Origin of the sequence: Rothia sp. HMSC036D11, from assembly GCF_001814205.1 — a bacterium.
Taxonomy (GTDB): Bacteria; Actinomycetota; Actinomycetes; order Actinomycetales; family Micrococcaceae; genus Rothia; species Rothia dentocariosa.
The window spans coordinates 80,189-137,859 of sequence record NZ_KV815315.1; the positions used below are offsets into that span (position 1 = coordinate 80,189).

Annotated in this window: 46 protein-coding genes (1 of these 46 cut by a window edge); 42 read left to right on the top strand and 4 right to left on the bottom strand. The window is 52.8% G+C overall.

Annotated features, from left to right (window positions below; translation table 11 throughout):
• Both HMPREF2958_RS08560 and HMPREF2958_RS08565 read left to right on the top strand, forming a co-directional pair.
• Positions 1–778: DUF6318 family protein (locus HMPREF2958_RS08560; RefSeq protein WP_246828096.1), on the top strand; the 778-nt coding region annotated here is incomplete at its 5' end.
• A gap of 225 nt (positions 779–1,003) precedes the next feature.
• Positions 1,004–1,945, top strand: a complete 942-nt coding sequence (locus HMPREF2958_RS08565) for a hypothetical protein (protein ID WP_246828097.1) — start codon at positions 1,004–1,006, stop codon at positions 1,943–1,945.
• A 491-nt stretch (positions 1,946–2,436) separates the two neighbouring features.
• Here HMPREF2958_RS08565 and HMPREF2958_RS08570 read toward each other — a convergent pair whose 3' ends face one another.
• Positions 2,437–5,340 (bottom strand): FAD-binding and (Fe-S)-binding domain-containing protein, encoded by a 2,904-nt coding sequence (locus HMPREF2958_RS08570; RefSeq protein ID WP_070697666.1) that lies wholly within the window; start codon positions 5,338–5,340, stop codon positions 2,437–2,439.
• A gap of 310 nt (positions 5,341–5,650) precedes the next feature.
• On the opposite strand from HMPREF2958_RS08570, the gene thrS reads away from it, so the two are divergent.
• The 3 genes from thrS to HMPREF2958_RS08585 all read left to right on the top strand — a co-directional run bounded on the left by thrS (position 5,651) and on the right by HMPREF2958_RS08585 (position 10,863).
• Complete coding sequence (gene thrS, locus HMPREF2958_RS08575) at positions 5,651–7,687, top strand: threonine--tRNA ligase (RefSeq protein ID WP_070697667.1); 2,037 nt, start codon at positions 5,651–5,653, stop codon at positions 7,685–7,687.
• A gap of 394 nt (positions 7,688–8,081) precedes the next feature.
• A complete protein-coding gene (locus tag HMPREF2958_RS08580; protein WP_070697668.1) occupies positions 8,082–9,488 on the top strand; it encodes a hypothetical protein in 1,407 nt (468 codons plus the stop codon).
• Between the two features lie 136 nt (positions 9,489–9,624).
• Positions 9,625–10,863, top strand: a complete 1,239-nt coding sequence (locus tag HMPREF2958_RS08585) for a hypothetical protein (protein WP_070697669.1) — start codon at positions 9,625–9,627, stop codon at positions 10,861–10,863.
• Positions 10,864–10,966: 103 nt separating this feature from the next.
• On the opposite strand, the gene HMPREF2958_RS08590 is transcribed toward HMPREF2958_RS08585, so the two are convergent.
• Positions 10,967–12,562 carry a DNA alkylation repair protein gene (locus HMPREF2958_RS08590; protein WP_083313732.1) on the bottom strand — a complete coding sequence of 532 codons (1,596 nt, stop codon included), beginning with the start codon at positions 12,560–12,562 and terminating at the stop codon, positions 10,967–10,969.
• 222 nt (positions 12,563–12,784) lie between these two features.
• Between HMPREF2958_RS08590 and HMPREF2958_RS08595 the strand changes: the two genes are divergently transcribed.
• The 14 genes from HMPREF2958_RS08595 to HMPREF2958_RS08660 all read left to right on the top strand — a co-directional run bounded on the left by HMPREF2958_RS08595 (position 12,785) and on the right by HMPREF2958_RS08660 (position 28,678).
• On the top strand, positions 12,785–13,804 hold the full coding sequence (locus HMPREF2958_RS08595; protein WP_070697670.1) for a potassium channel family protein: 1,020 nt from the start codon (positions 12,785–12,787) through the stop codon (positions 13,802–13,804).
• Between the two features lie 48 nt (positions 13,805–13,852).
• Positions 13,853–14,422, top strand: a complete 570-nt coding sequence (locus HMPREF2958_RS08600) for an HIT family protein (RefSeq protein WP_070554424.1) — start codon at positions 13,853–13,855, stop codon at positions 14,420–14,422.
• A gap of 305 nt (positions 14,423–14,727) precedes the next feature.
• Entirely contained in the window at positions 14,728–15,606 is an 879-nt protein-coding gene (locus HMPREF2958_RS08605; RefSeq protein ID WP_004004768.1) for a DUF6318 family protein, read from the top strand.
• Between the two features lie 57 nt (positions 15,607–15,663).
• Positions 15,664–16,704 carry a DUF2797 domain-containing protein gene (locus HMPREF2958_RS08610; protein ID WP_070697671.1) on the top strand — a complete coding sequence of 347 codons (1,041 nt, stop codon included), beginning with the start codon at positions 15,664–15,666 and terminating at the stop codon, positions 16,702–16,704.
• Between the two features lie 154 nt (positions 16,705–16,858).
• Positions 16,859–18,145: a Mur ligase family protein gene (locus HMPREF2958_RS08615; RefSeq protein WP_070697672.1), complete on the top strand. Its 1,287-nt coding sequence runs from the start codon at positions 16,859–16,861 to the stop codon at positions 18,143–18,145.
• A complete protein-coding gene (locus HMPREF2958_RS08620; RefSeq protein WP_070697673.1) occupies positions 18,145–18,906 on the top strand; it encodes a type 1 glutamine amidotransferase in 762 nt (253 codons plus the stop codon). Before HMPREF2958_RS08615 ends, HMPREF2958_RS08620 begins: the two co-directional genes overlap by 1 nt.
• Positions 18,907–19,096: 190 nt before the next feature.
• Entirely contained in the window at positions 19,097–19,855 is a 759-nt protein-coding gene (locus HMPREF2958_RS08625; protein ID WP_041321796.1) for a YebC/PmpR family DNA-binding transcriptional regulator, read from the top strand.
• A 115-nt stretch (positions 19,856–19,970) separates the two neighbouring features.
• Entirely contained in the window at positions 19,971–20,636 is a 666-nt protein-coding gene (gene ruvC, locus HMPREF2958_RS08630) for a crossover junction endodeoxyribonuclease RuvC (RefSeq protein WP_013399139.1), read from the top strand.
• Positions 20,637–20,756: 120 nt separating this feature from the next.
• A complete protein-coding gene (gene ruvA / locus HMPREF2958_RS08635) occupies positions 20,757–21,377 on the top strand; it encodes a Holliday junction branch migration protein RuvA (RefSeq protein WP_070697674.1) in 621 nt (206 codons plus the stop codon).
• 137 nt (positions 21,378–21,514) lie between these two features.
• Positions 21,515–22,501 carry a Holliday junction branch migration DNA helicase RuvB gene (ruvB, locus tag HMPREF2958_RS08640; protein WP_179958751.1) on the top strand — a complete coding sequence of 329 codons (987 nt, stop codon included), beginning with the start codon at positions 21,515–21,517 and terminating at the stop codon, positions 22,499–22,501.
• A 296-nt stretch (positions 22,502–22,797) separates the two neighbouring features.
• Positions 22,798–23,136, top strand: coding sequence for a preprotein translocase subunit YajC (gene yajC / locus HMPREF2958_RS08645; RefSeq protein WP_048752078.1), 339 nt, complete (start codon positions 22,798–22,800; stop codon positions 23,134–23,136).
• Positions 23,137–23,225: 89 nt separating this feature from the next.
• Positions 23,226–24,920, top strand: coding sequence for a protein translocase subunit SecD (gene secD / locus HMPREF2958_RS08650; RefSeq protein ID WP_013399136.1), 1,695 nt, complete (start codon positions 23,226–23,228; stop codon positions 24,918–24,920).
• Between the two features lie 2 nt (positions 24,921–24,922).
• On the top strand, positions 24,923–26,020 hold the full coding sequence (secF, locus tag HMPREF2958_RS08655) for a protein translocase subunit SecF (RefSeq protein WP_004004751.1): 1,098 nt from the start codon (positions 24,923–24,925) through the stop codon (positions 26,018–26,020).
• A gap of 252 nt (positions 26,021–26,272) precedes the next feature.
• Positions 26,273–28,678 carry a RelA/SpoT family protein gene (locus tag HMPREF2958_RS08660; protein WP_013399135.1) on the top strand — a complete coding sequence of 802 codons (2,406 nt, stop codon included), beginning with the start codon at positions 26,273–26,275 and terminating at the stop codon, positions 28,676–28,678.
• A 149-nt stretch (positions 28,679–28,827) separates the two neighbouring features.
• On the opposite strand, the gene HMPREF2958_RS08665 is transcribed toward HMPREF2958_RS08660, so the two are convergent.
• Positions 28,828–30,099 carry a DUF349 domain-containing protein gene (locus HMPREF2958_RS08665; RefSeq protein WP_238382381.1) on the bottom strand — a complete coding sequence of 424 codons (1,272 nt, stop codon included), beginning with the start codon at positions 30,097–30,099 and terminating at the stop codon, positions 28,828–28,830.
• 282 nt (positions 30,100–30,381) lie between these two features.
• Between HMPREF2958_RS08665 and hisS the strand changes: the two genes are divergently transcribed.
• The 17 genes from hisS (at position 30,382) to nusB (ending at position 49,254) form a co-directional block, all read left to right on the top strand.
• The gene (hisS, locus tag HMPREF2958_RS08670) at positions 30,382–31,749 is read left to right on the top strand and encodes a histidine--tRNA ligase (RefSeq protein ID WP_070697676.1); all 1,368 of its coding nucleotides are present in this window, start codon (positions 30,382–30,384) and stop codon (positions 31,747–31,749) included.
• A 142-nt stretch (positions 31,750–31,891) separates the two neighbouring features.
• Entirely contained in the window at positions 31,892–33,670 is a 1,779-nt protein-coding gene (gene aspS / locus HMPREF2958_RS08675; RefSeq protein WP_070697677.1) for an aspartate--tRNA ligase, read from the top strand.
• A gap of 154 nt (positions 33,671–33,824) precedes the next feature.
• Entirely contained in the window at positions 33,825–34,352 is a 528-nt protein-coding gene (locus tag HMPREF2958_RS08680) for a P-loop NTPase family protein (protein WP_070697678.1), read from the top strand.
• A 36-nt stretch (positions 34,353–34,388) separates the two neighbouring features.
• A complete protein-coding gene (gene dtd, locus HMPREF2958_RS08685) occupies positions 34,389–34,823 on the top strand; it encodes a D-aminoacyl-tRNA deacylase (protein WP_070697679.1) in 435 nt (144 codons plus the stop codon).
• A 31-nt stretch (positions 34,824–34,854) separates the two neighbouring features.
• Positions 34,855–36,300 (top strand): replication-associated recombination protein A, encoded by a 1,446-nt coding sequence (locus HMPREF2958_RS08690; RefSeq protein WP_070697680.1) that lies wholly within the window; start codon positions 34,855–34,857, stop codon positions 36,298–36,300.
• Positions 36,301–36,783: 483 nt separating this feature from the next.
• Entirely contained in the window at positions 36,784–37,416 is a 633-nt protein-coding gene (gene rpsD / locus HMPREF2958_RS08695; RefSeq protein WP_004004741.1) for a 30S ribosomal protein S4, read from the top strand.
• Positions 37,417–37,880: 464 nt separating this feature from the next.
• Positions 37,881–38,276: a DUF948 domain-containing protein gene (locus HMPREF2958_RS08700; RefSeq protein ID WP_004004740.1), complete on the top strand. Its 396-nt coding sequence runs from the start codon at positions 37,881–37,883 to the stop codon at positions 38,274–38,276.
• Positions 38,277–38,756: a hypothetical protein gene (locus HMPREF2958_RS08705; RefSeq protein WP_004004738.1), complete on the top strand. Its 480-nt coding sequence runs from the start codon at positions 38,277–38,279 to the stop codon at positions 38,754–38,756. It begins immediately after the preceding gene.
• Between the two features lie 85 nt (positions 38,757–38,841).
• Positions 38,842–41,523, top strand: a complete 2,682-nt coding sequence (gene alaS / locus HMPREF2958_RS08710) for an alanine--tRNA ligase (protein WP_070697682.1) — start codon at positions 38,842–38,844, stop codon at positions 41,521–41,523.
• A 28-nt stretch (positions 41,524–41,551) separates the two neighbouring features.
• Entirely contained in the window at positions 41,552–42,079 is a 528-nt protein-coding gene (gene ruvX / locus HMPREF2958_RS08715) for a Holliday junction resolvase RuvX (RefSeq protein WP_013399125.1), read from the top strand.
• Positions 42,076–43,287: an endolytic transglycosylase MltG gene (gene mltG / locus HMPREF2958_RS08720; protein WP_004004734.1), complete on the top strand. Its 1,212-nt coding sequence runs from the start codon at positions 42,076–42,078 to the stop codon at positions 43,285–43,287. Before ruvX ends, mltG begins: the two co-directional genes overlap by 4 nt.
• Before the next feature lie 162 nt (positions 43,288–43,449).
• A complete protein-coding gene (locus tag HMPREF2958_RS08725; protein WP_041321794.1) occupies positions 43,450–44,364 on the top strand; it encodes a shikimate dehydrogenase family protein in 915 nt (304 codons plus the stop codon).
• 83 nt (positions 44,365–44,447) lie between these two features.
• On the top strand, positions 44,448–45,665 hold the full coding sequence (aroC, locus tag HMPREF2958_RS08730; protein WP_070697684.1) for a chorismate synthase: 1,218 nt from the start codon (positions 44,448–44,450) through the stop codon (positions 45,663–45,665).
• Positions 45,666–45,668: 3 nt separating this feature from the next.
• A complete protein-coding gene (locus tag HMPREF2958_RS08735) occupies positions 45,669–46,928 on the top strand; it encodes a shikimate kinase (RefSeq protein WP_246828098.1) in 1,260 nt (419 codons plus the stop codon).
• Positions 46,921–48,078, top strand: coding sequence for a 3-dehydroquinate synthase (aroB, locus tag HMPREF2958_RS08740; protein WP_070697686.1), 1,158 nt, complete (start codon positions 46,921–46,923; stop codon positions 48,076–48,078). Before HMPREF2958_RS08735 ends, aroB begins: the two co-directional genes overlap by 8 nt.
• Before the next feature lie 202 nt (positions 48,079–48,280).
• Positions 48,281–48,844 (top strand): elongation factor P, encoded by a 564-nt coding sequence (efp, locus tag HMPREF2958_RS08745; RefSeq protein ID WP_004004729.1) that lies wholly within the window; start codon positions 48,281–48,283, stop codon positions 48,842–48,844.
• Entirely contained in the window at positions 48,844–49,254 is a 411-nt protein-coding gene (gene nusB, locus HMPREF2958_RS08750; RefSeq protein WP_070620445.1) for a transcription antitermination factor NusB, read from the top strand. The genes efp and nusB overlap by 1 nt, the downstream gene beginning before the upstream one ends.
• An 80-nt stretch (positions 49,255–49,334) precedes the next feature.
• Here nusB and HMPREF2958_RS08755 read toward each other — a convergent pair whose 3' ends face one another.
• Positions 49,335–50,105, bottom strand: coding sequence for a hypothetical protein (locus HMPREF2958_RS08755; RefSeq protein ID WP_070697688.1), 771 nt, complete (start codon positions 50,103–50,105; stop codon positions 49,335–49,337).
• Positions 50,106–50,350: 245 nt separating this feature from the next.
• Here HMPREF2958_RS08755 and pyrR point away from each other — a divergent pair, with 245 nt between their 5' ends.
• The 6 genes from pyrR to carB form a co-directional block, all read left to right on the top strand.
• Positions 50,351–50,983: a bifunctional pyr operon transcriptional regulator/uracil phosphoribosyltransferase PyrR gene (gene pyrR, locus HMPREF2958_RS08760; RefSeq protein WP_004004726.1), complete on the top strand. Its 633-nt coding sequence runs from the start codon at positions 50,351–50,353 to the stop codon at positions 50,981–50,983.
• On the top strand, positions 50,980–51,981 hold the full coding sequence (locus HMPREF2958_RS08765; protein ID WP_070697690.1) for an aspartate carbamoyltransferase catalytic subunit: 1,002 nt from the start codon (positions 50,980–50,982) through the stop codon (positions 51,979–51,981). The genes pyrR and HMPREF2958_RS08765 overlap by 4 nt, the downstream gene beginning before the upstream one ends.
• 24 nt (positions 51,982–52,005) lie before the next feature.
• A complete protein-coding gene (locus tag HMPREF2958_RS08770; protein WP_070697697.1) occupies positions 52,006–53,313 on the top strand; it encodes a dihydroorotase in 1,308 nt (435 codons plus the stop codon).
• A 56-nt stretch (positions 53,314–53,369) separates the two neighbouring features.
• Positions 53,370–53,915: a PH-like domain-containing protein gene (locus HMPREF2958_RS08775; protein WP_070697699.1), complete on the top strand. Its 546-nt coding sequence runs from the start codon at positions 53,370–53,372 to the stop codon at positions 53,913–53,915.
• Positions 53,916–54,045: 130 nt separating this feature from the next.
• Positions 54,046–55,236 carry a glutamine-hydrolyzing carbamoyl-phosphate synthase small subunit gene (carA, locus tag HMPREF2958_RS08780; protein WP_070523968.1) on the top strand — a complete coding sequence of 397 codons (1,191 nt, stop codon included), beginning with the start codon at positions 54,046–54,048 and terminating at the stop codon, positions 55,234–55,236.
• Positions 55,237–57,671, top strand: partial view of a carbamoyl-phosphate synthase large subunit gene (gene carB / locus HMPREF2958_RS08785; RefSeq protein ID WP_070697701.1) — the 5' portion only. It continues 889 nt past the right edge of the window; the window shows 2,435 of its 3,324 coding nt (coding positions 1–2,435); the start codon lies at positions 55,237–55,239; the stop codon falls past the right edge of the window.

A 57,671-nucleotide genomic window follows, 5' to 3' on the forward strand; every position in this document is an offset into this window, starting at 1 on the left:
TCACCCAGCCACAATTTTTTTGAGGATGTGTTCATCGATGAATACTCGTATCCCTGGTTTGTCTCGTCGTGCCCTTATGAGCGTTTTGGGCGTTTCTGGGTTTGCTGTGTTGCTATCTGCCTGTGGGGAGGACTCGAAGCCTGCTGGAGCGACTACTGAGAGTTCGAGTTCTTCTAGTGCGGAAGGTGCTGGTGCTTCCAGTTCTGCGTCTGTTTCTTCAAGCGAGAGCCCTTCGCCGTCGTCGAGTGTGCCGCCGCATTATTCCGGGAAATCAAAAGCTCCGGAGGGGGAGTATCGTCCTGCGGATTTTTATGGTCCTGCGCAGAATGTTCCGAAGCCAAAGGCGGAGGAGGGGTATACGAATGCTTCCTTGGAGGGGATGCGTAAGACGGTGCAGGCGTGGACGGAATGGCGTAACTATGGCATGCAAACTGGAGATTATAGCGAGGCGAAAAAACTCATTAGTAAAGACTTTACCAATGAGAAAAAATCCTATGATTTCGACTCTGGCCTTTATAAGAAAGGGGGATGGATCATGGGTGGAGACAGTCACAAGTATGAATTCCACGGCGAACCTATCAACCAGGGCAACGGCAAATACGAGTGGAAATTCTTTCTAGTATGGTCTCATGTTATATACGTTGAAGCGAACGGGAAAGATTACCGGGAAGTATCAAATAAAGACTATGAAGATAATTGGTACACTCTCTCGCTTCATCATGATGGTAATCGTTGGCTTATTGATAACGTATTCCCTATCGAGTTGGATAAGAAGTAGGTTCAAGAAATCATGAGAACTAGAGCTTTTCCGCTCCTAACAGCCTTCATCCTGCTCTGTGCACCTTTGGATTTCTACACATTAGCTGTAGCTGATGTTGTGTGTGGTAATTCAAATACATACTGGTGTTCTGAACAAGAGGAGACTTACACGTATCGGTGGAATAAACAGGGGCAGAATGCTCATCCTGTTGATAATTCCCATCAAGGTGACGAGAGTATACAGATGGACCAAGGAGAACTGGCCAGGCGAGAAGAAGAACATCAGCGGTGGTATCGGGAGCATCATCATGGTGAGTTTGGGTTTGCGCAAGGTAAGAACGGTGACCAGCGGTCGTTCGGGTTTGATGTCGCTAATGACGGCTCGTACTGCCTCAGTCGTGATGGTCAGGCTGGCACGTTTGAAAAAGCCCCAAAGACCGGGCGTGCTATCCCGGATATGATCAATGAGCTCTATGGAAACAAATGCACCCTCAACGATCCGGAAGCAGCACAGCAAGCCCAAAGCGAGTACGAACGGATCATCACCGAGATGCACACCCATTTGCTGGAGTTGATCCCGGCGCATCCGCACCTGATCTTGGATAGTGCACATCCACCACATACCACTAAGGGTGAGGAAACGAATTTCTACACCACCCTAGAAGGCAGCAGTAATATTTTTGAAGGAGACCTACCTATCGGGCATACCAGGATTCGGGCGGTACCGGTGGCGTATCGGTATGAGTATGGAGACGGGCACGATCTAAAAACACATAGTGCTGGTAGCTCGGTGTCTTCACAGTATTCTGGTCAATCCTTGCATGAGACGTCGACGAGTTATGCGTATCCGATGGTGGGGAATTTTCATGCCTATGTCACGGTGACGTATGCGGGTCAGTACAGTATTGATGGTGGGCCGTGGCAGTTTTTCGGAACCGAGATCACCCGTATTAGCGAGCCGGTGCTGGTGCGGGTGTGGGAGTCTGAGGTGCATTCGGTGGGCACGACTTGTACTGAGGACCCGGGAGCGAAAGGGTGTCCAGGGCATGCTGAGGAGCCTGATGTGGGGAATCCGAATCCGCAGTTGCGTAAGGTGGATGTGTATACGGGTCAGCGGTGGCATTTGGATGATGTGGGGGTGGGGGATAGTGAGGGTCGGTTGCACCCGACCTGGCCCAACATGTAAACAGATTGTCAGTATATAAAGAGTAATACCTCACATATAAAAACTGTTTTATTGTACAGGAGAAAGTCTCGTATACTCCCTGTCGTGAAAATTGGTATTACACTATCAAAATGTTGATAAAAGGTTGAACTTTTCGCTAAACATAAAGATTTGGTTACAATTTCTGAATATCTTTGAAGTTCGCTTACAGATAAGGCTAATGTTAGAAGTGAGGTAGTTCTGAAGGGTTACCTTGGGCAACAAAACTTCCGGGTTGCTCTTATATCGCACCGCACAACACGATTATTAGCGATTTCGCTAAAAACGCTATGTCCTGAAGATTTAGCTCTGACGCTAGGAACAGGACATAGCGTTTTTGTATATCCGGGGGAAGCAGAATATAAACTGGCCTCCTGAGCTGTTGAAATAAGAAGTATTATAAACGTAGGGCTGTGGGCAACAGCATCCTACGATGCCGCCCCACAGCCCTACGGTTCTAACGGAGCAAAGCTTTACCGAGTGGCCCGCTCTAGAAGCTGCAACACGTTCTGGAAGGTATGTCCGGTTGCTTCGGTCATACCCTGCTCACAGGTTCGGTTTGAGGAAGCATATGCGGCGAACTCGTGCTCGTTTAGCTCAGCGGTCTCGGCACGGGTAGCGCTCTGCGTGAGCTCAGGGTGCAGCATACCGCGGTCACCAGCGTAACCGCAGCATCCCCAGTTCTTGGGAACGTATACCTGCTCGCTCATGGCGTTTGCGATCTTCTCGAATGCTGGCTGCACACCCAGATGAGTCATTGAGCAGGTAGGGTGCAGCGCCAGCGACGGCAGGGGAGCTGACACCGTGAGTTTCGGCAGCAGCGTATCGGCGGCGAACTGCACCGAGTCAATAAGCTTCAACTGGGCGTAATCGGCCTCGCCTGCCCCCAAACCCTGCGTGATTTTATGCTCTAGGGCGGCTGCAACTTTCGCGCGCATCACCTCAAGGCCTTCGGTGCATGAGGAAGCATCGCACACAATCGGGATGCGTCCGCCATCGGTCGCCTGCCACAGTGCTTTGAGCACGCGGTCACTCATAATTGAGTAGCCGTCTGTGTACCCCTTGGACTTCCACGGCGTGCCACAGCACATTTGGTCGATACCTTCGGGAACCCGATATTTCACACCCGCCCGCTCGCAGAGGCGAATAAACGCCTGGGTCGCGTTCACCGGGTCGTGCTTACCTTCACCATCAACACCGCCGAACATGGCGTTCACGCAGGCGGGGAAGAACACAATATCGGGGTTTGCTTCCGCATGAGGAACGCGCGGCGCGCCGCCGGCAGAAAGCCCCTTCTTATAGGCGGGCACCAGGTCTTCGCCGAAGAGTTTACGGCCAATATCGGTGGCTCCGCGTACCACCGGGAACGGCAGCATTTTTGCGGCCGTGAGCGCTTTACCCGCCACTTTATCGATTGTGCCCCAGTGTTTTGAGGCGAATTTCCACCCGGCGGCACCGAGAGCATCCTGGTTCTCGGCACGCAGGCGGCGCACCAAATCACCCGTGTTAATCAGTACCGGGCAGCGCGTTACGCACATGCCGTCTACCGCGCAGGTATCCACACCGTAGTATTCGTATTCTTGGCGCAGACGCTCGGCAAGTTTAGTGTCACCATTAGCTTCTGCCGCAGCGATTTCGCGGCGCAGCACAATGCGCTGGCGCGGGGTCAACGTTAAATCCTTGGAGGGGCACACCGGTTCGCAGTACCCGCATTCCACGCACCGGTCGACTTCTTCCTCGACGGTTTCGGCGACTTTCAGGTCGGTGGCGTAATCGGTGTCTTCTTCGGCGAGAACCACACCCGGGTTCAGGAAACCCTTCGGGTCGATCAGGCGTTTAATTTCGCGCATGACTTCGAAGAGTTCGTCGCCGAATTGGCGGCGCACGAACGGGGCCATAATACGCCCGGTTCCGTGCTCTGCCTTGAGTGAGCCGTCGGCCTCCAGAATGAGCTGCACCATTTCTTCGGTGAATTCGCGGTACCGCACAAGCTGTTTGGCATCGCGGAACTGCTCGTTGAGCATGAAGTGAATATTGCCGTCTTTTGCGTGCCCGAAAATGACCGAGTCCTGGTAGCCGTGGGCGTCAAAGAGCGCGGTCAGATCGCGGCAGGTGGTACCGAGCACGTCCACCGGGACCACCACGTCCTCAAGCAGCGCATTCGTGCCGGTGGGGCGGTTGCCCGCAACCGTGGTGTACAGTCCGCGCCGCGCAGCCCAGAGCGCATTACGCTCAGAAAGTTTGCTGGTCATTTCGACCGGCGACACCACCGGGAGAGCATCAAACATAGGTGCGGCAGATGCGGCAAGATCGGTGAGCTCCTGCTCAGAGTTTCCCTGAAATTCCACGAGAAGGGCCGCATGCTCGCGCACATCAATAGCAGCAAGGGCCTCCGCCGCCTGCCCGGTACGCTGCGCCACGCGAATACTGGTGGCGTCCATGAGCTCAACCGTCGCCAGACGGTTAGCCACAAGCTCGGGCACGGAACGGGTTGCATCCAAGAGGTTATCGAATACGAGCAGACCGGTTGAAACGAATTTATGAATGGGCAAGGTGCGGTAGGTTGCAGACGCCACGAACCCGAGTGTTCCTTCGGAACCGATCAGAAGATGCTGCAGAATATCAATCGGTGTGCTGTAATCCAGCAGAGAGTTCACGCCGTAGCCCATAGTGTTCTTCATGGAGTATTGCTGGCGAATGCGCGCAACCGATTCCGGGTTTTCGACCACGCGCTTGTGCAGGCGCAGCAGACCCTCGTGAATCTCGGGTTCGAGGGCGCGCAGGCGTGCATCCGCATCGGGCGCAGAAGTATCAATAACGGTTCCACTGGGGAGCACGAACACCATAGATTCCAGCGTGTTGTACGTGTTGAATTCGGTACCGGAAGACATACCCGAGGAGTTATTGGCGACCACCCCGCCGATAGTGCATGCTGACCATGAGGCCGGGTCAGGCCCGAGTTTGTACCCGTAGGGCGCGAGCATATTATTGACCGCCATCACCGTGGCGCCGGGCTGAACACGCACCCTTTTGCCGCCGTCAAGCACCTCAATTTTCTTGAAGTTACGGCGGGTATCAACCATTACTCCGTCGCCGCTTGCCTGCCCTGATAGAGAGGTGCCGCCCGACCTGAAGGTGAGCGGCAGGTTGAAGGCGCTGGCGGCACGGAAAATATCGGCTACCGCCTCCGCAGAATCGGGGCGCACGATTCCGGCGGGCACCAGCAGGTAGTGCGAGGCATCGTGCGCGATAGCGAGCCTGTCGATTTCTTTAACACTGGAATCGAGGGCGTGCGCGCGGGTTTCGGCGAGCATATGCTCAAGGGCTTTGGAGTAGGGGGAGTTCAGAGCTTCGGATGTATTGGATACAACTGTCATGGGTCTTAATCTCCTTACCGGTGTAGGTATAGTTCTCTTCCTATCCTTCCAGTATGTGCTTTTGCACACGTTATGTCTGCTTAGCTTTGGCTAGGCTTACACGCCGGAATACCCGTTTTACTAAGGGATTATGGCGGGAAACTACCGTTGATTTTGTGTCCACCCTGAGCCGTTACCTGAAAATTTGCTGTGAACGCCGTAGAATGGTGATGTCCGTGCACCTGTACAGTGCGGATTAGTCTGCGCGGCTTCGCCTATCCTGGCCCCGTACGCTGGGGAGTAGGCCCCGTGCCTAACCTAAAGGAGACACATGTCTGCCGCTGAACTGTCAGCACCTATTAAGATCAGCGTATCCGGTGAGGAGCGCGAGGTTACTGCCGCCACCGCTGCTGAACTCTTTGCGGATAACGCGAAGATTGTGGTTGCCCGCGTGAATGGCACGCTGGTTGACCTTTCTCACAAGCTGTCTGAGGGCGATACCGTTGAGCCCGTTTTCATTGACGAACCTGATGGCTTGAATGTGCTGCGCCATTCTGCGGCGCACGTGATGGCGCAGGCGGTGCAGGAATACCGCAAAGACGCCAAGCTGGGCATCGGCCCCTATATTACTGACGGCTTCTATTTTGATTTTGATGTGGCTGAGCCCTTCACCCCCGAGGATCTGAAGAAGATCGAGAAGTCGATGATTAAGATCATCAAGTCGGGCCAGCTGTTCCGCCGCCGCGTGGTGACCCACGATGAAGCGGTTGAAGAGATGAAGAACGAGCCGTATAAGCTCGAATTGCTTTCGCTTAGCCAAGGTCCCGGTTCTGGTGCTGATGCCGCAGAGGGTGCCTCGGTTGAGGTGGGCGCGGGCGAGATTACGGTTTATGACAATGTGCACCCGAAAACCGGTGAGGTGCTGTGGAATGACCTGTGCCGCGGCCCGCACCTGCCGAATACTAAGCTGATTGCTAACGGTTACGCGCTCATGCGTGCCGGTGGCGCGTATTGGCGCGGTTCTGAGAAGAACCCCATGCTTCAGCGTATTTACGGTACCGCTTGGCCCACGAAGGACGAGCTGGTGGAGTATAAACACCGTATTGCTGAGGCTGAGCGCCGCGACCACCGTCGTCTGGGCAAGGAGCTTGACCTGTTCTCGTTCCCGAAGAATATTGGCCCCGGCCTGCCGGTGATTCACCCTAAGGGCGGTGTGATTAAGCGCGAGATGGAAGATTATGTGCGCGCCCGCCATATTGCTGAGGGTTTCCAGTACGTGAGCACCCCGCATATCTCGAAGGAAGACCTGTTCTACACGTCTGGGCATCTGCCGTATTATGCTGACGGCATGTTCCCGGCGATGGAGCTCGACAACGGCAACTACCGTTTGAAGGCCATGAACTGCCCCATGCATAACGAGATTTACCGTTCGCGTGGGCGTTCGTACCGTGAGTTACCGCTGCGTTTCTTCGAGTTCGGCACCGTGTACCGTGACGAGAAGTCGGGTGTGCTGCAGGGCTTGACCCGCGTGCGCATGATTACGCAGGACGATTCGCATTCGTATGTGACGAAGGAGCAGGCACCCGATGAGGTGCGGCACCTGCTGAATTTCATGCTGAGCCTGCTGGAAGATTTTGGCATGACGGACTTCTACCTGGAACTTTCAACCCGCGATACTGAGGGCGATAAGAAGGATAAGTTTATCGGCACCGATGAGCAGTGGGAGCAGGCTACCGCCGTGCTGGAGCAGGTGGCGAAAGAGACCGGCCTTGAACTGGTGCCTGACCCGGGTGGGGCTGCATTCTATGGTCCGAAGATTTCGGTGCAGGCGAAGGACGCGATTGGCCGCACCTGGCAGATGTCTACCGTGCAGTATGACTTCAACCAGCCCAGCCGGTTTGGTTTGGAGTACCAGGCTGCGGACGGTTCGATTCAGGAGCCGGTGATGATTCACTCGGCCAAGTTCGGTTCGATTGAGCGCTTCCTTGGGGTGCTGACTGAGCACTATGCGGGCGCGTTCCCGGCGTGGCTCTCACCGGTGCAGGTGATTTGTGTGCCTGTGGCGGAGGCTTTCAACGACTATATGACCGAGATTGCGGATAAGCTGCGTGAGCAGGGTGTGCGCGTTGAGGTCGATTACGGCTCGGACCGGTTTACGAAGAAGATTCGTACCGCCTCTACCGAGAAAGTGCCGTTCATCCTGATCGCTGGCGGCGAGGACGCGGAGGCTGGCGCAGTTTCATTCCGCTTCCGCGGCAACAAACAGGAAAACGGTGTGCCCGTGGATGAGGCTGTGGCACGTATTGTGGAGCATATCCGCAACCGCGTGAACGAAGACCCCAAGCCCAGCACCGAAGCTGCTGAGTAATACTAGGCTTGCTGGTCTAACTCATATATAGAAACCACCCCCTTTGCGGTGACAAGCTGCGGAGGGGGTGGTTTCTATGCGCTTTGAGGAGGCGCGGGTGGGGGAGCGTGGTTGGGTACAGAAAGTTGTGTTGTGGTGGAGTTTTTCCTAGTCCGGGCGGGTGTCTTCGTGCTAATGTGAATGATGGTACTTACGTTCGTTGCTATTCGGAGGTGCCGGTAATTGTACGATTCGGATAAGGGCGTCTGGGTGCGGTCTAGGCACCTCGTGTGTGTTTAATCGCCAGGTATTCTATCTGCAAAATCAAGGAGAAGATGCATAGTCACGTATGTAAAATTTAGAGAATTTGATTCAAAAAATTTGTACGCCTAAGAATAATTTAAGGAGCGAGACAATGAAGACATATATTTTGGCTTCAATTTTTACCGATAAAAAAAGTTTAGAAGAATTCAAAAATAATGGTGGAAATCAAGGTGTAGGATGGATTGCAGGTGTACCTGACGTGAAATATTGGAGAAAAGAAAAAAACCAAATTATAGAACGTATCTCCGATGCTGATAGTCGATGGGATAATTTTCCGGAGACTATTTGGAATTTGCTCTACACAAATGATCATAGATACTACACGGAGAACCTAAAAAACTGCCTTGAAGTGAAGGAAACGAATGAAGTGTATAAGTATCCTGTTACCCGCATTCAAATACTTCTAGCTGAAAAAAATATCTGTTCATCAGATGAAATTCCAGGGCTGGCAGTGCTTGAGGTTGAGGTGCCCAAAGAAGAAACAGGTAAAGAATTTAAAATTGATATTAAAAAAGTGTACCAATATCTTGCTGAAAATCAATTGATCCCTGGATTTAAAATTGATGATGAGGGAGCGAAAAGAGATAGGGATGGATTCGAAGGCGATAAGCTACAGAAATCCATGTGGAAAAAGAATATTAAACCATTTATGTATGTAGTGAATATAGTTAATTCGCTTAAGTTCAGTGATTCAAAGATTTTAGAAAATTTCAGGGGCCTCAAGAAGGAAGATAAAGATTCAGATAGGTTGAAGTTCATCGAGGAATTGCATGAAATTGCGGATCGTAGAGAACCATCTGATGCAGCCAGGGAAAAGTGGGATAAAGAGGATCCTAAATGGCTAAGAATTGAAGGAGATCGTAAGTATAAATGGTGTTTTTATGCTCGTTCAAATGGTATGGTCTATTATTTTCCGGATTCAGAGACAAAGGGTAGCAACTCGCCGATTTGTTTCCAGGGGTATGCTGAGTTATTCCATTTGGATGCAATCATGCTATCGATTTTGAAAAATATTCTTGTAAATTATTACACAGGTCAGATTCAGAAGTTCGTTTCTGCGGAGGATGAAAAAGAAATTAAGAATATTAATAATGCTATCAATAGAATGTATATTATGTATGATATGGGTCGCACGAATCCGAGAGGTGGGAAGCATGTTATTGCTATGGAAAAGGTGGAGTCGGCTCTTCATTTTGAGCAGAATTTGAATGTCTTAAAGGATTCTGTTGAAAAAATTGAGGGGATTAATTCTACGCAACGGCAGGAAGATCTTTCTATTAGCCAAGAAAAACTTGCAAAGAGTCAAGAAAAGCTCGCAAGGTATGCGCTATATATTGCATTTATTATGATTATTCCCACAGTTATGCCCTTATTGCTAAGTAACGATAAATCAGGTGTTGAGAAATTGATGGCCATGGTATGGAGCGTGCTTATTGCGTTTTTTGTTATGATTCCACTTTTAATACCATGTGCAATTAAGGGTTGGAAAAAATTTTAGGATTAGGGTTACTTAATTACGCTGAGTAGGGGAGGTGAAGGTAAGGAATCTATCAGTTGAATCTTGCTATTTGTCACAGCTTTATTGTTAATATTGCTAGGTAATTTTATTGTTGAGTATTTTGAAGGAGTAAGTTTTGCTTAGGAAAGATCATATAGTTCCTGCGAGTATAATCGGTAGGTTTGGGTACCTTCCTGAAGGAGAATGCAAAGATAATAAAATTAATTGGAGGAGACAAGAGGTCCTTAAGAGGGATATTCATGAGGGTAAGACAGAATGTGTAGTAGCAGAGGATATCGGATACTCTGTGGGAGAGCATGATACTAATTTTACGCCCAGAGAATTTGATGAAATTTCTAAATATTATAAAGATCAAAAAACTATGGATAATGGATATTATAAGGTGTATAAGATAGATCTCATTGACTTAGATAAGAATATTTTTCATAAGACTGAGGGATCCATAGGCGGTGTCATTAATTCGCTTGAAATGCATGAAGAGCTGGATGAGGGAAGATTTGGTATTCTCGTTTCATATATTGCCCAAATGTTTGTGCGGTCGCCGTTTGCGGGAGAGTTTATTAAGGATTCCCTGTATGCGAATACCCTTGAAATGTACGAAGGCTTAAGGCAAAGAGATAAAGAGAATATAATCAAAAACTCCATTCAATATAATAGAGAGTACTTATATAAAATGTATGAAAGTAACTACCTTAAAAGGTATAAATTTAAAATTATAATAGATGATAGCAGGAGATTTGTCCTGTCTGATATGGGAATATCTCCTCATTTTTTGCCTATTACAGATTTTGAACTTCACCCATCTATTGATAGTCTGAATGATATATATCGCATGTATATTCATAGCCCAGATCTGAAATATGGAATATCGTACTATATTCCACTGTCTTCGACGGTTCTCATTCATGTCGTTCCTGAAGATATTCAAGAATCGGAGTGGAATTCGAAAAATGTTGAATATGAATATCTCCCCAAATCATGTAATGATTTTCATGTACCCAATGTTGTGGCCATCCACTCTGCTCAGCAATTTTACGTGTCCCCATTTGAGGATTTAATAAATTTTTACTCTCAAAATGGGGTTGAGTCTAATAGGATAGATTCATTTATTTTGAGGCATTTCCTATTCAGGGACTATGTTGAGAATAAAGCCCCTAGAATTTTTAAAGCTTCTTTGCATGTCAATGATGAAAGAGTGGGAAAGGAAGGATTCCAAGCGCTTGATATTAATAAACTCAATAAGCGTGTTAAAGATTTGTTAAAAGGTAGTCCTGTTGAAAGATCTTTTGCAAAAGAATGGTTGTCTAATTTTCGTAATTCACTTTTGCGATATATAAGAAAGCTAGAAGACTAAATTATATAGGTATATGTCTGTCTATTAATAAAGGACCCGGCAGGCTATCCATCAGATAGCCCGCCGGGTCCCTTCTTTATACCGTTGCTATGCGCTCAGCCTTTTAGCGGGTGGTGCGTTCCAGCAGCTGCAGCACGTTCTGGAAGGTGTGGCCGGTTGCTTCGGTCATACCCTGCTCACAGGTGCAGTTCGCCGAAATGTATGCGGCGAACTGCTTCTGCTCGCTCAGCTCCGCAGCCTCCGCCTCCGTAGCGCTCGCCGTCAGCTCCGGGTGCAGCATACCGCGGTCACCCGCATAACCGCAGCAACCCCAGTTCTTCGGCACGTACACGTCGGCACTCATCGCGTTCGCAATCTTCTCAAACGCAGGCTGAGTACCCAGGTGAGTCATGGAGCAGGTCGGGTGCAGAGCAATCGACGGCAGGGGAGCAGACACGGTCAGCTTATCCAGCATGTTGTCGGCGGCGAACTGCACCGCGTCGTACATGCGCAGACGCGAGAAATCCGGCTCGCCCGGCTTCAGGCCGTTCACAATCTTGTGCTCAAGCGCCTCAATAACCTTCTTGCGCATCACCTCAAGACCCTCAGTGCAGGACGAAGCGTCACACACGACCGGCAGGCGGCCATCGTCAGTAGCCTCCCACAGGGACTTCAGCACACGGTCGCTCATGATCGAGTAGCCGTCGGTGAAGCCCTTCGACTTCCACGGGGTGGAGCAGCACATCTCACCAATATTGTCCGGGATGCGGTACTTCACGCCCGCACGCTCACACAGGCGGATGAACGCCTGGGTTGCGTTGACCGGGTCATGCTTGCCGTCGCCGTCCACGCCGCCGAACATGGAGTTCACGCAGGCGGGGAAGAACACAATCTCAGCGGTTGCGTCCTTGTGCGGCTTACGTGCCGGGCCACCGACCGGCAGGCCCTTCTTGTAGGAGGGGACCGTGTCGTCGCCCATGACCTTGCGGGCAATGTTGGTGGTGCCGTGCACCACGGGGAACGGCAGCTTCTGAGCCACGGTCAGGGCCTTGCCGGCAACCTTATCCATGACGCCCCACTGCTGCGCGGCAACCTTCCAGCCGGTAGCAGCCAGCTTGTCCTGGTTCTCAGAACGCAGGCGGCGAATCAGATCACCAGTGTTAATGTTCACGGGGCAGCGGGTCTGGCACATGCCGTCCACGGCGCAGGTGTCGATGCCGTTGTACTCGTACTCCTTACGCAGATGCTCCGGTGAGAAATACTCGGTGCCCAGCAGAGACATGAGCACCACCACGCCTAGACGTTGCACATACACGCGATCATCAACCACCCAGTTGAGGCAGGCCCGCTCCAGCTTCGGCAGGTTGGCTGCATTGCGGCCCTTCACGCAGGTCGGGGAGACGGCATCCGTAAGAGTCCAGTTCGTCATATATGGCAAGAAATTAGTAATTTCCGCATGCCAGGTGGCAAAGTCACGTTCCTCGTTGAGAAGCAGCACATGCAGCAGGTCTTCTTCCTGAAAATCATGCGGAACCGCCGCCTTAAACTCCGTGACTTCCTGCGGATGTTCACGCAGCAGCTTCTTAGCGAGCTTGCGCAGTGCGGGCATACGCACGCCTAAAATCCGCTCGGGATCAACCGTAGGAATCAGCTTCGCCGTGAACTCCGCCAGCTTTGGTTCGGCAAGCTCACGGACTGCCTGAGAGATTGAAGAACTCATGATTCTAGTCTCTCAGATGCGGCCATTCTCTATAACGTATTGGTCTGGGCCAAACACCCGAAACAAACCAACGTTCCCGAGCGGCGAGTGTCCCCACGTGAGGTAAGGAGCATCCACAGATACCTGCAGAAAACCGATATGATGGCTGTAGAAAGGTTTGCACGTGAACCGACAATTCACGGCAGACCTGCTTCAACGAAGAGCATGTAAGGACTGGGCAGTATGGCAGAGGCAAACGGTACAGAAACACCACACACCCGTACCGTACCCGAGCCTGAAAACACCGTTTTCACCGATACCGCAGCTGACCAGCCACACAATAAGCGCCGCCCTAAGATTACCCGCGGCGAAGAAGGGCTCAACGAATGGGAGCGCAGCACCGATAAACCGCTTTTTATTGCCTCGCTCCTGTACCTTGTTGCTTACGCCGCGCCCATTGTGAGCACGCGCATTAGCGCACCGCTTGACGGCATCCTCAATATTTTTCAAATGATACTGTGGGCGCTTTTTGCGGTCGATTATTGTGTGCGTCTCTACCTGGCGCCCCGGCGTATCTACTTCTTCACGCATAACCTGATGAACCTTGCCATTGTGCTTCTGCCAGCCTGGCGTATTGTGAGTTTCTTGGCGATGCTCCACATGACCGCCAACCGCCAGTACAAACTGCTCTCAGAACTGGCCGTTAAACTCTTCGGGTACACACTGATCTTCGTGATCATGGCGGCCCTCGCTATCTTCTCCATTGAGCAAGGTGCCCCAGGTGCCCTCATCAAAGATATCTGGACGGCGTACTGGTGGACTCTCGCAACACTGGCGACCGTGGGCTATGGCGACGTATACCCCGTGACCGTACCCGGTAGGGTTATTGCCGTGGTTGTCATGATATACGGGGTTGGTCTGTTCGGCGTGATTACTGGTGCGCTTGCTACCTGGGTGATCGAAAAAATTAGCGGAGTCACTGAAGAAGATCACGCCGCAACGAAAGCCGATATTGAGGCACTTCACGCCGAAATCGCCGAGCTTAAGGCGATGCTCGCTATCCGTATGGGAGACGGCACGGTACATCATCCACCCGAAGAGCTCACCCAGGAATTTCTCGCCTCTCACCGCAATCTTGCCACTGATAACGAAGAAGACGATCACGAGCCCGAACAACCAATGGAACTGCTGGAAGAGACTAAGCAGACGCTCACGGTGATTCGTCAGAAGATCGCGGTGCGCCTGGGGCGTGATTCAGATTAGAGCGCACGTGAGCCGCTCGCGGAGTTAAATATACGGTTTAATAGGGGTATGAGCGAAAACCAGAATGCCCAGAACACGAACGTCACCGATGACTTCGAGCTGCCCGGCGTGCCCGATGCGTTCCAGCGGCTCTGGACACCGCATCGTACCGCTTATGTGAGCGGCGGGCAGCAGGACCATACTGAGAAAACCTGCCCATTCTGCACAGCCCCTTCGCGCAGTGATGAAGAATCACTCATTGTTTATCGTGGAGAGCACGCCTTCGCTCTGCTCAACCTGTACCCCTATAATCCGGGGCATTTGCTCATCTGCCCGTACCGCCATATTCCTCTGTACGATCAGGCGAGTGAGGAAGAAACTCTCGAAATGGCACGCCTGACTCAGCGTGCAATGCGTGTTTTGCGCGAAGTTTCCCATAATGACGGGTTCAATATCGGCATGAATCAGGGCAAAGTTGGGGGAGCGGGTATAGCCGATCACCTGCATCAGCATATTCTTCCTCGCTGGAGTGGTGACACCAATTTTCTACCCATTATTGCCCATACGAAAACTATGTCTCGAACCCTTGATGACATGCGCCAGATTATCGCCGACGGGTTCGCTCGCATGCCCTCATAGCCCCGCCTGACCGTTTCCGACAGTTATGTTACTTTGAGGAGTCATGAAACATTCACGTTAAACCGCGTATGCAGGTATACTTCATGAGTGTTCCGAAGTCTTAATGCGACGTAAAAATACGCTCGTGACCTGATCTTTAATCGCAAAATTGCTCTTGAAATCCTCCACACTAAACCATGATCTGGTACATTAATGCTTTTAGCGTGTGCATGTGGCAGGATAGAGATAGCAACATCACCGCTTGAAGCGCTCTTCCGGCTTCAACATTAACCGCATACCAACCACTCTCGAAAGCTGGTTTGTTGATGACAACATCCGCCGCTGGGTACAAGCGTACCCTTTTATCTCTCGCTCTCACGGGCTGCATTCTAGCTACGCCTGGATGCGTGGCATCTTCCCCTATGAGCCACAGCGGCGGAAATTCCACGGCCTCTGAGGACAACCGAAACTCCTATGACGACGCCAGCGGCAACCCGACGCCAACAGCAGAACCTTCCCCCGCTAAGATCAAACCCAGCGGGCCTGCACTCTTGCCCAGCGGCGCACAAGCGCCCCTGACACCCAGTGAACAGAACCGTTATGACAACGGAGAATTCGTTGCGGCTACCGAAGAGCACCCCGCGTATAACGTTCACGAGCCTGAATTCGACCCTAAAGTCAAAGAGCAGGGGATTGAAGGACCAGAAACGTTGCTTAAACGTCTTGCGAAATTCCATGAATATGAGATTCTTACGAATCACGAAATGACTGATGAAGAGTCGCTGCAATTCTTCACCAAAGACTATAAATTTACCGAGCGTCCTTCAACGTTTGACACCCGCACCCCCGAAGACCGCGGGGATACGCCCGAAGAGTCCATGAAGTTTGACGATATGACCTCGGCGGGATATTGGCCTGTGAATCCACTCTATAAGGTAGAGATTCTAAGCTCGGAAAAAGTCGGTTCTGGGGACTCTGCTGAATGGGTGGTGACCTATTCCTACAAACGCAACCGCTACGCCTGGTATAACGAAGAAAGCCTGCAAAACAACAAAATCTACCGCAACCGCGGTATGAACCGAGAAATGAAAGCCACGTTCGTCTATGTGAAGGGCGAAGGCTGGAAAATTAAAGAACTCGAAGTTTTGAAGAAGCTTTCCGTCTCGCTCAGCAGCGACGAATTCTTCAAGAATGAGGAGTACTAGCCTCAGAGAAAAACGGCAGCTCTATTCGCGTGTGAAAGGCAGGGTTACACTGAACGTATGAGGTACCCCAACCTGCTGGACTCAATTTTTGATGTTTCCACAGCAGCCGAACACGCACATGCCCTTATCTGGCGTGATGTGCAGTGGTGTGAAAGGCAGCCTTTTCTGCGCCTTGAACCCATGGTGTTGGCGGATGCCTCAGGCGGTACAAGCATAAACCCCAGCGGTGATGTTCTGAGCGTTCCCGTGACTCCGGGCGCGTTTCTTGGACTCCGGCTCTCGCTAGACGGTGCTGGGAACCTCCAAAAGTTCTGCGCCGGATACACACGCGGCAATACAGAAACCGGGCAGATACAGCGTGTAGCGTGCCCACAGGGAAACCGCCTAGAGAGCGGGAAACAATGCGAATATTGCGCCGCGCATGACGAGTTCACGGCTCTGCATACCGCGCATCTTTACGCGGGAACGCTGACCCCCGGAATGCGCGCCTACGCGCAGCAACCCCACAGGCTTTATATCGCCACTTTTCCTGACGGAAGCTCTAAAGTTGGTACCAGCTCGCAACACTCAACACCGCGTCGTCTGGATGAGCAGGCCGTCGCCACCGCAACCTATATAGCCCAAGCGCCCGATGGGTTGCTAATTCGTGAAGCTGAGGATGCGGTAACTCGCATCGCCAATATTCCGCAGGTCAAACAGGTAGCGAGTAAATACCGAGCCTGGACTGAACCGCTACCCGGGGCTCAACTGCGGGCAGCGCATCAAAACACAGTGGAGCGTGCACATGAAGCACTTACCGAATCTGGGTTATTAGCTCAGCTTACCGCCCTAGATGAATCCTGGGTTCCCTCCGTGGCAATGAGCCGCCCTTACGCTGCGTTGCGTGCGCAAAACCCGGAACCACTTGACGCATTCCCCAGCATCCTCAAAACCCGCGAAGCAGGTTTCTTCTGCACCGGAGCCGCAGGAAAATTCATGACCGCTCACGTTGGAGACCCGGATGCCGCTGTGCTGATCAACACCGCAGAACTCGCTAATTATGTGGTGGAACCGGCAGATATCCTCAGCGCCGTCACGGTACAGACCTCGCTTTTCTAGGTTGTCGTGTTCAAAACTTTCTGGGGGATCTCGTACAGGGGCATATCGTCGCGTACTTAGCCCTTATAGTAGGAAAGCGGTATCCAGCCCGATGCATAGCCGGTGCTGCGTTGCGGAGAACCCTCGCACAGGAGTACACCACAAACGGTATAGAATGGTGAACATGTCAAAACCCCTAATTCGTCTTCTCGGACAGGGCATTCGCTACGCCAGCACGCTGCGCGGCGGCGGATCAGCATTCCCCGGTCTCGTGATGGAAAAACTACACCCACGATTTGTTGCCGAAGAACTCGCCAAATTGCCCTATGGCGTCGTCGTTGTTTCGGGAACCAACGGTAAAACAACCACCACCAAAATGGCTGTGCAGCTCCTCGAAGCACAGGGACTCAAAGTATTCACCAACCGCACTGGATCAAACTTTGTGCGCGGTGTGGCTGCGGCACTGCTCGGAGCCATGGATCTTAGCGGCAAACTCGACGCAGATATTGCCGTACTAGAACTTGACGAAGCCCACGCCGTGCACTTCGTCAAAGCCGTCAAACCAAACTACGCATTGTTGCTGAACGTGCTGCGAGACCAGCTCGACCGATTCGGCGAAATTGACACAACCCGCCGCATGCTCTCCACTGTAGCTGAAGCCACCACTGATACTGTGGTGCTCAACCGGGAGGACCCGCGCATCCTCTCGCTTGCGAAATCCGTAAAAACCGGAACAAACATCAGCTACTTTGGGCTCAACGAAACGCTGCGTTCCTTCTTCCCTTCGGACGACGAAATGCGCGCCGGAATCAATAACAACCGCGGCGAACTGCCCTCCGCAGACGTTACCCTCACCGCGTTCTCAGGTACCAGCGCAACCTTCGATCTCGCCGGTGAAACCTGCGAAGGAAACATCAACCTCTACGGCATTTACAATATCTACAATGCCGCCGGCGCCATTGCCCTCACCCGTGCGGTTCTGGGCGAAAAACTCAACAAACAAGCCCTCATCGACGAACTCGCTAAAATCACCCCGGCATTCGGTCGCGGCGAAACCCTCAACATCAATGGCCGCCCGCTGCAGCTTCTGCTTGTTAAGAACCCCAGCGGATTCCGCCTCTCACTCGCCAGCGCCAGCGCAGACGACTACGCCACCATGATCACCATCAACGACCAATATGCAGACGGCCGTGATGTCTCATGGCTATGGGACGTAGACTTCGACTCGCTGAGTGACACCGGTGTAGACATGGTCTCAGGGGTACGCGCCTGGGATATGGCGCTGCGCCTCGAACACGACGGTGTACGAGTGGATGACGTCAACGAAAACCTCAGCGAAGCCCTCAGGAAATTCATCACCACCAGCGGCGACGCACCCATGCGAATCTTCTGCACCTACACCGCAATGCTCGCCCTACGCGAAGAGCTCACCAAATTCACCGACGTCGAAAGGGTTTCGTAATGACCCACACCATTGCAGGAGAACCGGTTTCAAGCCCCAATAACGGCAAAACCCTGCGCATCCTTCAGCTATACCCCAAAGACATGAACATCTACGGGGACTGGGGAAACACCCTAGCGCTGGCACGCCGAGCACACGCCCACGGGTTCGACGTTGAAATTCTCGACTATAACCCCGGAGATACCTTCCCCGACGACGTCGATATTATTATCGGAGGCGGCGGCCAAGACTCCGGACAAACCGTAATTCAAGAAGACCTGCACGCCATAGGATCCAAGCTCAAAAAGAATGCAGAAGACGGTATGCCCATGCTCGTGATCTGCGGGCTCTACCAGCTCTTCGGCAAAGAATTCCGCACCCACGAAGGCGAAACTCTCAAAGGTATCAACATCTTTGATGCCTACACGGTCGGCGGCAACGAACGTCTGATCGGCAACATCGTTGAAGATTCACAAGAATTCGGCACCATCGTGGGATTTGAAAACCACTCGGGACTAACCTACCTCGGCGCAGGATGCGAGCCCCTGGCAACCGTGACCAAAGGCGTAGGGAACAACTCGACAGATCATCATGAAGGCGCTCGCGTGCACAACGTGGTGGGTACTTATCTGCACGGTTCGCTTCTGCCGAAGAACCCGAAGATTTCGGACTATCTGATTGAGGCGGCAGCACAACGCAAATATGGGGAGTTCACCCCTGAAAAAATTGATGACTCGATGGTCGAAAAAGCGCGCGCATCCGCTATGAAACGCCCCCGCTAGGGCAGTTACCCGCCATGCCCCAAAACAAGTCGCGGGGTGCACACCAAAAACTTTGACGGTATGCACCCCGCGAAACGCAGGTATGAAACTATCCGAGAACCGCGCGAAACCGGTATAGTGTAAAAGTATTGTGACGTGGCAACAGGGCAAGTACGCCGCCACGGGCGAAGAAGAGACAAGGGAGATACGAATGTCGGGTCACTCTAAATGGGCCACTACAAAGCATAAGAAAGCCGCAATTGACGCTAAGCGCGCAAAGGCTTTCGCAAAATTCATTAAAGCTATTGAAGTTGCGGCTCGTATGGGCGGCGCGGATATTTCTGGTAACCCCGCACTCGACCTAGCCGTCTCCAAAGCAAAGAAAAACTCTGTACCCAACGACAATATTGACCGCGCTATTAAGCGTGGCGCTGGGCTCACCGGTGAAACCATCGATTACACCGAGATCCTGTACGAAGCTCGCGGACCTCAGGGCACCGCGCTCTACATCGAGTGCCTGACCGATAACCGTAACCGCGCGGCGTCAGATGTTCGCCTGGCAGTCACCCGTAACGGCGGCACCATGGCAGATCAGGGTTCGGTCGCCTTCCTCTTTGAACGCAAGGGTGTTGCCGAAGTTACCAAGACCGACGGTCTGACCGAAGATGATGTTCTTATGGCTGTGCTTGACGCAGGCGCCGAAGAAGTACTCGATGAAGGCGATGTCTTCACGGTTGTATCCGCCCCCACTGATCTGCCCGAAATCCGCAAAGCGCTGGATGAAGCGGAACTTGATTACAACAACGACGACCCCGTATTCCGCCCTACCATGCAGGTAGACCTCGACCTCGAAGGCGCCAAGAAATTCCTCAAACTTGCAGACGCCATCGAAGAACTCGACGACGTGCAGAACGTATACTCCAACGCCAACGTCTCTGCTGACGTCATGGAACAGCTAGAGGCAGAGTAAAAGCCTTTTAATCTCATGCCCGAGCACGGTTACGACACGGTACCAAACACCGGCATCGCAGCCACTCGGGCATGAACTATATACAGCCCCACCAGCGCAACAACGAAAGAGGACAATGAACGCATCTACGCAAGAAAACCATCCTCTTCGTAATGAGCCGCGCTCTGCTGGCGCCACCCGCATTATGGGTGTAGATCCGGGGCTTACCCGCTGCGGGCTTAGCATGATTGACATGACCGCCAACCGCAAAGCCAGCTTCATCAACGTGGGGATCGCGGGAACCGCCGCCGCTGAGCCTCTTGACGAGCGCATTCTGCGGATTTTTACCGTGACGCAAACCTGGCTTGATACCTATCAACCTGATGCTCTTGCTATTGAACGCATTTTTGCGCAGGAGCAGGTCAATACGGTGATTGGTACGGCCCATGCCTCTGGGGCGGTTATTTCTGCCGCAGCAGTACGCGGCATTCCGGTCTTCTTTCATACACCTTCTGAAGTGAAAGCCGCCGTTACCGGCTCGGGGCGTGCAGATAAAGCCTCAGTCGGTCGTATGGTTACCAAGATTTTGGGGCTGGAAAAAATTCCTAAGCCTGCTGATGCAGCAGACGCCTTAGCGATCGCAATCTGTCATGGTTGGCGCGGTGGCGGCATTGGTTCTGGCATTAATATGTCAGCGAATACGCAGACTCACCAGGGATCACGCCCCGTGCGCGCACAGCATGCAAAGCTGACGCCGGCACAGCGAATCTGGCTTGAAGCTGAGGCAAAGACACGACGCTAAACTTATATCGGAAATATTTTCGATAAAGATTGCTATAAACTGTACATTCAGAAAAATATTCTAATATACTGGATGATGGCACCCACGTTGGCAGGGTCAAGGTAACAAGAGAGGGAAAAGATGATTGCGTCGTTAACGGGGCATGTAACCCATGTAGGGCTAGAGAGCGCAATTCTTGATGTCAATGGGTTTGGTATGCTCGTTCGGGCCACAGCACGTACCCTCTCAAATCTGCGCACGGGATCCAATGCAACCTTGTTGACCTCTATGATCGTGCGAGAAGACTCCATGACTCTCTACGGGTTTGCAGAACCTGCAGAGCGAGAGGTCTTTGAGATGATGCTCTCGGTTTCGGGGATTGGTCCGCGTATCGCCCTTGCCGTCTTGAGCGTGCATACTGCCACCGAGGTTGAGCGAGCCGTTGCAACCGGCGACGATAAAGCCTTTACCAAAGTGCCGGGGATCGGGCCGAAAAGTGCGCGGCGCATTGTGCTAGAACTGGCTGGTAAACTCATTTTGAGTGAAGGTCAGGCCGAAGAAAACGCTCCCGCCCAGGGCATCGCGTGGAAGCCCCAGGTTATGGATGCGCTCACCTCTTTAGGGTGGAGCGAAAAAGACGCAGATGCCGCAATCGACGCTTATGTGCAGCATAACCCAGATGCCGAAAAGGAAGCCGTGGGCGTTGCTCTGCGAGGGGTACTTGCCTCTCTGGGAGCACAGAATACGGTGGGGCGGCATTAGCGGTACGCTATGTCGTGGATTAAGAAGACTTGGTGTTCTCTTCCATAAAGGACGATATTGTGACTCAGAATCCATACGATAACGCTACATCCGGCGGATATGTGCCAGGGCAGGTTCCTGGGCAACGTCTGGTTGCAATGGAAGAAGAACCTGAGGAGAAAATGATTGAGGCGGCTCTGCGCCCTAAGTCGCTTGACGACTTCGTGGGGCAAAAGCGCGTGCGGCAGCAGCTTTCCCTTGTGCTCGAAGCCTCAAAAATGCGTGGGCGCAGTGCCGACCATGTGTTGCTTTCCGGTCCTCCCGGGCTGGGCAAAACTACCCTGGCAATGATTATTGCCGCTGAGATGGAGGCACCGCTTCGTATTACCTCCGGACCAGCGATTCAGCATTCGGGTGATTTGGCTGCGATTCTGTCTTCGCTCACACCGGGTGAGGTACTTTTTCTTGACGAAATACACCGTATGAGCCGCCCGGCAGAAGAAATGCTTTATATGGCGATGGAAGATTTCCGTGTGGATATTGTGGTTGGTAAAGGTGCCGGAGCAACTTCGATTCCGCTTGAGCTTCCTCAATTTACGTTGGTAGGTGCCACAACCCGGGCAGGTCTGCTTCCCGGTCCGCTGCGTGACCGTTTTGGTTTTACCGGGCACCTTGAGTTCTACTCTGTGCCTGAGTTAGAACTTGTACTTCGCCGAAGCGCTGGTTTGATGGATATGCGTATCACGAGTGAAGGATATGCCGAGATCGCCGGTCGTTCGCGCGGAACCCCGCGTATCGCAAACCGCTTGCTGCGCCGTGTGCGAGACTGGGCGCTCGTCAATGATGTTCACGATATCAACTCTCATAACGCCGCGACCGCCCTTGATATGTATGAGGTGGATGCGCGCGGGCTCGACCGTCTAGATCGCGCCGTTTTAGAGTCTCTTATCCACAAATTCGGTGGGGGACCGGTGGGCCTTTCAACTCTTGCTATTGCGGTGGGGGAAGAAACCGAGACTGTAGAAACTGTCGCTGAACCTTATCTAGTGCGTGAGGGTCTCATTGGTCGCACTCCGCGCGGGCGCGTAGCACTGCCTGCCGCCTGGGAGCATTTGGGGCTTGAGGAACCTGAAATTAACCTCTAGTGCCCGCTGCTGCTCAGTGAGATCGGAGACTAGGTACAGGCACTGTCTTTGTCGGGATATACCTTTGTGTGGGTTATAAGCTAAAAATGGTGCGTTAGCTATCCGCATAAAAGGTGCCCGAGCATTGTCAAAACGGCGAATATTGCTTGAGAAAATCTACACGCAGATCATGAAACGAGTAGGGAAACACAGCCCTCTCGCGTAGGATGGATAGGTAGTGCACAGATAAAACGTCAAAATATCCGTAGGAATTACCAACCTGCGGCGGTGGGCTTGCGCCTACGGAGAGGAAACATATGGACGTCAATTCGCTTATGATGATTCTTGTCGTCGTCTTTGCTGGGTTTTTGATTTACAGCAGTTTTAGGCGGCAGAAACGTCAGTTCCAAGCGCTGCGGGATATGATCGCTTCGCTTAAACCCGGGGATGAAGTCATGACACGTGGGGGTCTGTACGGCAAAATTGTCTCCGTTGATGCTGAGGCGCAGAAAGCCAAACTTGAGATTGCTCAAGGCACCGTCATCACCATTAACCCACACTCGATTGCGCAGGTTATTACGGCTGCTGAAGATTCTGCCGAAGGTGCTGGCGCATCCGAAGAAACAAGCTCTGACGTTTCAGAGACCAAAGAATAACTGGTCAAGGAGTTTCGCCGCTAAAAGGGGAAGCTCCTTATCTCATGCACATAAGAATATCTAGAACATAGAACTAGTAAGGGGCACATATGGCTAGGCGTTCACCGCTTGCAGCCGCGCGAGGCGCCCTCGTCTCGATGGTTTTGCTCATGATCCTTATGGCCGCTGGTATTTTCGGTACCACGCAAGCCGGTGGATCGTGGGGAGCAAAACTAGCACTTGATTTATCTGGTGGTACCCAGATGATCCTCTCACCCAAAGTGAACGGGTCGAACGACACCAACGTTAGCCAGGAGCAGCTGAAACAGGCCGTTGAAATTATTCGTCAGCGCGTTGACGGTGCGGGCGTTTCGGAAGCAGAAGTTACGACGTCCTTCGGCTCTGGAAACAACGTTGTGGTTTCGGTTCCTGGAAATATCAGCCCAGAAACCCGTGAGCTTATTCAGGCATCCGCCAACATGACCTTCCGCGCGGTGCTGCAATCCTCATCGCCCGGTACAGCAGTACCTGAGGAATCACGCACTCCTGACGATAAACTCCCAAAGCCTACCGCAGAGCCACAGGAGGATAACGGTTCAGATACCAACTGGATTACTCCCGAGCTTTATAAAGAGTTTGAGGCTAAAGATTGCTCCGCGGGCAATAATGAAGATGCGGAAGCGGCAGACCCCAAGAAAGCTATCGTGGCGTGCTCTACCGATGGCAACGAGAAATTCATTTTGGGCCCGGTAGAACTCAACGGTAACGATATTTCGACGGCAAGTCACTCGCAAGAAACTAGCGGGCAGGGCATTAACACCGGTCGCTGGACCGTGAATATTGAGTTCAACGACTCGGCCCGTGAAACTTTTAAGAAAGTGACGACTCGTCTGAACGCTATTCGCGGTCAGAGCCCGAACGATCCCCGCAGCCGCTTTGCTATTATGCTCGACGGTAAGGTTTTGTCATCGCCAGTCTCGCAGGCGGTTATTGCAGACGGCAAGCCGCAGATTACCGGTAACTTCTCAGAGCAGGAAGCTAAGAATCTTGCCGATCAGCTGAAGTACGGTGCTCTCCCGATTAGCTTCTCTATTCAATCAGAGCAGCAGATCTCTGCAACTTTGGGCGCAGAACAGCTTAAAGTGGGTATTCTGACCGGTCTGATTGGTCTGCTTTTAGTCTTTGTGTACTCACTGTTCCAGTACCGTCTGCTCGGGTTTGTGACAATGGCTTCTTTGGTGGTCGCGGGCATTATCTCGTATGAAGCCATTGTGCTTTTGGGATGGGCCCTAAACTATCGCCTCTCCCTGGCGGGTGTTGCCGGTTTGATTGTGGCAATTGGTGCGACGGCAGACTCCTTCATTGTGTACTTCGAGCGTATTCGTGATGAGATTCGGGCCGGACGTACAATACCAGCGGCTGTCAGTCACGGGTGGAAGCGTGCATCCCGAACAATCCTTGCTTCTAAGGCTGTGAACCTTCTGGCGGCAGTAGTGCTGTACGTGGTGTCGGTTGGTTCGGTGAAGGGCTTCGCATTTACCTTGGGTCTCACTGCGATCGCTGATTTGGTTGTGGTGTATCTCTTCACCCACCCGGCGCTTACTCTGCTTGCAAATACACGATACTTTGGCGAGGGGCACCGCCATTCCGGGCTTTCACCGGAATCCTTGGGGGCAGCACCCCTATACCGAGGCGCCGGTCGTTTCCGCTCGTCAAAGGAATCTACACTAAGTATTGCGGAGCGTCGACGTGCTGAGCGCGCCGCCACTGCGGAAGAAGCAACGAATGATGAGAAGGAGGCGTAATTATGGCTGCTGAAGTTAAGCCTAATGTTTTTGCGCGCTTCGGTAATGACCTGCACTCGGGTGCCCGGTCTTATCCTTTCATCGGCAAGCGCCGCCTTTGGCTCTTACTTGCGGTTCTGCTGATGGCGGTATCTGTTGCCATACCGCTTGTAAGCGGTGGATTTAACCTGGGTATTGATTTCCGTGGCGGCTCGGAATTTGTAGTATCTCGAACCACCCACACTGAGGTATCTGAGGGCGAAAACGCCGTGAAAGAGCATGCACCCTCGGCATCGGATGTGCGTGTTACAAATATTGCCCCCGGAACTATCCGCGCTCAAATGAGCAAGCTCTCTGATAACGAAACCCTCAGTGTTAAGAAAGCTCTGCAAGATGCTTATGGCGTGAGCGAGAATGACGTAACCTCTTCTTATGTTGGTCCTACCTGGGGCGAAGATGTAACTCGCCAGGCATTCTTCGGGTTGATAGTGTTCGTGATCCTTGCACTGATCGGCATGGCGTTCTATTTCCGCACGTGGAAGATGTCGCTGGCCTCTATAGCCGGGTTGCTTTTTACCGTAGTTGTTACGGTAGGAATTTACGCGGCTCTCGGATTCGAGATTACCCCGAGTGCGATCATCGGTTTTTTGACGATCTTGAGCTACTCACTGTACGACTCGGTGGTGGTTTTCGATAAGATCCGTGAGAACACCGAGGATGCTTTCTCCCGTAAAGACAGGACATTTGCGGAAGACATTAACCTTGCGGTGAACCAGACGCTAGTGCGTTCAATTAACACCGCTATTGTTGGTGTTCTTCCGGTGGGTTCGATCCTCTTTATCGGCGCGTTTATGTTGGGCGCCGGTACTCTGCAAGATCTCTCGCTGTCATTGTTCGTCGGTATTCTGGTCGGCATGGTCGGTACGCTCTTCGTATCGGCGCCGCTTTATGGAACCCTACGTTTGGGCGAGCGGAAGATCCTCGCCCACACACGTAAGGTTGAGGAATATCGCGCGAGTGGTCAGGCAGAGGCGGATGCCGCATCTGAGGATGACGATGATAAACCGCGTAAACGTCGTAAACCGAGTTTTGAAGTCAACGTTATAAACGCAGACCAATAACTCAACGGAAGTATATAAGTGAATAACCATAGGGGGCGTTCTCACAGGAGCGCCCCCTATGGTTTATGTAACACCTACAATAAATCTTGAAAGTTTCACTACATGAGTTTGCCGCATTTGCACAACAGTGAGTAGGATAAATAAACACATGAGAGTCTCACTCAAGATATCGTGATATCGCAGGTTTTATGGTGATGCGTGGGTCGACGATGATTCTCAATACGTGGAGGGCACGAGGAAGAAGGCAGAAAGATGAGCGCAGCAGGATCTCCCGTAATCCCCGATAACGAAGGCGGCATGCAGACGCAGCCGCCTAAGAAAATTGTGCGTGGCTCTCACCGTGTGATGGCGGCATCCGGACGTGTGCCTAACCGTTTGGTTTTTGGTCGCCGCATGCTTTCAACATCTGGGGGAGCCAATGAAAGCGCATCCGTACGTTTCTCACCGCTTTTAGCGCCTGTTGTACGCGCCGTGCGGAAATATCACCCCGATGAAGATATTCAAGTTCTGCAGCGTGCCTTTGAAATAGCGAATAAATATCACGAAGGTCAAAAGCGTAAAAGTGGCGATCCGTATATTACCCACCCCGTTGCCGTGACCGCGATTCTTGCTGAAATGGGCGCGACCGGTCCTGTCTTGGCAGCGGGGCTTCTGCATGACACAGTCGAAGACACCGAATACACCATGGAAGAGCTCACAGAGGAGTTCGGCGAAGAGGTTGCTTACCTTGTTGATGGTGTGACAAAGCTCGACAAAATGACCTATGGCGAGCACGCATCCATCGAGACTATTCGCAAACTCGTGCTATCGATGAGTAAAGATATTCGCGTGCTTCTTATCAAACTTGCCGATCGTCTGCACAATGCACGTACTTGGCGTTTTGTAGCTGCAGGGTCGGCGGCGCGGAAAGCTGAAGAAACTCTTAAAATTTATGCTCCGCTGGCCCATCGCTTGGGACTCAACACCATCAAGTGGGAGCTTGAGGACCTGTCATTTGCCGCGATGAGCCCCGAAATATATGCCGAAATTGTGCGTATGGTGGGAGAGCGTACTCCTAAACTTGAAAAATTTCTTGATGAATCACGCAGTAAGATTACAGAGCGTTTAGACTCGGTGGGGCTTGAGGCTACGGTGACGGGCCGCCCGAAGCATTACTATTCCATTCATCAAAAAATGAAAACCAAAGGGCGTAGTTTTGACGAGATTAACGATATTCTCGCGGTGCGCATTATGGTCGAAACGGATGAACAATGTTACACCGTTTTAGGGCATATACTTTCACTCTGGCCTGCTATGCCGGGGCGTTTCAAAGATTATATTAAGAATCCTAAAAATAACAATTATCAATCATTACATTTGACGGTTTATGGGCCGGGTAATTTACCGTTGGAAATTCAAATCCGCACCTATAAGATGCATGAGGAAGCGGAATACGGTGTTGCCGCGCACTGGCGATATAAAGCGGCTTCGCGGGGTGAGAAAATAACCCAGCAGAAACACGAGCCGGGGGCGCATACCTCTGCCATGAATGTGGGGATTTTGCAGTCTATTGCCGAAATCTCCAATTCCAACCCTGAGTCAGATAAATTCTATGAGTCGTTGGCGGAAACTCTCGATACTGATGAGATCGTAGTGCTCACCCCCGACGGTGAAGCAATTGCTCTTCCCGCCGGGTCAACCCCCGTAGATTTCGCTTATGCTATTCACTCTGAAGTGGGGGATCGTACCGTTGGCGCTAAGGTAAATGGGCGCCTAGTGCCACTTCATACAGTGCTGCCCACGGGTTCAACAGTTGAAATTACGACCACCAAAAATGAGGATGCTGGCCCCAGCGAAGACTGGCTCAAATTCGTGCGTTCATCGCGAGCGCGAACAAAGATTCGTCAGCATTTCGCAAAAGAACGCCGTCTTGAGGCTCTAGATCGCGGGCGTGAAGCTCTCACTAAGAGCATGCGCAATAATGAGCTGCCGCTGCAAAAGATGATGAGCCCAGAGCTCATGACGCAGGTAGCTCAACAGCTGCACAAGAATGACGTTGCAACGCTATACCGGGCAATTGGTGAGAACGAAATATCGCCAAAGCAGGTGATTGATTCTCTAGTCGAGCTCTATAACGGCGACCAGATTGAAGAATCTGAGGTTGAGGTTAGCGACTTTGATGAGACCCTGCTTAAGCAGACTCATCGTGCCGTCAGCGATAACGGCGTGGTCGTTCCAGGTGCTGAGGGCGTGCTGACGAAGATTGCGCGATGCTGCACACCGGTTCCGCCCGATGACATTATTGGCATGGTGACTCGGTACAACGGTATTTCAGTACATAGGCGCGACTGCCCCAATATGCGTAATGCCGATGAGGAGCCCCGTATTACCACGGTGGAGTGGGCTTCATCCCCGGACGCCATGTACCGCGTGCAGATTCAGGTGGAGGGCCTGGACCGTAAGGGTCTGCTCAGCGACCTCATCCGAGCTATTTCAGAGGCCGGAGTAAGCATTCTGGATGCGCGCGTGCACACCTCTGAGGATCGTACCGTCATCGACCGGTTTGCGGTTGAGCTAGGGGACAGGTTTATGCTGGAGCATGTCTTGAACGTTGTGCGCAACGTTGCGGGCGTCTATAAGGCGTATCGTCTCACCGGTGCCAAGCCAGCGGCTGCATAGTCTTACAGTAGGTGCGTGAAAATCTGCGCAGGGTGTGTAAAGCGTGTAAGCAGGGCATAGTTTGGCAGATAAACACAAAAATTCCGGGGTCTCCCGATTGGGAACACCCCGGAATTTTTGTACCTTCGTAAGAAAGGAAGGAACAAGCTTTAGGCGTTGAAACCTTCAAGGGTTGCCGCCCAGGCGCGGCGCGCCTCCAAAGCCTCCTGCGCCTTGGCGATCTTCTTAGCATCGCCGGAGGCCTGTGCTGCCTGTAGCTCAGACTCAAGCTCGGCGAGCGAATCCTGGATCTGGGTGAGCAGCGAGTTTGCGCGGGCTGCCTTAGCGGGATCGTTCTTCTTCCATTTAGCGGCTTCTGCACCGTTGATTTCATCCTGAATCTTACGAAGTTCAGAATCTATACGGCGCAAATCTGCGCGCGGAACTCGACCGGCTGCATCCCAACGATCAAGGATCTTCTCAAAAGCCTTTTTAGCGGCAGAAATGTCGGTTACCGGCAACAGGGCGCGAGCTTCAACTAGGAGAGCCTCTTTAACCTTGAGATTCTCGGCATATGCTTCGTCCTGTTGTGCTTCGGCGGCGTTGCGGGCATCAAAGAAGACATCCTGAGCGGCACGGAAACGCGCCCACAGTTTATCGTCCTCACGGCGAGAACCGCGCGGAACTTCCTTCCAAGCACGCATCAACTTGCCGTATTCACGTGAGGTCTCAGACCAATCGGTTGAAGAAGACAGCTGTTCAGCGCGAGCGATCAACTCTTCCTTCGCGCGTTTGATGCGGGCGTTACGGTCGTCAAGCTGCGAGAAATGCGCCCGACGGTTGCGGTCGAAGGTGGTGCGGGCGGCGCGGAATCGTTTCCACAGCTCGTCTTCAACTGATTTTGCCAAATGAATTTCACGCTGTGCTTGTTTCCACGCATCGAAGAGCTCGTTCATACGGGCATGAGAATTCTTCCAATGGATTTTCTCAACATCCTGAGCCGCAATCTGCTCAGCCTCAGCAACGATCTCTTCGCGCGCCGCCAGAGCACGTTCACGGTTCTCGGCACGTTCCTGCTGCTGAGCCTCGCCCAGCTTAATAATGCGTTCGTTCAATGCGGACAGGCGCTCCTGCAAGCTTGCGTAATCGCCCACCATATTGCGCACACCAATTTGCGCACCGATGGAGGTGATGCCCTTTTGCAGATCTGCCGCCGGGGAATTATTCTCAACACGCGATTCGAGCAGAGAGACCTGTGCCTCAACGTTCTCGAACTTGCGGGCGAAATATGCCAGGGCTTCTTCTTCGGAGGCACCGGGCAACTGCCCTACGGCGTACTCTTCACCCTCAACAATCACAAAAACATGACCGTCATCGGATACACGACCAAACTTACGTGCCTGCTCAAGGTTTACCTGGGTGTCGTCGGATTTAATAGTCACCGCTATAACTCTCATTCACTAGGGGCATGAAAAACCTATCGGAAGAATAGGCTCTATGTCATGCCGGGGAAACGTCTCATGGCTATAGGCCGAAACATATAGCGCATCTATACAGCATAGCGGGTGTATACAGTTTATACATCCTATAGTGGCATGTGACGCGCCAGAATAGGCGCGAAGTTTTGCGGTTCGCTGTGGGCGCATCCTTGCTATGATTAAAAGGCTGTGCGCGTCACACAATATGGCGCACATCTGATACCACGATTTCAAGGAGAGAAGCATATGGCTCGCAAGGCATCGCTGTCTGGTTTTCCGGAGTATTTACCGGCTGAACGACTTGTTGAGAACCATGTTCTTGACACTCTGCGTAAGACCTTCGAGCTTCACGGTTTTTCTTCGATTGAGACCCGTTCGGTTGAGACTATTGAGCAGCTTCTTCGCAAGGGTGATATTGATAAGGAAGTTTACTCGATCTCTCGCCTGCTGGATGATAACGCCACTAAAGCTAAAGAAAAACTTGCTCTGCATTTCGATCTGACCGTACCTTTCGCGCGGTACGTCGTTGAGAACGCTGGGTATTTGAATTTCCCGTTCTCTCGCTACCAGATTCAGAAAGTTTGGCGCGGCGAGCGCCCGCAGGAAGGGCGTGCACGCGAGTTTACCCAGGCTGATATTGATGTTGTGGGTGATGGTGAACTGCCTTTCCGCTATGACGTGACCCTCGCTCTCGTTGTCGTGGATGCACTCTCAAAACTTCCTATTCCCGATTTCAAACTTCGGGTGAACAACCGCAAACTTGCGGAGGGTTTTTATCTTGGGCTGGGACTTACCGATACAGCCGCGGTGCTGCGTTCCATCGACAAACTTGAAAAAATTGGCGCGGATGCGGTGGCGCAGGAACTTCAGCGTGAGGTTGGCGCCTCTGAAGAGCAGGCTCAAGCAGCCCTAGAGCTTGCGCAGATTCGTACCGAGGATTCATCTTTTGTGGCCCAGGTCCGTGAACTCGCTGAGCGGTACAAGGTTGAGCATGAACTTCTTGATCGAGGTGTTACCGAGCTTGCCGAAGTTATCGATGAGGCTGCCCGCCGCGCTCCCGGCAAAGTTCTTGCCGATCTCTCTATCGCACGCGGGCTGGATTATTACACCGGTACTGTCTACGAGACTATGCTCGTGGGACATGAATCGTTAGGGTCGATTTGCTCGGGTGGTCGGTACGAGTCGCTGGCCTCGAACGGGAAGAAAACCTATCCCGGAGTCGGGCTGTCAATTGGGGTAACCCGCCTGGTGGCGCGCATCCTCTCGCAGGGGTTTGCACGGGCTACCCGTAAGGTTCCCTCTGCGGTATTTATCGCCCTCACTAATGATGAAGGCTGGTCTGCCGCTAACGATGTCGCCGATGCACTCCGGTCGCGTGGTATCGCCTGTGAAGTTTCGGCGAATGCAGCAAAATTTGGTAAGCAGATCAAATATGCTGAAAAACGCGGTATTCCCTTCGTATGGTTTATTTCGACGGGGGATAACGGCGAGCTGGCGCACGAGGTTAAGGATATCCGTTCGGGGGAACAGGTTGCTGCGGACCCCGCGAGCTGGATGCCGCCAGAAGAAGACCTGAACGTGCGTGTAGTGCCTGCTGAGAGCATCAGCTCATAAAATATTGAGGGTGTCGCCACACTATAGTGAGTGGCGGCATTACAATGGGAAAATGCGCACGCAGTGTGCGTATCTTAAAAATCAAGCGCATGCACCCGGCTACTGTCTATAGTCGTGAGGTGCCTGCAATGAAAGGAATGCAGTGCTTCGCACCCATACCAATGGCGAGCTCACCGCCGCCAACATCGGAGAAACCGTAACCCTCACCGGCTGGGTAGCTCGTCGTCGTGACCACGGCGGCGTAGCTTTCGTCGATTTGCGTGATCGCGCGGGCGTCACCCAGTGCGTGTTTCATAACGAAGATGATTTTGAACACCTACGCAATGAATACGTTCTGCGTGTAACCGGTCAGGTGACCAAGCGCCCTGAGGGAAATGAAAACCCGAATCTTGCAACCGGTGAAATTGAGGTTGAAGTTTCTGCGGTTGAGGTTCTCAATACTGCAGCACCGCTTCCATTCCAGATTGACGAGCATGTTGAGGTTGGTGAAGAGGCGCGTCTGCGCTACCGTTACCTTGACCTTCGCCGCCCCGAGCCTGCTCGCATCATGCGCCTGCGTTCCGACGCTAACCGCGCGGCACGCAACCTGCTTGCTGATGACGGTTATCTAGAGGTTGAAACTCCTACTCTTACCCGATCAACACCCGAAGGTGCCCGTGACTTCCTGGTTCCTGCGCGTTTGGCACCTGGTTCTTGGTACGCGTTGCCGCAGTCACCCCAGCTGTTTAAACAGCTCCTGCAGGTGGGCGGCATTGAAAAGTACTACCAGATTGCTCGATGCTACCGCGATGAGGACTTCCGCGCGGACCGTCAGCCTGAGTTCACTCAGCTCGATATTGAGGCATCCTTCGTAGATCAGGACGACATTATTGACCTGGGCGAACGCATTGTCGAGGCTGTCTGGAACCTGATTGATGTGCAGATTCCCCGTCCTATTCGCCGTATGACCTATACCGAAGCGATGGAGAAATACGGTACCGACAAGCCAGATCTGCGTTTTGGTCTTGAGCTGACCGAACTTACCGATTACTTTGCCAACACCACGTTCCGTGTGTTTAAGGCTCCCTACGTGGGCGCCGTGGTAATGCCCGGCGGCGCTTCTCAGCCGCGCCGCACCCTGGACGCATGGCAGGAATGGGCAAAGCAGCGCGGTGCGAAGGGTCTGGCCTATGTACTGGTGCAGGAAGACGGCGAACTGACTGGTCCTGTTGCGAAGAACATCACTGATGAGGAACGTACAGGTCTTGCTGCAGCAACCGGCGCCAACCCCGGGGACTGCATCTTCTTCGCCGCCGGTGAAGCTAAACAGGCGCGTGCTCTGCTGGGCGCTGCCCGTGTTGAGATCGGTCACCGTACCGGCCTTATCAAGGACGGCGAGTGGTCGTTCCTGTGGGTTGTGGATGCGCCTCTCTTCGAGTCTGCCGCAGAGGCCACCGAGTCAGGAGATGTCGCACTGGGGCACTCAGCATGGACTGCCGTGCACCACGCCTTTACAGCGCCAAAACCCGAGTTCTTGGATACCTTCGACAAGGACCCTGGTGCGGCGCTGGCATACGCCTACGATATCGTCTGCAATGGTAACGAGATCGGTGGCGGTTCTATCCGTATCCACCGCCGTGACGTACAGGAACGTGTTTTTGCAGTCATGGGAATTGGCGAGGAAGAAGCACAGGAGAAGTTCGGCTTCTTGCTGGACGCCTTCAAGTACGGCGCACCTCCGATGGGCGGTATCGCATTCGGATGGGATCGCATTATCTCGCTTCTTGCGGGGGTAGATTCAATTCGCGAGGTTATTGCCTTCCCGAAGACCGGTAACGGCTATGACCCGCTGACTGCCGCACCCGCGCCGATTACGCCGCAGCAGCGCAAGGAAGCAGGCGTTGATTTCAAGCCGAAGAAGAAGGATGAAGACGAGAAGTAGTTCTTACTTGAAAATTCCTGCGTGTGAGCGCTGAGAGGAAAGCGGGCTGTAGATACACCACGGTGTATATGCAGCCCGCTTTCGTCGTTTCGGTGCGCATTCGTGTATGGGTTAGCTATTCTGGAAAGAGTCCCCGTACGAAAGGCATGAACCTATGCGCATCCTCATGACAGGCGCCAGTGGCAGCGGCAAAACCACATTTGCCGGAAGACTTGGTGCGATTTTAGGCATACCGCATACCGAAATGGATTCTTTGCACTGGGGCGAGAACTGGACGCCCCGCCCCAGTTTTGAAGCAGATGTGGATGAGCTCGCGGCGCAGGATTCGTGGATTACAGAATGGCAGTATTCGCAGGTGCGTGAGCGTCTTCTAGAGTGTGCTGATACCGTCATTTACCTGCATTATCCGAGATGGTTTGTTGAGCAGCGGGTTATTCGAAGAACCCTGCACCGAGCAGTGACTCGTGAAGAACTTTGGGCTGGAAATACTGAGCCGCCTCTGTGGAGCGTTTTTACTGACCCCGAAAATATGATTCGCTATACCTGGAGCAGCTACCCTAAATATGCGCCTCTTATGGCCGAAGCACGCAGGAATCACCCTGACAAACGATATATCGAATTCCGAACACCCCGTGAAGCAGAGAAATTTTTGCAGGCGGTACAGCTTCGCGGAAGTATCTGAAAATTTTAGAAATACCGAAAGGCAGAGGCATTACCCATGCGAGTTATTTTGCAGCGTGTAAGCCGCGCATCCGTGCGTGTGGAGAATAAAATCGTTGGGGCGATTGAAGAAACCGGGTATCTTGCACTCGTCGGTATTACCCATGAGGACGGCGAGGCCCAACTGGCGAAAATGGCGGATAAGACCGCTAACCTGCGCCTTTTTGATGGCGAAAGATCCGCGCTTGAGGTTGATGCGCCCGTTCTCGCCGTTAGTCAATTCACGCTCTACGGAGATGCGAAAAAAGGCAGGCGCCCATCATGGTCGAAAGCGGCTCCGGGCGCTGTCAGCGAGCCGATTTTTGAGGCTTTTGTCCAGAAGCTCCGCGCTATCGGGCTCCGTGTTGAAACAGGAGTTTTCGGCGCCGATATGCAGGTTGAACTCGTTAATGACGGACCGGTAACCCTCATTCTCGATAGCGAAACCCTCTAGATACCGCATGTACGCACGGTAGAGTTGAAACATGGCAGATTCGCTTTTTGACCTTGACCTTCCAGACGACGAAGATCGCGTAAAATTTACGTCCGCACCGTCTTCACGTACCGCATCCCAAGCGCCCTTGGCAGTACGTATGCGCCCGCGTCACGTCGATGAAGTTTTTGGACAAGCCCATCTGCTGACCCCAGGGTCTCCGCTTCGTGTGCTTGCCGGTGCCGATAAATCTGGACCAGCAGGACCTTCGTCTGTTATTTTGTACGGCCCTCCCGGCACCGGGAAAACCACATTGGCGCATATCATCGCCCGTGCGCCGGGTCGTAAATTCGTCGAACTTTCCGCTATCACCGCCGGAGTTAAAGACGTTCGCGCCGTTATGGACCAAGCACTTTTAGACCGTGACATGTACGGCACCACAACAGTGCTTTTTCTTGACGAGATTCACCGGTTTACGAAGGCTCAACAAGATGCGCTGCTGCCCGGAGTCGAAAACCGCTGGGTTATTCTTGTGGCGGCAACGACGGAAAACCCCTCGTTCAGCGTGATTTCGCCTCTTCTTTCACGTTCACTTTTGCTTCGAGTTCATTCTTTGGAGCCAGCCGATATTGAGTCTTTAATCAACCGAGCGCTCGAAGACCCCCGCGGGTTCAACGGTGCTGCTGTGATTGATGAAGATGCTCGTGCCCACCTTGCCGCAGTATCCGGTGGCGATGCACGCCGCTCGCTAACTTCTTTAGAAGCCGCCGCTGCCATAGCCTTCAGTGAGCATGAACAGGTCGAATCCCCGGACGAGAAAGCGGAATCTGGGGGAGAGGTAAACCTTAGCAAGCCTGTGCGCATTACTCTGGCACATGCCCAGGAAGCCGTTGACCGTGCTGCCGTTCGCTACGATAAAAGCGGCGATCAGCACTACGACGTGATTAGCGCCTTCATTAAATCTATACGCGGTTCCGATGCTGATGCCGCCGTCCACTATCTAGCGCGCATGCTCGAAGGCGGCGAAGACCCACGCTTTGTGGCGCGGCGCATTATGATTGCGGCGAGTGAAGATATCGGTCTTGCCGATCCGCAGGCGCTTCAAGTAGCGACCGCCGCCGCCCAGTCAGTGGCGTTGGTCGGCATGCCAGAGGCGCGTATTATTCTGTCGCAGGCGGTGATCTACTGTGCCTTAGCGCCCAAATCAAATGCGGCATATGTGGCTATTAATAAGGCAATAGCGGATGTACGATCTGGGCTTTCGGGGCAGGTTCCAGCTCATCTTCGGGACGCCCACTATGCGGCCGCCGCCGATTTGGGTCACGGTGACGGATATATTTATGCGCACGATGAGCCGGGGCATGTGGCGGCTCAACAGTATTTGCCGGATACCTTGCGGGATAAGGTCTACTACGAGCCGACGCAGTATGGATTTGAACGAACCCTGGCTGAACGGCGCGAGCGTATCCGAGAAATTCTGAATCGAGCCGATAGCTAACCGAACAGAAAAGCGGTATGCACCACCTCGGCCGTGGTGTATACCGCTAGAGTGAGATGTGATAGATAAACTCCGAATGCGCACCAGACTCTTATGAGCCCGGAAGTCGGTCGCACATCCGGTGTACTGCCTTTATTCTATGACATGGTAAAGATTCGGTAAAGGAACTTCTGTCATAAAGTTTTGAGGGAGTGTCATAATGTGTTCTTGCGCATGGTTGAGAACACAAAATTTGTGCGGTACTCAGCTAGATTCTGAATGCGAACCACGGTAGACTTGATGGGTCTGGCAGTCTTGTTATACCCACTATATAGCGCAGTATATTGTGTTTTGGTTTAGGAATAACGCTGACGTAGTGCTGGGGTACTCTGCCCCAAACTCTCCGCCCCACCACCCGGTGCGGGTAAACCGAGGAGGCCAGCTCCAAAAAGATAAGAGCCCTTAGCGTGAATGCATAAGGGTTCTGCACTATGAAAGGTAATTGTGGCTAAAAATAACCGCACCCGCCGTACTGTGCGTCAGTCCCGTGCTTTGGGCATCGCACTGACCCCGAAGGCAGAAAAGTACCTTGAGCGCCGTCCTTACGGCCCCGGTCAGCATGGTCGTGCCCGCAAGAAGGCTGATTCTAACTATGCTACCCAGCTGAAGGAAAAGCAGCGTTTGCGCGCTCAGTACAACATTCGTGAGGCACAGATGCGCCGCGCATACCTTGAAGCAAAGCGTGTCGAGGGTCAGACCGGTAAGAACCTGGTTGAGCACCTTGAGACCCGTCTTGACGCTCTGGTTCTGCGTTCGGGCTTTGCTCGCACCATTGCACAGGCTCGTCAGATGGTTGTACACCGTCACATTATGGTTGACGGTGTGCGCGTGGATCGTCCTTCGTTCCGTGTTAAGCCCGGCCAGCTGATTCACGTTCACCCGAAGTCTGAGAAGACCACTCCTTTCCAGGTCGCAGCTGCGGGCGAGAACCAGGCAGTTCTGCCTGAGGTTCCGGCATACCTGAACGTCGAAATCGAGAAGCTGCACGCTAAGCTCGAACGCGCCCCCAAGCGCGAAGAGATCCCTGTGGTCTGCGATGAGCAGCTGGTTGTTGAGTACTACTCACGCCTAGCATAATCTCGAATTTTCGAGAAGGGTAACCCCTACCTACGGTTCGGCTGTAGGAGGGGTTATTTTTATTGCATAATGTCTTGTGAGCTATTACCGGTTTAAAGACGGTAGAACATTTTATTGAAGGTGTTTACTTGCTTCGGAACCCAAAATTCAGGTCGGTGGTGTATGACTAACCTGAGGATTATTCCTTGATGTTGCATCTTATGCATGTCTTATAGAGTTTGATGAGGGTAATAAACGTGGAATCTGAACTGTAACGAGATGCCGCAGGAAGTGTAAATTTTTTATAAAACCCCTGGTAGAGCTGTATATTTTGACGACAAGCGGCGTTCAAAATGGGCATGCACAAGGTTTTTCATTTATGATGGAGTAAGCCGTGGGTACGGTTTTTCTGTGTGCTCGCTTCAAAACTCGTTTCTCGCGGGCGCCCACTGTGTTTTACTGGTTGATATAGGAAAGAGGTCGTGATGAGTGGTGGAGACATTGCAGGTCTGATAGCTGCCGGTGTTTTCGCAATTCTTGTGGCGTTACTTGCTTTACCTATTATTCGCCTGACTAAAGTTTTCGATGAACTTATCGTGACCATTCGTTCACTCAACCAGAGCACATCGCCTTTGATCGACGAAGTTACTAAAACAGTCGTTACCACGAATGAGCAGCTTGAGAAGGTAGACGGTATCACCTCTAACGTATCCGATGCTTCCGCGAACGTTTCTGCCCTGTCTTCTTTGGTGACCTCAACTGTGGGGCAGCCCCTTATTAAAGTTGCTTCGTTCTCATACGGTGTCCGTCAGGCATTCCGCGGTAAGAAGCCTGGTGACGACGATCGTGCAGCTGGTACTTCACAGGGAGGTGAACAGTAATTGGGTTTATTTCGGTCAGTTCTTCTTGTGGGAGCGGGCGCAGCGGTAGGCTATTTCGCGTCAAAACGTGCCAGCGCATCGCCCGAAAAGAAAACAGGCGCTCTTGTTCAGTACCAACAGGGTACACTCGCTCTTAACCCGGAGTCACAGGTGGGAAAGTTTTTCGATTCACCCGTTGGTAAGCCTCTTCAACCCTATGCGCTTAAAGCTGTCGAATTTGCTGCGCGTGTTCGTGAAGGCATGCAGGAAAAAGAAGCTGAACTTCATGCTAAAGTTGAGCGACAGAAACAGGATATACGTCCTGGTTCTATAGATACCTGGGACCGTCAGATGAGTGAGCAAGAAATTGCTTCCACAAATCGGGCTGCTGCCGAGCGGGAACTGCTCGACGTGGAATCGCGGATTGCCGCTACAGAGGAGGAACTTCGCTCCGCCCGCATCCAACGTGACCGAGAGCTGGGTGAAGATTTCTTTAACTAGCCGGTACTGTAACGTAGCCGTAATGACGGCATGACGAACTTGATAGATTTCGTAGAATTTCACACAGAATTGTCTAAGGAAAGCGATGCTCTCACAGGAAATTTCTAAGCGTTGGATCGAATTTTTCGAGAAGCGCGGACATACCGTGGTGCCTTCTGCATCACTCATCTCAAACGAACCCGGTGCCATGTTTACCATTGCGGGTATGGTGCCATTTATCCCTTATTTTCTTGGACGAGAGACTCCTCCGTTCTCGCGTGCAACAAGCGTTCAGAAGTGTATTCGTACCCTAGATATTGAAGAGGTAGGTAAGACCGCCCGTCATGGTACCTTTTTCCAGATGGCGGGTAACTTCTCATTTGGCGATTATTTCAAAGAGCAAGCTATTCCTTTCGCCTATGAACTACTCACCGCTAGTCAGGATGAAGGCGGTTACGGGTTGGACCCGGAACGTCTGTGGGTGACCATTTACGAAGGAGACAACGAAGCCTTCGACGTATGGACTAAAACCGTAGGATTCCCCAAAGAACGTATCCAACGCATGGGCATGAAGGAAAACTACTGGTCTACAGGTCAGCCTGGTCCTGCAGGCCCCGATTCCGAAATTTTCTATGACCGCGGACCCGCATACGGCAAAGAAGGCGGTCCGGCGGTAGACGACGATCGCTATATTGAGATCTGGAACCTTGTGTTTATGCAGTATCAGCGTGGTGAAGGGATCGGTAAGGAAGACTTCGAGATTCTGGGTGAATTGCCCAAGAAGAATATCGATACCGGTTTAGGCGTTGAGCGTTTGGCGATGCTTCTGCAGGGTGTTGAAAACTTCTACGAAACCGATCAGGTGCGCCCGGTACTTGACGCCGCTTCGAAGCTCTCCGGGAAGAAATACCACGGCTCTGAATCGCCCGAAGACCCGGGGTATGAAGACGATGTGCGCATGCGTGTGGTGGCTGACCATATTCGCTCTTCTCTCATGCTGATTGCCGATGGTGTGACTCCCTCCAACGAAGGACGCGGCTATATTCTACGCCGCCTGATGCGCCGCGCTATTCGTGCGATGCGTCTGCTGGGCGTTACTGAACCGTGCCTGCCTATCCTATTCCCCGCTTCTCGCGATGCGATGGCTGGTGCTTTCCCCTACGTGGCGGATGATTTCGAGCGTATTTCCCGCATCGCTTATGCCGAGGAAAAGGCATTCTTGCATACGATTGAAACCGGCACCGAGCGTTTGGAAGAAGCCGTTGCTACGGCCAAGAAAGACGGCTCAAACTCTGTTTCTGGGGCAGAAGCATTTGCGCTGCACGATACCTACGGATTCCCAATCGACCTGACCCTTGAAATGGCCGCTGAAGCAGGCGTAAAGGTTGATGAGAAGGCGTTCCGCGAACTGATGGCTGAGCAGCGCCAACGGGCTCAAGCTGATGCTAAGGCTAAAAAAGGCTCCTTTGCAGATCTCTCTGAGCTTCGTAAGCTCGTGGATGAACGTGGTTCTATCTTTACCGGGTACACAGAACTTCGTACCGAAACTCATCTTCGTGCTTTGCTGAAGGACGGGGTTTCCGTTCCTGTAGCCAAAGCGGGCGATAAGATCGAGGTCGTTTTGGACGAAACCCCATTCTATGCGGAGGGCGGCGGACAGGCTGCCGATACCGGCGTGATTACTGGAAACGGTTTCGTGATTGATGTTCAGGACGTGCAGCAACCCGTCAAGGGTTTGAGCGTTCACCGCGCCGTTGTTCGTGAAGGTGAAGCGCATCCGGGCGCTGAGGTTGTGGCGCAGGTTGATGTGCAGCGTCGCCGAGACGGTGAGAAAGCACATTCGGGTACCCATATTGTTCATGCGGCTTTGCACCAGGTATTGGGTAATGAGGCAACTCAGCGTGGTTCCTTCAATAAGGAAGGCTACCTGCGTTTTGACTTCGCATGGGGTGAGAGCCTATCTGACTCCGCTAAGCGTGAAGTCGAAGAGGTAGCAAACCTCGCTATCCGGGATAATCACGAAGTTATCGCGCGTGAGATGCCTCTTGCCGAGGCTAAAGCCCTAGGCGCTATGAGCCTCTTCGGCGAGAAGTACGGCAACATTGTGCGTATGGTCGAAATCGGTGGAGAGTTTTCGCGTGAGCTTTGTGGCGGTACCCACGTAGGAACTTCATCTGAAATTGGTTCTCTGACTCTGCTCACCGAACAGTCTGTGGGCTCGGGTAACCGCCGCGTTGAGGCACTGGTTGGCATGAATTCTTTCGAGCATCTTGCCGCTGAGCGTACCCTAGTCAATCAGCTGACCAGCATGATGAAAGTGCAATCCTCGTCCGAGCTACCCGAGAAAATCAACCAGACGTTGGCGAAACTAAAGTCAGCTGAGAAAGAACTTGAAAAACTGCGCCGCGAGAAACTGCAGGCTGAGGCTGGTAAGCTTTTAGAAAACGCGCAAACCATCGGCGGTGTACGAGTTCTTACACATCATGCGGGAGAGCTGGACGCCAACGGTGTTCGTTCGCTAGCGTTAGATTTACGTTCACGCTTCGGCTCTGAAGCTGCCGTTGTGGCGGTGACTGGCGTGGCCAATGGTCGCCCGGTTATTCTTGTCGCCACAAATGAAGGTGCCCGTGAAGCTGGCATTAAAGCCGGTGCCTTGGTGCGACTCGCAGCAAGTGTACTCGGCGGCGGTGGCGGCGGTAAAGACGATGTTGCACAGGGTGGCGGACAGGATGCTTCGAAGGTTTCAGAAGCACTGGATGCTATCCGCAACGCGATAGCGCAGGCATAACTTGACTGAATTTCAACGAGGAGTACGGATGGGTGTTGACGTGGGTAATGCCCGCGTTGGCACGTCATTGAGCGACCCAGACGGCATTCTGGCGACTCCGCTCAAGACACTCCGTCGTGACAGCAAGAAGAACTCGGACCGTCGAGTTCTCCGCAAACTTGTGGAGGTTAACGACGTGAAAGAGATCTTTGTGGGGCTTCCCAAAACCATGCGGGGAGGAGAGTCGGACTCCACCCGCATGGCACGGGATTACGCCCACGCTTTGCGCTCCGAATTGGATGCAGAAGGAAATACACACATCAACATTTGGCTGGTCGATGAGCGTCTCACCACAGTGAGCGCGCATCGTTCCCTCCACGAGGCTGGTGTATCCAGCCGAAATTTCAAGACTATGGTTGACCAGGTTGCTGCTGTTAACATATTGCAGTACAGTCTGGATGCTCTTAAAGCTGGGCAAGCTGTCGCTGGATATCTGGTGCATGAATCACCTCGCGAAGATTCCCATCTGCAAGAGACTATAGACGGCCCCGTCAACGAAACGGAGAACCTTCAGTGACCGAAGAACCTACAAAACAGCGGACGCGAGAGAGTAGCTTAAGCGAGCTTCTCAGTCCGACACTCGCCGAAAGCCAGGCCGGCATTCGCGGTATCACCCTTGAGGATGAGGTGGTAACCGCTAGGGAGTTACGTGCGCGTAAGCGTCGCCGCCACACCATCATGGCAACAGCTTTGAGCGTCTTTGCCGTGGTACTTATTGTGCTCGGGGTGGTCTTCGTACAGCGTTACGACATTAACCCCTTCAAAAATCGTGACTATTCGGGGTCGGGAAATGGCGAGCCGGTAAGCTTCACGATTGAGCAGGGTGAGAGTACCGCGCAGATTGCGCAGGCGCTCAAAGAAAAAGACATTATCGCCGATCCCGGCAAGTTTATTGACGTGTACCAGAAAGAGGCTAACGGTAAAACTCTTAAAGCTGGTACCTATGAGTTGCAGAAGCAAATGAGCAGCTCTTCGGTCGTGAAGAACCTGGTAGATAGCGATAATAATATTTTCTATATCGCGGTTCAGCAGGGTAAGCGTATGAACGAGACGGTCGATATTATCGCTAAAGCTACCGAAGGCAAGATAAGCCGTCGCGATATTGAAGCTGCCATGTCTCACCCCGAAGAATACGGTATCCCGAAGAACTTCCCCTCAATGGAAGGCTGGCTGCACCCGGGCGAATACCGAATTCCGAAGGAAGGGACCGACGCCAAGAAAATCATTGAGGCTATGGTTTCGCGAACAAAGGCTGATCTGCAGGAAGCAGGAGTTAGCGGAGACCAACGAACCTTTGAGGTTCTGACTAAGGCTTCTATCGTGGAGCTTGAAGCACAGCCTAAGGACTATGTGGCCGTTGCGGGCATTATCAATAACCGCCTCAATAACCCCAAGGGTGAGACTAATGGTTTGATTCAGTCCGACGCTACCGTGACCTATGGCTTGGGTGTACGTTCATATCACCTCACGGAAGAGCAAAAGGCTGATAAGAATAATAAGTACAACACCTATGCAAATACGGGGCTGCCTGCAGGCCCGATTGCATCGCCAGGGTTGTCCTCAATCAAAGCGGTAGCAAATCCCGAGAACAACCCGTACTACTACTGGGTAACGGTTGACCTTGATACGGGTGAGACGAAGTACTCGCGCACCTACAAGGAACACCAGAAGTACGTTGACGAGTACAACCAGTGGTGTGAGGAACACTCAGGTCGCTGTAAGTAAGATACTGCGTGGTCAGTACGAGGCACCGTATTTGTAGGTTCTGTACGGTTCTTCGTAAGACGGAATGGATGTTCCTTCCACTAAACTGGAAGGAGCATCCGTTTCGTTTATGTGTGTAAACTGACGGACAACCTAAATGGCATCGCGTGGGAAGGGAATACCATGACTAAAGCAGCGGCAGCACGACGAGCCTATGTGCTGGGCCATCCTATAGCGCATTCGCTCTCGCCAGTTTTACATACCGCTGCGTACCAGGTACTCAAAGAGAACATTACGTATGCCCGTCGTGACACACTCTCCGCGGATCTTCCGGCTCTCATGGACGAGGCAGAGGCTGGAGAAGCAATCTGCGGGTTTTCGGTCACGATGCCGCTTAAGACCGATATTATTCGGTATCTGCACTCAACAACCGCATTGGCTCGGGTGACTGGGGCGGTTAACACCGTTTTCTGGAGAAAGACAGAAGATACCGAAGCGCCGTTGCCGCATGGCCATAATACAGATGTCGGCGGCATCGTCAATGCACTTCTACATGCTGGGCTTGAAACTCACCAAGCAACAACACAACCGGCTATCCTGGGCGGCGGGGCAACCGCTATTTCTGCTCTAGCCGCCTTACATCGTTTGGGGTACACTCGTGTGACGGTGTACGCGCGTTCACTGCATAAGCTCTCTGCCATATATGACGCAGCAAAACGTCTGAGTCTTGAGGTCCAGGCAGAGCCTCTTACCCGGTTTCCGGAAGACTGCGCCGCGTATTACCCGGTGATCTCGACTCTCCCCGCTCATGCTGCAGATGATTTTACTGAAAACATACACAAGGTCTACCCGTACGCTGTTCTACTGGATGTAGCTTATGATCCGTGGCCGTCTCAGCTAGCGCAGATTTGGGAGCGGCGCGGCGGGTGCGTCGTATCAGGCCTTGAAATGCTTCTCTATCAGGCTCTCGACCAGGTGCGCGTTTTTACCGGGCATGCTACAGATCAGCGTCTCCCGCACGAGCTTGATGTGCTCAATGCGATGTGTGCCGCTGTCAATCTTGCTCCGCGTGAACAGCTTCCTGACATTGTGCGCTAAAAGAGACGTTAGAATTTATATACAGATTCAAACTTTGACGGTGCCGGAACTCTCAGGACGGCAAAACGGAGATGAGGAAATACATGGAGCTACGTTGGCTGACCGCGGGGGAGTCTCACGGTGAAGCGTTGGTCGGTATTATCGAAGGAGTCCCCGCCGGCGTGGAGCTTACCAGCAAGATGGTGCGTGATGCGCTGGCTCGCCGCCGTCTAGGGTACGGCCGCGGCGCTCGTATGAAGTTTGAAGAAGATAAAGTGCGTATTCTGGGCGGGGTACGGCACGGCCTGACGCAGGGTGGCCCCGTAGCACTTGAAATCGCGAATACTGAATGGCCTAAATGGGTTGATGTCATGAGCTCAGATCCGGTAGATCCCGCACTTATTGAAGGGCGTGCCCGCAATGCTGCCCTGACACGCCCGCGCCCCGGTCACGCGGATTTTACGGGTATGCAGAAATACAACTTTTCGGAGGCTCGTCCTGTTCTTGAGCGCGCATCGGCACGTGAAACCGCGACTCGGGTAGCTCTAGGCGTGGTCGCCGCTCAGGTTTTAAAAGCACTCGGTGTTGAGCTTGTATCGCATACTGTTGCAGTGGGCGGCGTACATGCGCCCGATGGAGCATCGGTGCCTGCTCCCTGTGATGTTGCTGCTCTTGATGCTGATCCTCTTCGGTGCTTCGATAAAGCTACTTCAGATGCTATGGTCGCCCGGGTTGATGAGGCGCACAAAGATGGAGAAACACTTGGCGGTGTCGTCGAGGTTTTGGCTTATGGTATGCCCCCAGGACTCGGGTCATATGTGCATTGGGACCGTCGTCTGGATGCCCGCCTTGCCGCGGCCCTGATGGGGATTCAAGCTATTAAGGGTGTCGAAGTTGGCGATGGCTTTGCGACTGCCGACCGTCCTGGTACCGCCGCACACGATGAGATTTCGGTCGGTGAACATGGCGTAACTCGTGATACGAACCGAGCCGGCGGCATTGAAGGCGGTATGAGTATAGGCGATCTTGTGCGTGTTCGTGCCGCTATGAAGCCTATCGCTACCGTTCCCAAGGCACTCAAAACTATTGATACTTCAACCGGGGAACCCGCGAAGGCGCATCATCAGCGATCTGATGTGTGTGCTGTACCAGCCGCCGGTGTGGTGGCGGAGGCTATGGTCACCCTTGTACTCGCACAGGCAGCACTGGAGAAATTCGGTGGCGATTCCATCAGCGAGACACGTCGAAATATGGACTCTTATCTGGCAGAGATTCCCGAATCGTTGGCTTGGGAATCTAATGTTGCGGGATGGGATTCCTAGACTGTGGCTGCTGAGGAGCCAGCGCCTTCCGGGCGCCCATCGTCGGAGGCGAACCCTTTCTCTCGCATAGCGGAAGCAGCGCGCCGTGCCCGAGAGGGGAATGCATCGCGCCCGCAGTCAAAGCTTTCGGAACCTGAGGAGAACACGGCTGAACAACATGAGGTAGGCCCACACACTCAAGAACTTCATTCTGCTCGCAAAGCGGCTGTTCCCAGCCCACTCACGGTTTTTGGGAAAGCTTCCCCGAGCGCTACGTCGAAGGTACGGATATATGCTTCATCTGATTCGGATACACCCGCTCCTCTCGCTTCAAGCGTTTTTCGTGAAAAATTGGCGGGCTTTACTGTAGAGCCTCATAAATCCCAGGACGAACAGGGGAGTCCTCAAGTTCCTGAAGAGTCTGAAGTATTGGAGACGAGCAAGGCTGCACGCGGTCAGCAATCAGAAACTATACCGACGCCCGCAATTTTCGCACGCCCGCGCATCGTTGCGGAACAGGCATCACGTAAAAATGAGGACTTGGAACGGGCGCCTGTGTCTGAACAGCCGCATGAATCCGCAAGTTTTGCCGCGATTACAGCGCGTATGGCACGGGCTGCACACCTGAGGCACAGCGTTGCTAGTTTAGAATCAGAGCGCGAAAGCATCTCTAAGGAGAAAAGCGAGGAAAATACCCTTCGCATACATCCGCAGCAGGTACGTGAGCTTCAGGAAGAATTTGCCGAACGTGCCCGTCCGGTAGTTCTCATCGGTCCTATGGCGGCGGGAAAAACCTATATTGGCACCCATTTTGCACGGTTTTACGGCTATGAATTTCTTGACGCCGACCAGCTGATTGTGGAACGTTATGGTGAGGTATCTGAGATTTTTGAAATCTTTGGTGAAGCCTATTTTCGGGAACTTGAACGCAAGACTATTGAAGAGGTGCTGACCTCGCCAACCTATCGCAACACAGTTTTTTCACTGGGTGGCGGTGCCCCTATGACTGATGCGGTTGCTGACCTTTTGCGTGACGAATGCGTGGTTTACATTCTGGTCGATGTAGATACGGTTGAGCCGCGCATTACCGGCAATAAAACCCGCCCGCTTCTAGAACCTAACCCGGTAGAGCGCTGGTCTGAGATTTTTGAGCATAGGCAGCATCGGTACGAGGAACTTGCACAGCATACTTTGGATGCGCGTGGAGAAAAAAATATTAGCGTTATGACCGCCGAAATTCAGAACTTCGTTCTTGCCTTCCGAAAGGAACACTCTCATGATTGAACAGTCACATCACGCCGCTGAGTCCGAAACCTCTGTAGCTCCAACTTTCGGAGCTTCCGGTGAGGAAGACATTACCTATATACCCGTCACAGGAAGCTCACCACGCGAGAACTACGATGTTCTGGTGGGGCATAATTTGCTTAAGAAAATCCCCGATATTCTAGGTAACACAGCGCATAAAATCTTGGTGATCCACCCGCGCGCCCTACGGGCTACCGGCGAGCTTGTTATGGAAGATCTGCGTAAAGTTGGCTACGAGTCTTTTAGCGCTGAAATTCCTGATGCTGAAGAAGCTAAGCACCATCAAGTGGCCGCATTTTGCTGGCAGGTTTTAGGCCAGAACGACTTTACACGCACGGATGCAATTATTTCAGTGGGCGGCGGAGCCATTACTGATGTTGCCGGTTTTGTGGCGGCAACCTGGCTGCGCGGGGTACGTGTGATTCACATTCCGACCACTCTTCTTGGCATGGTCGATGCCGCTGTGGGAGGAAAAACAGGTATTAACACCGCCGAGGGAAAGAATCTTGTGGGGGCATTTTGGCCACCTTCTGCAGTGCTCTGCGAGATTGGTACGCTGCGTACCTTGCCGGAGCATGAGCTTTTAACAGGTATGGCGGAGGTCGTAAAGTGTGGGTTCATTGCTGACCCACAGATTCTTGACATTATTGAGGCTAACCCAGAAAAGATTCGGGATTCTCAGTCGTCAATAGTGCGTGACCTGATTGAGCGTGCCGTTCGGGTGAAAGCGGAGGTTGTTTCCGAAGATCTACGCGAATCCGGTCGCCGCGAAATTCTCAATTACGGGCATACCTTAGGGCACGCTATTGAACGTGCCGAGCGATACCAGTGGCGCCACGGCGCAGCCGTTGCGGTGGGGATGGTGTATGCAGCCGAGCTCGCGCTTGCCGCTGGGTATCTTAATGAAACAATTGTTGATCGCACCCGTGCCATTCTCAAATCTTTGAATCTTCCAGTGGGTTACCGGGGGGATCGCTGGAAAGAACTTCTCGAAACTATGCGCCGGGATAAAAAAGCGCGCGGCTCGCTTCTGCGTTTTATCGTTTTGGAAGAACTGGGTAAACCGCGTGTTTATGAGGTTCCCGATGACTCCATCCTGTATATGACATACCAAGAAATCGCCGAATAACTTTAGGTGCTTTTACAGGGGGGGTACCCATGTCTAGGCACTCAAACATGCAGAACGTGATAGGAGTTTTACGTAGATATGTCATAGTAGCGGTGCCATAGTGTAAACTAAAGGGCGACATTATTTGCTCATTGATAACTTAGCGCCTGCGGCAACACGCATCGTGTTGTGTGTAAGCGTCGACAATACGAAGGAGAGCCGTATGGCATCTACCACTGATATTAAAAACGGTGCAATCCTCAAGATTGATGGCGGTCTGTGGTCCGTTGTTGAGTTCCAGCATGTAAAGCCCGGTAAGGGTGGCGCGTTTGTGCGTACCAAGTTGCGTAACGTAACCTCCGGTAAGGTTGTCGACCGCACTTTCAATGCTGGCGCTAAGATTGAGACTGCTACTGTTGATCGTTCCGACTATCAGTATCTCTACCAGGACGGTGAAGACTACGTCTTCATGGATCTGAAGACCTATGATCAGATTAACGTTCCTGCAGCTGTGGTGGGCGATGCTGCTAACTACATGCTGGAGTCGCAGACCGCGACTGTAGCCCTCTATGAGGGTACTCCGCTATATGTTGAGCTTCCTGCCTCTGTTGTTCTTGAAATTACCTACACCGAGCCTGGCCTGCAGGGTGACCGTTCCACTGGCGGCAATAAGCCTGCAACCCTTGAGACCGGCTATGAAATTCAGGTTCCACTATTCCTGGAGACAGGTACCAAGGTGAAGGTTGATACCCGTACCGGCGATTACCTGGGCCGTGTTAACGACTAATGAACTCTCGTACCAAAGCCCGCTTACGTGCCGTCGAGGTACTTTTTGAAGCCGATCAGCGTCAAGAAGACATTATTGATGTGCTGAAGCGACGCCGTCTGCATACTGCCGCTCAGATCTCGGCCTATGCCGAAGAGATCGTGCGCGGCGTACGTGATCATGATGACGAGATTCGAGAATACCTTGAGACCTATGCGCGTGACTGGTCGTTTGAGCGTATGCCAGCTGTCGACCGCGTAATTTTGCGGATCGGCGCGTGGGAACTTCTCTATAATGATGATGTTCCGGATGCGGTTGCTATCTCGGAGGCAACCGGTTTGGCGCGTGTGCTCTCTACAAACGATTCACCGAAATTTGTTAACGGTCTTTTGGATAAGCTGCGCCAGGTAAAACCGACTCTGCTTGCTTAAATGGCTCAGTTATAAAGCCGCCTCAAACCCCTGCTTTTTAGGGGTTTGAGGCGGCTTTTAGTATAACGGATCAAGCCGGGTTATGCATAGAACCCGAGCTGACGTTTAGCCTCTTCAAAAAGTTCGCTGCCCTCATGGGTGTACCGAGTATTGCGATGCTGCGTAGAAGCGAGATTATTAGCAGCAAGGTTAGACCCTTCACGTACGTGCAGTAGGAACTTGAGCCAGTGTTGTGTGCGCATCATATGAAGCACAACGCTCATATCACGGTCTGAGGACGGATCGGGCCAACGATTAGAACGCATACGCATAGCAATCATGGCACAGAGGTAACGGCAGTCTTGAATGGCGGGATCGAGCTCAAATGATATGCCGGATACCGTGGTGATTTTAAGAGCGGTTTCAAACTTATTGTAGGTAAATGTATAGGCATCAATATCAGCGTAGTCAAGAGTGATAACGCCCTCGCCAAGCCGGGATCTCATAAACTCGTATAGCCTGAACTCAACGTAGGATCGGCGGTAGTACCAGATGAAGATAAGAGTGCATAGAACAACGACGCTCAGTAGGACAGTAGCGATAGTGTCAAAAGAGGAAGATACCCAAATCCATGCCATGATGAGAGTACATAGTCCGAAGAGGACTGCACCGATAACCGAGAAGTATGAGTTGCGTTGAGTCTCTCCAAGAGTATGCCGAATCACCTGAGTGGAAGAAGCGAAGCCAAGCTCCATAAGCTGCCGGGTGCGCATTCGGTTGCGGCGCTTAAAGTAGCGGTGCGCCACGAAAACGATAGGGGCTGCAAGAATCCCAAAGATAATTCTTACCAGGCCCTCAAAGAGATCTTCCATGATGCAGTCCTCGGTGTGGTTGTACTATCGGTAATGCTTTTACTAGCATAATGGACTCTCGACGTTTTATGAGTCTTTGTTCAGGGAACATGAGCGTTTATTGCATGATATATAGAGGATTTTTGACTCCAAAAAAAATTAAAACTTCAGAAACACATACCCCTGAACTGCGTGGTACGTATGGTAGTCTTGGTAAAAGCAAGAGACCTTTAAATCCGTCCCGTGAGGCGGGGAAGGAGTCAGCTGTGTCGGGGACATCTGTACCCTATGAGCCTGGTGCGCATCCTATAGGCGCGCCTATAAAAACGCCCAATGAAGGGCACACTATCCTTAGCGACGATGAGATCCGTCGCGCTCTTACACGTATTGCTTTTGAAATTCTTGAGTCTAATAAGGGAACCGATAACCTGGTGCTTTTAGGTATTCGGTCTCGTGGATACCCGTTGGCACAGCGTCTGGCACAGCGCATCCAGACGAATGACTCAAATTTTGATCTCAAAAATGGCCTGGGCGCTCTCGATATTACCTCGTATCGCGATGACCTCACCGATGAGGAATATGAAAACCGCAGCGCGGGGGAGTCCTTGATCCCGGTGGGTGGTCTCGACGGCAAAAATGTGGTTCTCGTCGATGATGTTCTGTACTCCGGCCGCACTGTTCGGGCCGCATTGGACGCCCTTAACGAATACGGACGTCCGGCTCTGGTGCGTCTTGCTGTGTTAGTTGATCGCGGGCACCGGCAACTCCCAATTCGCGCCGACCACGTGGGGAAAAACCTTCCGACCAGTGCCTTAGAGAAGGTTCGTGTGGTACTCGAAGAAACGGATAACGCCACAGACCGCGTTGATATCATTCAGCTGGAAGGACAGCTTTCATGAAACATCTGCTTGACACTCGCGATCTCACACGAACTCAGGCCATTGAAATACTCGACGTTGCTGATTATATGGCACAGGTTAAGGCAGAAAACCGGAAGCTCAATGTGCTTGCCGGCAAGACTGTAGTCAACCTTTTCTTTGAAGACTCAACGCGTACCAGACTGTCCTTCGAATCCGCAGAGAAACGTCTGGGCGCCGATATCACCAATTTTGCTGCGCGTGGTTCATCGGTTTCTAAGGGAGAATCCCTCAAAGACACTGCTCAGACTCTCAAAGCGATTAGTGCGGATGCCTTCGTGATTCGTCATTCGGCTTCGGGTGCTCCGCAGCGTCTTGCCGAGGCTGGGTGGACCGATATTCCCGTGCTGAATGCGGGGGACGGCACGCATGCGCATCCGACACAGGCTCTTTTGGATGCGGTTTCGCTACGCCAGTTTAAGGCCCAACGTGATGGTCTGGAATCACCGCGAGGAACCGATTTAAACGGTATGCGCGTGCTGATCGTAGGGGATATTCTGCATTCTCGCGTGGCACGATCGAATCTGTGGTTGCTGAAAAAATTGGGGGCTGATGTCGCTTTCGTGGCTCCGCCTACGCTTTTGCCTGTGCATACCGAACGTTGGAAGCAGGATTGGGGACTGGAAGTTTTCCACGATTTCGATGACGCAATTGCTACAAAACCTGACGCGGTGATGATGCTGCGTATTCAAAAAGAGCGTATGAACGCCGCTTACTTTCCCTCAGCAGAGGAATATACCGCCCTGTGGGGACTCACCAAAGAACGTTTCGAGAATCTGCTGGCGCAGCCTCAAGAAATCGCAATTCTGCATCCCGGTCCTATGAACCGAGGGCTGGAGCTGTGCGCCGAAGCCGCCGATTCTCAGAACGCCTGGGTGCTGCGCCAGGTTAGTAACGGCGTGGCGGTTCGCATGGCGGTGCTGTACTTGCTCTTGACTGACGGGTCAAGCGAGAAACTATACTCCGGCGACGAATCCTAATGCTATCCGAAAGAAGGAATACACATGAGCACGTACTTTATTAAAGGCGCCTCCCTGCTGGGTGAGCGCGTTGCCGATATCCTGATTGAGGATGGCAAAATTGCGCGTATCGGTCACGATATAGAGACCGCAGACGCTCAGGTCGTTGATGCCTCTGGTCAGATTGCTCTTCCCGGTCTGGTCGATATTCATACTCACCTGCGCCAGCCCGGATATGAGGCTTCTGAAACCGTAGAGACCGGTACTCGCGCAGCGGCTTTAGGCGGCTACACGGCCGTTTTTGCGATGGCGAACTCGCTTCCCGTTGCAGATACTGCAGCCGTAGTTGAACAGGTTAACCGTCTGGGTAAAGAGTCCGGTTGGTGCCGAGTGCAGCCCATCGGCTCGGTGACAGTTGGGCTGAAAGGCGAATTCCTCTCGGACATTGGTTCTATGGCGACCTCTGAGGCGAAGGTTCGAGTGTTCTCGGATGACGGCATGTGCGTCTACAACCCGGCGATTATGCGCCGTGCTCTTGAATACGTAAAGACTTTTGACGGCGTGATCGCCCAGCATGCGCAGGAGCCCCGCCTCACTGAGGGTGCTCAGATGAACGAGGGCAAGGTTTCCGCTGATCTGGGGCTTACCGGCTGGCCTGCTGTGGCTGAAGAAGCTATTATCGCCCGCGATGTTCTGCTGGCTGAGCATTTGAACTCGCGTCTGCATATTTGCCACCTCTCGACTAAAGGCTCGGTCGAGGTTGTGCGTTGGGCTAAGTCTCGCGGCGTGCAGGTAACCGCCGAAGTCACCCCGCATCACCTGATTCTGACCGATGAAAAGGCGCGCACTTACGACCCGATTTTTAAGGTGAACCCGCCTTTACGCACCGAAGAGGATGTGCTTGCTCTGCGACAGGCTGTTGCCGACGGCATTATTGATGTTATTGGTACCGACCATGCACCGCATCCGGCAGAAAGCAAAGAATGTGAATGGGCGTGTGCTGCAAACGGCATGACCGGTCTTGAGCAGGCACTCTCGATTATTCAGATGACCCTTGTGGAGCCGGGGCATATTACCTGGGCTGATGTCGCACGGATTATGAGCGAAACTCCGGCTAAAATTGGCAGCCTGGATGCTGAGCAGGGCCGTCCGCTTGCCGAAGGTGAACCAGCAAATATCGTGTTGGTTGATCCGAAGGCTACCCGTGTTATTAAGCCTGAGGAGCAGGCCACGAAGGGCAAGAACAACCCGTATCGTGGGATGGAGGTTCCCGGTGCTGTGCGCGCAACTTTTTACGCGGGGCATCCGACCGTTTTGAATGGCGAACTCGCGAGCCCTCACAGGCAGGCTTGATCGTTCCTAAATACAGGGGTAAAACCGCTGCAATAAACCGAGGAGAAAGAAGAACCGTGGAAAAACTGATTCCCACCCTTATCTGCGTTGCCGTGGTGGCGCTGTGCTTCTTCGGTATATGGCGCGGCTGGAAATCCCGGCTCAAGCGGCAGTCCACGATGTTCGGTTCGCTCAAAGACGTTCCCGAACGCTACGACGGGCTTGAAGCCGAGGCGGCGTTTGAGGGGGAGTATGTGAGCACTACGATATTCGGTGATGAACTGAACCGTGTGGGGTTCGACCAGCTGGGGTTCAAAACAAAATCCACGCTCCTGATCTACTCGGACGGCATTATCTTCACCCGCAACGGTGCTAAAGACCTGTGGATTCCCGCGAAGAAACTTGCGGTCATTACCACCGGGCGGGGAATGATCGGCAAGGTTGTAGAACGTGACGGACTTATCGTGATCGGTTGGACTCTTGACGGCCACCGTGTGCAGACCGGATTTCGCACTCGTTATGCCGATCAGAAGAAAATTGCGTTTGAGAAGCTTCGCGAGATCTCGCCGGATGCGGTCGATAGCCCCGAAAAATGGGTGCGGGAAGAGACGGCACATCACTAATACACATACAACTCACCCACAAAATGCCCGCTAATTGCGAACGGCATACCAAGAATTTCCTGCACACAGTGTTCCACTTATAACGGGCACAAGCAGGGGAACAGACCACCGAGAAAAGGAAAGTAAGAGCATGACTGAGATGACACGTTCCGGTGCTTTGGGCACGGACCGCGCGTTACTCGTTCTTGAGGACGGCACCATCTACCGAGGCTACGGGTACGGTGCAATTGGCGCATCCTTAGGCGAAGCAGTATTTTCCACCGGCATGACCGGCTACCAAGAAACACTGACCGACCCCTCCTACGCAGGGCAAATCGTGGTGCAGACCGCGCCTCATATCGGTAACACCGGTGTGAACAAGGTAGATGCAGAATCCCGCAAAATTTGGGTTGCCGGGTACGTGGTACGAGATGCCGCACGTGTTGCTTCCAACTGGCGTGCAGAACGTACCTTGGATGACGAACTCAGGACCCAAAGTATCGTGGGCATTCAAGGCATTGATACTCGTGCGCTGACTCGCCGCCTACGCTCTAGCGGTTCAATGCGTGCAGGTATTTTTTCGGGACGCCACGCCAACCGTCCCGAAGCCGAACTTTTGGAAGCGGTGCGCGCCTCCGAGCCGATGGCGGGCCGTAAACTTGCCGACACCGTTTCCGTGACGGAAGCCTACACGGTTGAACCTCACCAATACGGCTGGTTCGCTCCGCCGGTTGCCACCATTGCCGCACTCGATCTTGGCATCAAATCTATGACCCCGCAGCGTTTCGCGGAACGCGGCGTGCGTGTACATGTACTGCCCGCAAACACAACCCTTGAGACCGTAAATGCGCTTCGCCCAGACGGCGTATTTTTCTCCAATGGTCCCGGCGACCCGGCGACTGCTGACGAACAGGTTGAACTCCTGCAGGGTGTACTGCGCCAGGGCACCCCGTTTTTCGGTATCTGCTTTGGCAATCAGCTTCTCGGTCGTGCGCTCGGGTTCGGGACCTACAAGCTGCCCTTTGGACACCGCGGTATCAACCAGCCCGTCATGGATAAAACCACCGGCAAAGTTGAAATAACCGCCCAAAATCACGGGTTCGCCGTCGATGCGCCTATCGGTGAATACGTAACCGCCCCCAACTCCGAATTCGGCGAGGTCATGGTTTCCCATGTGGGGCTGAATGATAACGTGGTCGAGGGGCTAACCTGCAAAGATATTCCCGCGTTCTCGGTTCAATACCACCCGGAGGCAGCCGCAGGTCCGCACGACTCCGCATACCTTTTCGACCGTTTTATTGACCTCATGACCTCCACCAAGAAGACTGCAAAGGAAGCCTAAATGCCACGTCGTACCGACCTTAACAGCGTCCTTGTCATCGGCTCAGGTCCGATCGTCATCGGTCAGGCAGCCGAATTCGATTACTCCGGCACTCAGGCTCTACGTGTGCTCAAAGAAGAAGGCGTGCGCGTTGTCCTCGTAAACTCCAACCCGGCGACCATTATGACCGACCCTGAGTTTGCAGATGCCACCTATATTGAGCCGATTACTCCCGAAGTCATCGCTAAGATTATCGAAAAAGAACGTCCAGACGCCATTCTTCCTACCTTGGGCGGGCAGACTGCACTCAACGCTGCTATTGCTCTCGATAAGCAGGGAACTCTGCGCGAATACGATGTTGAACTCATTGGCGCAAATATCGAAGCCATAAACCTGGGCGAAGATCGTGAAGCATTCAAAGGCGTGGTAGAGCGCGCGGGCGGCGAATCGGCACGTTCGATCATTGTGCACTCCATGCCAGAAGCTCTTGAAGCGGCCAAAGAGCTCGGTTATCCCATGGTCGTGCGTCCTTCCTTCACCATGGGCGGACTTGGCTCCGGCATGGCCTACAACGAAGAAGATCTTTACCGCATTGCCGGCGCAGGTATCCAGTATTCGCCTACCTCCGAGGTTCTGCTCGAAGAATCTATTCTTGGCTGGAAAGAATACGAACTCGAAATGATGCGCGACAAAAATGACAACGTCGTGGTCGTCTGCTCGATTGAAAACTTCGACCCGGTCGGCGTGCACACTGGCGACTCCATCACGGTGGCGCCTGCCCTCACCCTCACCGACCGTGAGTACCAAAAACTTCGCGATATCGCTATCAACGTGATCCGCGAAGTTGGGGTTGATACCGGCGGATGCAATATTCAGTTTGCCGTAGACCCTAAGACCGGGCGCATCATCGTTATCGAAATGAACCCACGCGTTTCACGCTCTTCAGCGCTTGCGTCTAAAGCAACCGGGTTCCCGATCGCTAAAATTGCGACCAAACTTTCGCTGGGTTACACCCTGGATGAGATTCCGAACGACATCACCCAGAAAACGCCCGCATCCTTTGAACCGACCCTCGACTATGTGGTTGTCAAGGTGCCGCGTTTTGCCTTTGAGAAGTTCCCGGCAGCTGATCCGACTCTCACAACCACCATGAAATCGGTGGGTGAAGCAATGGCACTGGGCCGTAACTTCACCGAAGCACTCCAGAAGGCTATGCGCTCTCTAGAGCAGAAAGGTGCTTCTTTCTCGTTCACGAAGCAGCAACTGAATGCCGAAGAACTTGACACGCTTATCGAGAAGACCAAAGTACCCACCACGCAGCGTATCTACCAGGTGCAGCAGGCACTCTTGGCGGGGGCATCTATCGCGCAGGTTTTTGAAGCCACCAAGATTGATCCATGGTTCTTAGATCAGCTGGTGCTGCTGAATGAAGTCGCCGGGATTGTGCGGGAAAATCGCGATAACTTGACCCCTGAAATCCTGCAGCTGGCAAAACGCCACGGCTTTTCCGACCCGCAAATCGCAGAGATTATCGGCTCTTCTGAGGACGTTGTGCGCGGTGTGCGCCATGCCCTAGGTATTCGCCCCGTATTCAAGACTGTTGATACTTGTGCGGCTGAGTTCGAGGCGTTTACCCCCTATCACTACTCTAGTTATGATTCTGAGGATGAGGTCGCTCACCATGAGACTCCCTCGATCATGATTTTGGGGTCGGGGCCGAACCGCATCGGCCAGGGTATCGAGTTCGATTATTCCTGTGTACACGCTTCGCTGGTGCTGCGTTCGCTGGGGTACGAGACGGTTATGGTGAACTGTAACCCGGAGACTGTTTCAACCGACTATGATGTTTCGACTCGCCTGTATTTTGAGCCGCTGACGTTGGAAGATGTGCTCGAAATTGTTGAATCGGAGCGCCGCACGGGCGGCTTGTTGGGCGTTTTCGTGCAGTTGGGCGGACAGACTCCGCTGAAGCTTGCGAAAGCCCTCAAAGATGCCGGTGTGCCGATTTTGGGCACTACTCCCGAAGCTATTGACCTTGCTGAGGATCGCGGCGAGTTTGCGCGCGTGCTGGAGGAAGGTGGCCTGATCTCGCCGAAGAATGGTACCGCATATACCTTCGAGGGCGCCAAACGCGTTGCCGATGAGATTGGGTACCCGGTGTTGGTTCGTCCCTCCTATGTGCTGGGCGGGCGCGGTATGGAGATCGTCTATGACGAAGCAAATCTTGCACGCTACCTTGAAAATGCGACCGAGGTTTCTCCCTCTCAGCCAGCGCTCATCGATAAGTTCCTGGAAGACGCTATTGAGATTGATGTGGATGCGCTCTTTGACGGCACCGAGCTCTACTTGGGCGGTGTCATGGAACATATTGAAGAGGCCGGCATTCACTCAGGTGATTCCTCCTGCACCTTGCCGCCAATTACCTTGGGCCCCGATGTGATCGCCAAGGTTAAAGA

Bases quoted from the DNA above. Each gene is read 5' to 3' on its own strand.
- HMPREF2958_RS08565 (WP_246828097.1), top strand. From the start codon at position 1,004: ATGGACCAAGGAGAACTGGCCAGGCGAGAAGAAGAACATCAGCGGTGG.
- HMPREF2958_RS08570 (WP_070697666.1), bottom strand. From the start codon at position 5,340: ATGACAGTTGTATCCAATACATCCGAAGCTCTGAACTCCCCCTACTCC.
- thrS (WP_070697667.1), top strand. From the start codon at position 5,651: ATGTCTGCCGCTGAACTGTCAGCACCTATTAAGATCAGCGTATCCGGT.
- HMPREF2958_RS08580 (WP_070697668.1), top strand. From the start codon at position 8,082: ATGAAGACATATATTTTGGCTTCAATTTTTACCGATAAAAAAAGTTTA.
- HMPREF2958_RS08590 (WP_083313732.1), bottom strand. From the start codon at position 12,562: ATGAGTTCTTCAATCTCTCAGGCAGTCCGTGAGCTTGCCGAACCAAAG.
- HMPREF2958_RS08595 (WP_070697670.1), top strand. From the start codon at position 12,785: ATGGCAGAGGCAAACGGTACAGAAACACCACACACCCGTACCGTACCC.
- HMPREF2958_RS08600 (WP_070554424.1), top strand. From the start codon at position 13,853: ATGAGCGAAAACCAGAATGCCCAGAACACGAACGTCACCGATGACTTC.
- HMPREF2958_RS08605 (WP_004004768.1), top strand. From the start codon at position 14,728: ATGACAACATCCGCCGCTGGGTACAAGCGTACCCTTTTATCTCTCGCT.
- HMPREF2958_RS08610 (WP_070697671.1), top strand. From the start codon at position 15,664: ATGAGGTACCCCAACCTGCTGGACTCAATTTTTGATGTTTCCACAGCA.
- HMPREF2958_RS08615 (WP_070697672.1), top strand. From the start codon at position 16,859: ATGGTGAACATGTCAAAACCCCTAATTCGTCTTCTCGGACAGGGCATT.
- HMPREF2958_RS08620 (WP_070697673.1), top strand. From the start codon at position 18,145: ATGACCCACACCATTGCAGGAGAACCGGTTTCAAGCCCCAATAACGGC.
- HMPREF2958_RS08625 (WP_041321796.1), top strand. From the start codon at position 19,097: ATGTCGGGTCACTCTAAATGGGCCACTACAAAGCATAAGAAAGCCGCA.
- ruvC (WP_013399139.1), top strand. From the start codon at position 19,971: ATGAACGCATCTACGCAAGAAAACCATCCTCTTCGTAATGAGCCGCGC.
- ruvA (WP_070697674.1), top strand. From the start codon at position 20,757: ATGATTGCGTCGTTAACGGGGCATGTAACCCATGTAGGGCTAGAGAGC.
- ruvB (WP_179958751.1), top strand. From the start codon at position 21,515: ATGGAAGAAGAACCTGAGGAGAAAATGATTGAGGCGGCTCTGCGCCCT.
- yajC (WP_048752078.1), top strand. From the start codon at position 22,798: ATGGACGTCAATTCGCTTATGATGATTCTTGTCGTCGTCTTTGCTGGG.
- secD (WP_013399136.1), top strand. From the start codon at position 23,226: ATGGCTAGGCGTTCACCGCTTGCAGCCGCGCGAGGCGCCCTCGTCTCG.
- secF (WP_004004751.1), top strand. From the start codon at position 24,923: ATGGCTGCTGAAGTTAAGCCTAATGTTTTTGCGCGCTTCGGTAATGAC.
- HMPREF2958_RS08660 (WP_013399135.1), top strand. From the start codon at position 26,273: ATGAGCGCAGCAGGATCTCCCGTAATCCCCGATAACGAAGGCGGCATG.
- hisS (WP_070697676.1), top strand. From the start codon at position 30,382: ATGGCTCGCAAGGCATCGCTGTCTGGTTTTCCGGAGTATTTACCGGCT.
- HMPREF2958_RS08680 (WP_070697678.1), top strand. From the start codon at position 33,825: ATGCGCATCCTCATGACAGGCGCCAGTGGCAGCGGCAAAACCACATTT.
- dtd (WP_070697679.1), top strand. From the start codon at position 34,389: ATGCGAGTTATTTTGCAGCGTGTAAGCCGCGCATCCGTGCGTGTGGAG.
- HMPREF2958_RS08690 (WP_070697680.1), top strand. From the start codon at position 34,855: ATGGCAGATTCGCTTTTTGACCTTGACCTTCCAGACGACGAAGATCGC.
- HMPREF2958_RS08700 (WP_004004740.1), top strand. From the start codon at position 37,881: ATGAGTGGTGGAGACATTGCAGGTCTGATAGCTGCCGGTGTTTTCGCA.
- alaS (WP_070697682.1), top strand. From the start codon at position 38,842: ATGCTCTCACAGGAAATTTCTAAGCGTTGGATCGAATTTTTCGAGAAG.
- ruvX (WP_013399125.1), top strand. From the start codon at position 41,552: ATGGGTGTTGACGTGGGTAATGCCCGCGTTGGCACGTCATTGAGCGAC.
- HMPREF2958_RS08725 (WP_041321794.1), top strand. From the start codon at position 43,450: ATGACTAAAGCAGCGGCAGCACGACGAGCCTATGTGCTGGGCCATCCT.
- aroC (WP_070697684.1), top strand. From the start codon at position 44,448: ATGGAGCTACGTTGGCTGACCGCGGGGGAGTCTCACGGTGAAGCGTTG.
- aroB (WP_070697686.1), top strand. From the start codon at position 46,921: ATGATTGAACAGTCACATCACGCCGCTGAGTCCGAAACCTCTGTAGCT.
- efp (WP_004004729.1), top strand. From the start codon at position 48,281: ATGGCATCTACCACTGATATTAAAAACGGTGCAATCCTCAAGATTGAT.
- nusB (WP_070620445.1), top strand. From the start codon at position 48,844: ATGAACTCTCGTACCAAAGCCCGCTTACGTGCCGTCGAGGTACTTTTT.
- HMPREF2958_RS08755 (WP_070697688.1), bottom strand. From the start codon at position 50,105: ATGGAAGATCTCTTTGAGGGCCTGGTAAGAATTATCTTTGGGATTCTT.
- HMPREF2958_RS08765 (WP_070697690.1), top strand. From the start codon at position 50,980: ATGAAACATCTGCTTGACACTCGCGATCTCACACGAACTCAGGCCATT.
- HMPREF2958_RS08770 (WP_070697697.1), top strand. From the start codon at position 52,006: ATGAGCACGTACTTTATTAAAGGCGCCTCCCTGCTGGGTGAGCGCGTT.
- carA (WP_070523968.1), top strand. From the start codon at position 54,046: ATGACTGAGATGACACGTTCCGGTGCTTTGGGCACGGACCGCGCGTTA.